Annotated in this window: 62 protein-coding genes and 3 pseudogenes (2 of these 65 only partly in view); 35 read left to right on the top strand and 30 right to left on the bottom strand. The window is 58.1% G+C overall.

Annotated features, from left to right (window positions below; all coding sequences use genetic code 11):
* Positions 1-663: the 5' portion of a flagellar hook-length control protein FliK gene (gene fliK / locus ACOYW1_RS01560; protein ID WP_482421402.1), read on the bottom strand. 369 nt of this gene lie to the left of the window's left edge; the window shows 663 of its 1,032 coding nt (coding positions 1-663); it begins with the start codon at positions 661-663; its stop codon lies beyond the left edge, outside the window.
* Between the two features lie 180 nt (positions 664-843).
* The gene (locus ACOYW1_RS01555; protein ID WP_482421401.1) at positions 844-1,026 is read right to left on the bottom strand and encodes a hypothetical protein; all 183 of its coding nucleotides are present in this window, start codon (positions 1,024-1,026) and stop codon (positions 844-846) included.
* A gap of 114 nt (positions 1,027-1,140) precedes the next feature.
* Here ACOYW1_RS01555 and ACOYW1_RS01550 point away from each other — a divergent pair, with 114 nt between their 5' ends.
* Positions 1,141-2,025 (top strand): LysR family transcriptional regulator, encoded by an 885-nt coding sequence (locus ACOYW1_RS01550; RefSeq protein ID WP_482421400.1) that lies wholly within the window; start codon positions 1,141-1,143, stop codon positions 2,023-2,025.
* 136 nt (positions 2,026-2,161) lie between these two features.
* Here the strand turns inward: ACOYW1_RS01550 and ACOYW1_RS01545 are convergent, their stop codons facing one another.
* The 5 genes and pseudogenes from ACOYW1_RS01545 to ACOYW1_RS01525 form a co-directional block, all read right to left on the bottom strand.
* Positions 2,162-2,815: a LysE family translocator gene (locus tag ACOYW1_RS01545; protein ID WP_482421399.1), complete on the bottom strand. Its 654-nt coding sequence runs from the start codon at positions 2,813-2,815 to the stop codon at positions 2,162-2,164.
* Positions 2,816-3,067: 252 nt separating this feature from the next.
* Complete coding sequence (locus ACOYW1_RS01540; protein ID WP_482414907.1) at positions 3,068-3,580, bottom strand: hypothetical protein; 513 nt, start codon at positions 3,578-3,580, stop codon at positions 3,068-3,070.
* A 410-nt stretch (positions 3,581-3,990) separates the two neighbouring features.
* Positions 3,991-4,467 carry a hypothetical protein gene (locus ACOYW1_RS01535; RefSeq protein WP_482421398.1) on the bottom strand — a complete coding sequence of 159 codons (477 nt, stop codon included), beginning with the start codon at positions 4,465-4,467 and terminating at the stop codon, positions 3,991-3,993.
* Positions 4,468-4,736: 269 nt separating this feature from the next.
* Complete coding sequence (locus ACOYW1_RS01530; RefSeq protein ID WP_482421397.1) at positions 4,737-5,279, bottom strand: GNAT family N-acetyltransferase; 543 nt, start codon at positions 5,277-5,279, stop codon at positions 4,737-4,739.
* A 210-nt stretch (positions 5,280-5,489) separates the two neighbouring features.
* A pseudogene (locus ACOYW1_RS01525) lies at positions 5,490-6,326 on the bottom strand (lysophospholipid acyltransferase family protein); the annotation flags it as partial.
* Between the two features lie 499 nt (positions 6,327-6,825).
* Between ACOYW1_RS01525 and ACOYW1_RS01520 the strand changes: the two are divergent.
* Positions 6,826-7,719, top strand: a complete 894-nt coding sequence (locus ACOYW1_RS01520; protein WP_482421396.1) for a sensor domain-containing diguanylate cyclase — start codon at positions 6,826-6,828, stop codon at positions 7,717-7,719.
* A 31-nt stretch (positions 7,720-7,750) separates the two neighbouring features.
* Here the strand turns inward: ACOYW1_RS01520 and ACOYW1_RS01515 are convergent, their stop codons facing one another.
* On the bottom strand, positions 7,751-8,950 hold the full coding sequence (locus ACOYW1_RS01515) for a hypothetical protein (RefSeq protein ID WP_482421395.1): 1,200 nt from the start codon (positions 8,948-8,950) through the stop codon (positions 7,751-7,753).
* 374 nt (positions 8,951-9,324) lie between these two features.
* Here ACOYW1_RS01515 and ACOYW1_RS01510 point away from each other — a divergent pair, with 374 nt between their 5' ends.
* Positions 9,325-10,041: a winged helix-turn-helix domain-containing protein gene (locus tag ACOYW1_RS01510; RefSeq protein WP_482414901.1), complete on the top strand. Its 717-nt coding sequence runs from the start codon at positions 9,325-9,327 to the stop codon at positions 10,039-10,041.
* On the opposite strand, the gene ACOYW1_RS01505 is transcribed toward ACOYW1_RS01510, so the two are convergent.
* From ACOYW1_RS01505 to ACOYW1_RS01465, 9 genes are all read right to left on the bottom strand, one after another.
* On the bottom strand, positions 10,013-11,491 hold the full coding sequence (locus ACOYW1_RS01505) for an ATP-binding protein (protein ID WP_482421394.1): 1,479 nt from the start codon (positions 11,489-11,491) through the stop codon (positions 10,013-10,015). The two genes, ACOYW1_RS01510 and ACOYW1_RS01505, sit on opposite strands and share 29 nt — an antisense overlap.
* An 8-nt stretch (positions 11,492-11,499) precedes the next feature.
* Positions 11,500-11,628, bottom strand: a complete 129-nt coding sequence (locus ACOYW1_RS01500) for a hypothetical protein (protein WP_482421393.1) — start codon at positions 11,626-11,628, stop codon at positions 11,500-11,502.
* Positions 11,629-11,658: 30 nt separating this feature from the next.
* Entirely contained in the window at positions 11,659-12,786 is a 1,128-nt protein-coding gene (locus ACOYW1_RS01495; RefSeq protein WP_482414899.1) for an efflux RND transporter periplasmic adaptor subunit, read from the bottom strand.
* 566 nt (positions 12,787-13,352) lie between these two features.
* Positions 13,353-14,681 (bottom strand): ABC transporter permease, encoded by a 1,329-nt coding sequence (locus tag ACOYW1_RS01490; RefSeq protein WP_482421392.1) that lies wholly within the window; start codon positions 14,679-14,681, stop codon positions 13,353-13,355.
* Positions 14,682-14,686: 5 nt separating this feature from the next.
* Positions 14,687-15,706, bottom strand: coding sequence for an ABC transporter permease (locus tag ACOYW1_RS01485; protein WP_482423635.1), 1,020 nt, complete (start codon positions 15,704-15,706; stop codon positions 14,687-14,689).
* Positions 15,637-15,873 carry a hypothetical protein gene (locus ACOYW1_RS01480; RefSeq protein WP_482421391.1) on the bottom strand — a complete coding sequence of 79 codons (237 nt, stop codon included), beginning with the start codon at positions 15,871-15,873 and terminating at the stop codon, positions 15,637-15,639. The genes ACOYW1_RS01485 and ACOYW1_RS01480 overlap by 70 nt, the downstream gene beginning before the upstream one ends.
* Positions 15,818-16,642 carry an ABC transporter ATP-binding protein gene (locus ACOYW1_RS01475; RefSeq protein ID WP_482421390.1) on the bottom strand — a complete coding sequence of 275 codons (825 nt, stop codon included), beginning with the start codon at positions 16,640-16,642 and terminating at the stop codon, positions 15,818-15,820. Before ACOYW1_RS01475 ends, ACOYW1_RS01480 begins: the two co-directional genes overlap by 56 nt.
* The gene (locus tag ACOYW1_RS01470; protein ID WP_482421389.1) at positions 16,635-17,936 is read right to left on the bottom strand and encodes a TolC family protein; all 1,302 of its coding nucleotides are present in this window, start codon (positions 17,934-17,936) and stop codon (positions 16,635-16,637) included. Before ACOYW1_RS01470 ends, ACOYW1_RS01475 begins: the two co-directional genes overlap by 8 nt.
* A 187-nt stretch (positions 17,937-18,123) precedes the next feature.
* Positions 18,124-19,056 (bottom strand): DUF2860 family protein, encoded by a 933-nt coding sequence (locus tag ACOYW1_RS01465; RefSeq protein WP_482421388.1) that lies wholly within the window; start codon positions 19,054-19,056, stop codon positions 18,124-18,126.
* A 747-nt stretch (positions 19,057-19,803) separates the two neighbouring features.
* Here ACOYW1_RS01465 and ACOYW1_RS01460 point away from each other — a divergent pair.
* The 3 genes from ACOYW1_RS01460 to ACOYW1_RS01450 all read left to right on the top strand — a co-directional run bounded on the left by ACOYW1_RS01460 (position 19,804) and on the right by ACOYW1_RS01450 (position 24,361).
* Positions 19,804-20,814 carry a nucleoside hydrolase gene (locus ACOYW1_RS01460; RefSeq protein ID WP_482421387.1) on the top strand — a complete coding sequence of 337 codons (1,011 nt, stop codon included), beginning with the start codon at positions 19,804-19,806 and terminating at the stop codon, positions 20,812-20,814.
* A gap of 203 nt (positions 20,815-21,017) precedes the next feature.
* The gene (locus ACOYW1_RS01455) at positions 21,018-22,484 is read left to right on the top strand and encodes a hypothetical protein (RefSeq protein WP_482421386.1); all 1,467 of its coding nucleotides are present in this window, start codon (positions 21,018-21,020) and stop codon (positions 22,482-22,484) included.
* A 680-nt stretch (positions 22,485-23,164) separates the two neighbouring features.
* Positions 23,165-24,361 (top strand): aminotransferase class I/II-fold pyridoxal phosphate-dependent enzyme, encoded by a 1,197-nt coding sequence (locus ACOYW1_RS01450; RefSeq protein ID WP_482421385.1) that lies wholly within the window; start codon positions 23,165-23,167, stop codon positions 24,359-24,361.
* 202 nt (positions 24,362-24,563) lie between these two features.
* Here the strand turns inward: ACOYW1_RS01450 and ACOYW1_RS01445 are convergent, their stop codons facing one another.
* The 7 genes and pseudogenes from ACOYW1_RS01445 to ACOYW1_RS01415 all read right to left on the bottom strand — a co-directional run bounded on the left by ACOYW1_RS01445 (position 24,564) and on the right by ACOYW1_RS01415 (position 27,110).
* The gene (locus ACOYW1_RS01445) at positions 24,564-24,956 is read right to left on the bottom strand and encodes an amino acid ABC transporter permease (RefSeq protein ID WP_482421384.1); all 393 of its coding nucleotides are present in this window, start codon (positions 24,954-24,956) and stop codon (positions 24,564-24,566) included.
* A gap of 112 nt (positions 24,957-25,068) precedes the next feature.
* Positions 25,069-25,278: pseudogene (locus ACOYW1_RS01440) on the bottom strand (ABC transporter permease subunit); the annotation flags it as partial.
* 10 nt (positions 25,279-25,288) lie between these two features.
* The gene (locus tag ACOYW1_RS01435) at positions 25,289-25,453 is read right to left on the bottom strand and encodes a hypothetical protein (protein ID WP_482421383.1); all 165 of its coding nucleotides are present in this window, start codon (positions 25,451-25,453) and stop codon (positions 25,289-25,291) included.
* Positions 25,454-25,458: 5 nt separating this feature from the next.
* Positions 25,459-26,007 (bottom strand): transporter substrate-binding domain-containing protein, encoded by a 549-nt coding sequence (locus ACOYW1_RS01430; RefSeq protein ID WP_482423634.1) that lies wholly within the window; start codon positions 26,005-26,007, stop codon positions 25,459-25,461.
* Positions 26,008-26,027: 20 nt separating this feature from the next.
* Complete coding sequence (locus ACOYW1_RS01425) at positions 26,028-26,258, bottom strand: hypothetical protein (RefSeq protein WP_482421382.1); 231 nt, start codon at positions 26,256-26,258, stop codon at positions 26,028-26,030.
* A gap of 121 nt (positions 26,259-26,379) precedes the next feature.
* On the bottom strand, positions 26,380-26,940 hold the full coding sequence (locus ACOYW1_RS01420; RefSeq protein ID WP_482421381.1) for an amino acid ABC transporter permease: 561 nt from the start codon (positions 26,938-26,940) through the stop codon (positions 26,380-26,382).
* Complete coding sequence (locus ACOYW1_RS01415; RefSeq protein WP_482421380.1) at positions 26,937-27,110, bottom strand: hypothetical protein; 174 nt, start codon at positions 27,108-27,110, stop codon at positions 26,937-26,939. Before ACOYW1_RS01415 ends, ACOYW1_RS01420 begins: the two co-directional genes overlap by 4 nt.
* A 514-nt stretch (positions 27,111-27,624) precedes the next feature.
* Here ACOYW1_RS01415 and ACOYW1_RS01410 point away from each other — a divergent pair.
* The 3 genes from ACOYW1_RS01410 to ACOYW1_RS01400 all read left to right on the top strand — a co-directional run bounded on the left by ACOYW1_RS01410 (position 27,625) and on the right by ACOYW1_RS01400 (position 31,510).
* Positions 27,625-28,899: a helix-turn-helix transcriptional regulator gene (locus ACOYW1_RS01410; RefSeq protein WP_482421379.1), complete on the top strand. Its 1,275-nt coding sequence runs from the start codon at positions 27,625-27,627 to the stop codon at positions 28,897-28,899.
* A 484-nt stretch (positions 28,900-29,383) separates the two neighbouring features.
* The gene (locus ACOYW1_RS01405; protein WP_482421378.1) at positions 29,384-30,670 is read left to right on the top strand and encodes an OmpP1/FadL family transporter; all 1,287 of its coding nucleotides are present in this window, start codon (positions 29,384-29,386) and stop codon (positions 30,668-30,670) included.
* Positions 30,671-31,087: 417 nt separating this feature from the next.
* A complete protein-coding gene (locus ACOYW1_RS01400) occupies positions 31,088-31,510 on the top strand; it encodes a MarR family winged helix-turn-helix transcriptional regulator (protein WP_482414885.1) in 423 nt (140 codons plus the stop codon).
* Between the two features lie 304 nt (positions 31,511-31,814).
* On the opposite strand, the gene ACOYW1_RS01395 is transcribed toward ACOYW1_RS01400, so the two are convergent.
* The gene (locus ACOYW1_RS01395; protein WP_482414884.1) at positions 31,815-32,159 is read right to left on the bottom strand and encodes a DsrE family protein; all 345 of its coding nucleotides are present in this window, start codon (positions 32,157-32,159) and stop codon (positions 31,815-31,817) included.
* A 259-nt stretch (positions 32,160-32,418) separates the two neighbouring features.
* On the opposite strand from ACOYW1_RS01395, the gene ACOYW1_RS01390 reads away from it, so the two are divergent.
* From ACOYW1_RS01390 to ACOYW1_RS01355, 8 genes are all read left to right on the top strand, one after another.
* Entirely contained in the window at positions 32,419-33,561 is a 1,143-nt protein-coding gene (locus ACOYW1_RS01390) for a CaiB/BaiF CoA transferase family protein (RefSeq protein ID WP_482421377.1), read from the top strand.
* A gap of 175 nt (positions 33,562-33,736) precedes the next feature.
* A complete protein-coding gene (locus ACOYW1_RS01385) occupies positions 33,737-34,291 on the top strand; it encodes a GNAT family N-acetyltransferase (protein ID WP_482414882.1) in 555 nt (184 codons plus the stop codon).
* Between the two features lie 48 nt (positions 34,292-34,339).
* On the top strand, positions 34,340-34,996 hold the full coding sequence (locus ACOYW1_RS01380; RefSeq protein WP_482421376.1) for a flavodoxin family protein: 657 nt from the start codon (positions 34,340-34,342) through the stop codon (positions 34,994-34,996).
* Positions 34,997-35,453: 457 nt separating this feature from the next.
* On the top strand, positions 35,454-35,864 hold the full coding sequence (locus ACOYW1_RS01375; protein WP_482421375.1) for a VOC family protein: 411 nt from the start codon (positions 35,454-35,456) through the stop codon (positions 35,862-35,864).
* A gap of 10 nt (positions 35,865-35,874) precedes the next feature.
* Positions 35,875-36,603, top strand: coding sequence for a class I SAM-dependent methyltransferase (locus tag ACOYW1_RS01370; protein WP_482421374.1), 729 nt, complete (start codon positions 35,875-35,877; stop codon positions 36,601-36,603).
* 23 nt (positions 36,604-36,626) lie between these two features.
* Positions 36,627-36,917, top strand: coding sequence for an HAD hydrolase-like protein (locus tag ACOYW1_RS01365; protein WP_482421373.1), 291 nt, complete (start codon positions 36,627-36,629; stop codon positions 36,915-36,917).
* Complete coding sequence (locus tag ACOYW1_RS01360) at positions 36,845-37,276, top strand: HAD family hydrolase (protein ID WP_482421372.1); 432 nt, start codon at positions 36,845-36,847, stop codon at positions 37,274-37,276. The genes ACOYW1_RS01365 and ACOYW1_RS01360 overlap by 73 nt, the downstream gene beginning before the upstream one ends.
* Positions 37,277-37,343: 67 nt before the next feature.
* Positions 37,344-37,751: a hypothetical protein gene (locus tag ACOYW1_RS01355; protein WP_482421371.1), complete on the top strand. Its 408-nt coding sequence runs from the start codon at positions 37,344-37,346 to the stop codon at positions 37,749-37,751.
* A gap of 11 nt (positions 37,752-37,762) precedes the next feature.
* Here the strand turns inward: ACOYW1_RS01355 and ACOYW1_RS01350 are convergent, their stop codons facing one another.
* The gene (locus ACOYW1_RS01350) at positions 37,763-38,005 is read right to left on the bottom strand and encodes a DapH/DapD/GlmU-related protein (RefSeq protein WP_482421370.1); all 243 of its coding nucleotides are present in this window, start codon (positions 38,003-38,005) and stop codon (positions 37,763-37,765) included.
* 1,062 nt (positions 38,006-39,067) lie between these two features.
* Between ACOYW1_RS01350 and ACOYW1_RS01345 the strand changes: the two genes are divergently transcribed.
* Both ACOYW1_RS01345 and ACOYW1_RS01340 read left to right on the top strand, forming a co-directional pair.
* The gene (locus tag ACOYW1_RS01345) at positions 39,068-39,787 is read left to right on the top strand and encodes an L-2-amino-thiazoline-4-carboxylic acid hydrolase (RefSeq protein WP_482421369.1); all 720 of its coding nucleotides are present in this window, start codon (positions 39,068-39,070) and stop codon (positions 39,785-39,787) included.
* Positions 39,788-39,801: 14 nt separating this feature from the next.
* The gene (locus tag ACOYW1_RS01340; RefSeq protein WP_482421368.1) at positions 39,802-40,440 is read left to right on the top strand and encodes an HAD family hydrolase; all 639 of its coding nucleotides are present in this window, start codon (positions 39,802-39,804) and stop codon (positions 40,438-40,440) included.
* 80 nt (positions 40,441-40,520) lie between these two features.
* Here ACOYW1_RS01340 and ACOYW1_RS01335 read toward each other — a convergent pair whose 3' ends face one another.
* The gene (locus tag ACOYW1_RS01335; protein ID WP_482421367.1) at positions 40,521-41,372 is read right to left on the bottom strand and encodes a GNAT family N-acetyltransferase; all 852 of its coding nucleotides are present in this window, start codon (positions 41,370-41,372) and stop codon (positions 40,521-40,523) included.
* Between the two features lie 571 nt (positions 41,373-41,943).
* Between ACOYW1_RS01335 and ACOYW1_RS01330 the strand changes: the two genes are divergently transcribed.
* The 9 genes from ACOYW1_RS01330 (at position 41,944) to rsgA (ACOYW1_RS01290) (ending at position 47,318) form a co-directional block, all read left to right on the top strand.
* On the top strand, positions 41,944-42,405 hold the full coding sequence (locus tag ACOYW1_RS01330) for a GNAT family N-acetyltransferase (RefSeq protein ID WP_482421366.1): 462 nt from the start codon (positions 41,944-41,946) through the stop codon (positions 42,403-42,405).
* Positions 42,406-42,518: 113 nt separating this feature from the next.
* Entirely contained in the window at positions 42,519-43,133 is a 615-nt protein-coding gene (locus tag ACOYW1_RS01325; protein ID WP_482421365.1) for an alpha/beta hydrolase, read from the top strand.
* Positions 43,134-43,508: 375 nt separating this feature from the next.
* Entirely contained in the window at positions 43,509-43,778 is a 270-nt protein-coding gene (locus ACOYW1_RS01320) for a hypothetical protein (protein ID WP_482421364.1), read from the top strand.
* Between the two features lie 294 nt (positions 43,779-44,072).
* The gene (locus tag ACOYW1_RS01315) at positions 44,073-44,423 is read left to right on the top strand and encodes a nuclear transport factor 2 family protein (protein WP_482421363.1); all 351 of its coding nucleotides are present in this window, start codon (positions 44,073-44,075) and stop codon (positions 44,421-44,423) included.
* Between the two features lie 14 nt (positions 44,424-44,437).
* Positions 44,438-44,767, top strand: a complete 330-nt coding sequence (locus ACOYW1_RS01310) for a hypothetical protein (RefSeq protein WP_482414869.1) — start codon at positions 44,438-44,440, stop codon at positions 44,765-44,767.
* A 60-nt stretch (positions 44,768-44,827) separates the two neighbouring features.
* Positions 44,828-45,259, top strand: a complete 432-nt coding sequence (locus ACOYW1_RS01305) for a GNAT family acetyltransferase (RefSeq protein ID WP_482421362.1) — start codon at positions 44,828-44,830, stop codon at positions 45,257-45,259.
* 12 nt (positions 45,260-45,271) lie between these two features.
* Complete coding sequence (locus ACOYW1_RS01300) at positions 45,272-45,706, top strand: VOC family protein (RefSeq protein WP_482421361.1); 435 nt, start codon at positions 45,272-45,274, stop codon at positions 45,704-45,706.
* A gap of 558 nt (positions 45,707-46,264) precedes the next feature.
* Entirely contained in the window at positions 46,265-46,894 is a 630-nt protein-coding gene (gene rsgA / locus ACOYW1_RS01295) for a GTPase RsgA (RefSeq protein WP_482421360.1), read from the top strand.
* Positions 46,788-47,318, top strand: a complete 531-nt coding sequence (gene rsgA, locus ACOYW1_RS01290) for a GTPase RsgA (RefSeq protein ID WP_482421359.1) — start codon at positions 46,788-46,790, stop codon at positions 47,316-47,318. The genes rsgA (ACOYW1_RS01295) and rsgA (ACOYW1_RS01290) overlap by 107 nt, the downstream gene beginning before the upstream one ends.
* A gap of 322 nt (positions 47,319-47,640) precedes the next feature.
* On the opposite strand, the gene ACOYW1_RS01285 is transcribed toward rsgA (ACOYW1_RS01290), so the two are convergent.
* The 3 genes from ACOYW1_RS01285 to ACOYW1_RS01275 form a co-directional block, all read right to left on the bottom strand.
* Positions 47,641-48,174 (bottom strand): class I SAM-dependent RNA methyltransferase, encoded by a 534-nt coding sequence (locus ACOYW1_RS01285; RefSeq protein WP_482421358.1) that lies wholly within the window; start codon positions 48,172-48,174, stop codon positions 47,641-47,643.
* 28 nt (positions 48,175-48,202) lie between these two features.
* Positions 48,203-48,802: a class I SAM-dependent RNA methyltransferase gene (locus ACOYW1_RS01280; protein WP_482421357.1), complete on the bottom strand. Its 600-nt coding sequence runs from the start codon at positions 48,800-48,802 to the stop codon at positions 48,203-48,205.
* A 99-nt stretch (positions 48,803-48,901) separates the two neighbouring features.
* Positions 48,902-50,044, bottom strand: a complete 1,143-nt coding sequence (locus tag ACOYW1_RS01275; RefSeq protein WP_482421356.1) for a pyridoxal phosphate-dependent aminotransferase — start codon at positions 50,042-50,044, stop codon at positions 48,902-48,904.
* A gap of 446 nt (positions 50,045-50,490) precedes the next feature.
* On the opposite strand from ACOYW1_RS01275, the pseudogene ACOYW1_RS01270 reads away from it, so the two are divergent.
* From ACOYW1_RS01270 to ACOYW1_RS01240, 7 genes and pseudogenes are all read left to right on the top strand, one after another.
* A pseudogene (locus ACOYW1_RS01270) lies at positions 50,491-50,709 on the top strand (phosphagen kinase); the annotation flags it as partial.
* A gap of 284 nt (positions 50,710-50,993) precedes the next feature.
* Positions 50,994-51,530: an ATP--guanido phosphotransferase gene (locus tag ACOYW1_RS01265; protein ID WP_482423633.1), complete on the top strand. Its 537-nt coding sequence runs from the start codon at positions 50,994-50,996 to the stop codon at positions 51,528-51,530.
* Complete coding sequence (locus ACOYW1_RS01260; protein WP_482421355.1) at positions 51,527-52,135, top strand: MFS transporter; 609 nt, start codon at positions 51,527-51,529, stop codon at positions 52,133-52,135. The genes ACOYW1_RS01265 and ACOYW1_RS01260 overlap by 4 nt, the downstream gene beginning before the upstream one ends.
* On the top strand, positions 52,021-52,689 hold the full coding sequence (locus ACOYW1_RS01255; protein WP_482421354.1) for an MFS transporter: 669 nt from the start codon (positions 52,021-52,023) through the stop codon (positions 52,687-52,689). The genes ACOYW1_RS01260 and ACOYW1_RS01255 overlap by 115 nt, the downstream gene beginning before the upstream one ends.
* 294 nt (positions 52,690-52,983) lie before the next feature.
* Entirely contained in the window at positions 52,984-53,763 is a 780-nt protein-coding gene (locus ACOYW1_RS01250) for a superoxide dismutase (RefSeq protein ID WP_482421353.1), read from the top strand.
* On the top strand, positions 53,760-54,089 hold the full coding sequence (locus ACOYW1_RS01245; RefSeq protein WP_482421352.1) for a bacteriohemerythrin: 330 nt from the start codon (positions 53,760-53,762) through the stop codon (positions 54,087-54,089). Before ACOYW1_RS01250 ends, ACOYW1_RS01245 begins: the two co-directional genes overlap by 4 nt.
* Before the next feature lie 105 nt (positions 54,090-54,194).
* Positions 54,195-54,488: the 5' portion of a bacteriohemerythrin gene (locus tag ACOYW1_RS01240; RefSeq protein ID WP_180137027.1), read on the top strand. Its footprint extends 120 nt past the window's final position; the window shows 294 of its 414 coding nt (coding positions 1-294); it begins with the start codon at positions 54,195-54,197; the stop codon falls past the right edge of the window.

Raw genomic sequence — 54,488 nt, 5'->3', positions numbered from 1 at the left:
GGGCAGGGGTAAAAGAAAGCGACCGGACACCTCACCTGTGGCGCGGTTCACCACCTGGAGTTTTTCAATGCCGTCGATAAGGGCTTTCACCGCCTTTCCGATGGGTTCTTCCCGCTTCACGGCCCGGGCAAGCTTCAGGGAGAGGCCCTTTAAGTCTTCTTCGCCTTCTCCCCCACCCTGCATGAGGTTGTGTTCATGCATGAGGCCGGACTGGCGCACCATGCGCCGAATATCTTCCACGCCGCTCTTTCCGGGTTTTACGGCAATCTGGGAGACAAAGCGCTGGAGTTTTTCTTTCAGATGGGTGGCGGCGGTGGCTCCCTTGGCCGGAAGGTCGGTGCCGAAGAGGGTAAAAAGATGCTGGAACGGTCCCTGGCGGCCCAGGTTTCGAAGGGCTACGAGGTAGCGACCCACGGGATGGTTTGCAAAGGTCAGGCGGCGCAGGGCGATGTGCTCTGTGCCCACATCGGTGACGCGCATGCGCATGAGGGCCCCGCTCTTCATGGGCTGGTTCACGGTGGCCTCCACCTCCCGCTTGCCGATCTTGAGGGTGGCGGTGCCGTCGGGGTTGGCCTGAACCACCCGTGCCCTCACCACCCGTCCCGGTGCCAGGGGCCGGGGCCCGGCGGGTTTTCCGCTTCCGAATCCAAAAAAAGAGACCATTGCCTGTGCCCGTCAACGCGTGTCGTGTGATCCGGCAGCTCGCGGGATGCCCCTGCGCTGCCTTGGCTTTCGCCCGTTGAAGCTGCTTTGTCTCTTTCTCTTCGGTCGTTCCTTTAAAAAACCTTAACGCGAATACCGGGTATTGCCGTGTTTTCAGACCCATGGGTATTCAGAAATGGGCTACAACCGTGCCACCAGCATCACCCCGGCGCCTGCCAGCCCGTACCAGACCATGGTTTTCACCACCCCTTCCCACCTTGCTCCGCCCCATGTACAACGCAGCTCCGCCTTCTGCAACCGGGAGTCCTCCGCCGTAAAAAGGGGTTTCACCACCTGCCACACCGCTCCGACTGTTTGTCTCATACCCCACCTCAATGAAAGTAAATAATACTGTCTTTACACTACACCGGTGTGGTAATTTTCATCCAATCGTAAGAGCGGATCAGCCTCTTCACAAATCCTGATCAGGGGGAAACCGTGGAAATCTACCAGTTGAAAACCTTTGTGGCGGTGGCGGAAGAAGCCCACCTGACCCGCGCGGCCGAGCGGCTCAACACCAGCCAACCCGCCGTCAGCGCCCACATCAAGGCCCTTGAGGAGACCCTGGGCACGACTTTGTTCCACCGCACCCCCAAAGGCATGGTCCTTACCGATGAAGGCAAGGTCTTGAAGGCCTCGGCCGAAACCATCCTGGAGGCAACCCGCGCCATGGAACTCCAGGCCCAGAAGCTGCGCCGGGAACTCACCGGGGACCTGCGCATCGGGCTCAACTCAGATCCCTCCGGACTCAGGGTCGCCCCCTTTGCCACCTGGCTCAAAAACCGGCACCCCGGGGTGCACCTCTCCTACCACCAGAGCATCTCCGGCAAAATTCTCCTGGATTTGAAAGCGGGTGTCATCGACGGCGGATTTTACTACGGATCGTGCCCCCACAATGAGATCTCCGGCCTCTTTCTCCAAGAGATCGACCTGGTGATAGCCGGGCCCGCCGACTGGGCAGACAAGATCAAAGGAGCGTCCTGGCAAGCCATCGCCTCCCTGCCCTGGGTGGGGTTTCCACCCCACTGCCCTTACAACGAAGCCCTGACGCCCCTGATGCAGCATGGCGGCATTCGACCGGGCACGGCCATGCTCTCGGACAACGAGTCCACCATCACCACCATGGTCCAGTCCGGCATCGGCCTCTCCATCATGCTGCGCGACGAGGCGCTAAAGGCTGAAAAAGCAGGCACCCTTGCTGTCTGGGACGGCGAAGACCTGACCCTGCCCCTTTCCTTCGGGTATGCAAAAAAGCGGGAAAACGAGCCCGTGATCCAGGCGGCCCTGGAGGGCATTGCAGAAGTGTTCCGAAAAAGCGGGTAAATCAGGTGATAGGTGATAGGTGATAGGTGATAGGTGATAGGTGATAGAAAATACCCCATCGCCTATAACCTATCACCTGTTTTTTCTATCACCCGTTTTTCCTATCACTTGTTTTTCCTATCACCTATTTCCTGCCTCACCTCTCCCACCCCAACAGCACCCCGAAGGTCACCATCAGCACCCCGAAGGTCACCATCAGCACCCCGGTGATTCCGTCCATGGTGCGGCGGACCTTCTCCTTCATCAGGATGGATTTGGCGCGGTTCACCATGGCGGCAAGGCCCGTCTGCCACACCATGGCGATGGCAAAGTGCAGGCCGGCGAGCCCTAAGGCCTGTGCCAGGGCCGGGCGGGCCGGGTCGATGAACTGGGGCAGAAAGGCCATGTAAAAGACAATGGGTTTGGGGTTTAAAACATTGGAGAGAAAGCCTTCCCGAAGGGAACGGCCCACGCGAAAGTCACCGAAGCCCGGAGGGATTTCGGCGTCTGTGTCCCCGTTCCCCTTGGCAACGGCCGACCGCAGGCTCACAATCCCCAGCCAGATCAGGTAAGCAGCCCCTGCGAGTTTGAGCAGCCCGAAGGCCATGGCAGAGTGCAGGAGAATCACCGAGATTCCCACGGCGGAAAAGGCGGCATGGACAAAAAGCCCCGAGCAAATGCCCAGGCTGGTAAAAAAGCCGTCCTTCACGGCGCCCCGGGTGGTGTTTCTGATCACCAGGAGGGTATCGACGCCCGGGGTGACGGTGAGCAGGGTGATGGCAACGGTATAGGCAACCAGGTTCTGTTCCATGGGGATCTCCTCAAATGAGTTCAGCTCAGGTGGCCATCATGGGGCAGGGCAGGACGAGTTCAATGGAGGGAAGATCCCATAACAACACCGGCGGGCCCCAACAAAAAAAACGGACACATCAATCCATGCGCCCGTTCGGGTAAACGGGGCTTCAGCCCCAGGGCACCGTTGTGAACCGGGCCTTCTCACCGACTGTTGGAAGGCTGGGGGAAGGCCCGGAGAGAATTGTTGGCAAAATGTTCCCCGAGAGGATCAGAACCCCCAGCAGCAATCGGACCGGTTGTTGTCGTAAGCGCCGGTGGCACTTCGCCGCCGCTCGTTCTCCACCATCACGCCGGTCTGGTATGCCTTTACGCCTTCGTCATGGGGAAGGACCGCGTAACCACCGATCCAGGGCTGTTTTTCCGCCAGGACATCAAGCTCTTTCAAGGTTTGCTCCGCCTCCATGACCTGGTCGGTGTTTTCGGAGACATAATCCCGGGGGATATGCACCTTGTTGACAGCGACTCGCAGATCGCCGTTGCTCATCTCCTTGGCCTGGACCTTCATGACGTTCCCCTCACCGTTGGTGAAATAGCTGATGCCGTCCAGGCCCGACATCAATGCCTGGGTCCCCAGTTCATGGAGCTCGGTGCCGGGTTGGGCCACCGTGCCCTTGGTAAAGTCAAAAAGCCCTGCAACAGCAGGGCCGGAGGAGAAGCTGAACGCCACCATAACAACGGTCACGGTGACGATATGAAACGTTATGCCTTTGAAGGTACTCATATGATGATGCCTCTATCTTAGGATGTATCAAAGCCGGTGAAGCCCGGCCAAATGGTTTATTTCGCGATGCCCGGGGGCACCGATGCCTCTTGGGATAATGTGCGTCCGGTTGTCATGGGTTCCTGCACCACATACCGGGTTCGCGGTTGGGTTTTATGGGTAACGCCTGGGAAAGGTCAGCCGGGTCAAGGGATCATGGGAGGGGGGATACGGAGTCGTGTGGAAGTCGTCATGCCGGGTACCAGCTGCGCTCCCTTCCTGCGGGTTGTTATTTCACGTTTTCACAACATCTTTCTCTGTTCAGCGGCAAGGGACTCCGGGCCATAAGAATGGAAACCGTGTTGCCTGTCCCTTTGATATTGGGGAGCTCCCATGGGGGCTCCCCGGATCACCTGCAAGGCAGGGTCGACTTAGTTGTCGCGCTGATGGTTCCTGTTGAACTCGTTTTCCACCATCACGCCGAGCTTATACGCCTTCACCCCTTCATCATGGGGCAGCACCGCGTACCCGCCGACCCAAGGCTGTTGTTCGGAGAGCGATGCCAGGCTGTTCCAGGTGCGCTCTGCCTCAAGGGTCTGATCATGGGTATCAGCGACATAATTTTGCGGGATATGGACACGCCTGACGGCAACACGCAGATCCCCGTTGGCCATCTCTTTGGCCCGGACCTCCACCACACGGCCCTCGCCGTTGGTGAAATAGCTGACACCGCCGAGCCCGCGATCAAGGGCCTCGGTGCCTAAAGCATGGAGGTCACTGCCCGGAGCGGCCACCCTGCCTTGGGTGAAATCAAACAAACCGGCATGGGCCGGTGTCACGGCCATGACAAATGCTGCAATCACGGCTGTAAAAAACACATGCACATAGGCTCTTTTCACGGTCTTCATAACGGATCCTCCCTTACTCTATACATACCGGTCAACACCGGCTGGATCGTCTTTTGGATAGAAACGCTGTATGGGTAAGAGATGTTACACAAAGCGTGCCACGGCAGGTCTCGGGCCGCCATAAAAAAAGCGCCCCGCCGAATCGGGACATGCACGAGGGCTCAGGGCAAGGCACCCCGGCGCCCGGCACCGGGGTGGAGAATACTCTTCAAGGGCATGGGGATTATTCTTTACAGGGGGGCGTACCCGGATATGCCTTGAGAAACCAGTCAGGCCGAAGGGGGATCGTGTTGCAAGGCCATCTCAAAGAAGAGGTGGGGCATGCCGTGGTACTCGCCGTCCAGCTCCGGCTGCCTGGAAAAGCCAAAGGCGGTGAGGACATGGCCGGACCTAGCGTTTTCAGGGTCCGTAAGGGACACGATGCGGTCCGCCTTCAGCTGGTCCCGGGCAAACGCAATGCACATCCGACCGGCCTCTGGGCCAACGCCCTGCCCCCAGCTCTTCTTGCCCAGGATGGCACCCAACTCAATGGCGTCCACCTCCGAAAGATACCGAAGTCCGCAGTAGCCCAGGGGTTCGTCGGTCTCTTTCCACGACACCACAAACATCCCGTAACCGAATTCCCGCCAGTGGTCCATGAGCACCCAGAGGCGCTGAGCCGCCTCCTCTTCGGCAAGGGGGGCATTGTGGGGAGGAATAAAGCGCATCACGTCCGCATCACCGTAAAGGGCCACGAAAAAATCGCGGTCCGTTGGCCGGGGGGGACGAAGAGAGAGGCGATCACTGATAAGGGGGAATGAAAATGAAGTCATAGATTATGCCTTATACGTCGAGTAAAGGTGATTCCGGCATCAACACATCACCACTCACTTGCCATGGATTTCCAATAATGGCAATACCCAGCAGGGCCATCAAAAGCAGGAAAACAGCAAGTCGCCTCACCCTTGCATGTCCAACGCATTTAGATTTTGTCTCCGATGTTCCTGTACGGGCCGACGGTTTAAGGCAAGCGACAACCTGGTCTACAGGGTTTCGAGATGGCCAACCTCCCTTGCAGGGACGCACTCCTGAAGGGGGCGGGTCTTCCAACGCCTGTGGATCCAGAACCACTGATCCGGATAGCGCCGCACCATCTCTTCGATGACACGGTTAAAGGCCTGGGTGTTTTCCACGAGGTCTTTCTCCGGGTCACCGGTCTTTAGCACGGGAACCTCCGGGCCGAACTCCGCCCGAAATTTGCCTTTTTCTCGTACCACAAAAAAAGAGATTACGGGAACGTCGGTGGCCATGGCAAAGAAGGCCAGGCCTTTATTGGCACTGGCCTTTCTCCCCAAAAAGTCCACAAAAACGCTTTGGCGGGGTTTGCTGGCATTTTGATCAATAAGCAGCCCCACGAGATTTCCTTTAAAAAGCTCTTTCCGAATACCATAGACAGCCCTTCGCGTAGGGTACATACGGCATCCGAACTTTTGCCGAAGCTCCTTGGTGTATCGGTCCAAAGGCTTGAAATCAAGGGTTCGATACACTGCGGCGGACTGAAAACCGGAGGCCATAATAGCTGGGGCCGCAAGTTCCCAATTGCCGATATGAGCCATAACCAGCAAGACCCCTTTCCCTTTCTTATGGGCATTGATGACGTGGTTCAGACCGTAATAACGAAACCGATGGCAGATACTCTCCAATGGCCACCGGGTGCTCTGCCCCATTTCAAAAACAATACGAGCCGTGTTGACAAAATTCCGCTTGGCAAGTCCCGTAAGCGCTTTCTGGTCCATGGAATCACCGAAGACGTGGGTCAGGTTGTCCATGGCCACGGTTCGATGCCGTGTATCGTACTTAAACCAGGCATGTCCGACGAAATGAGCAAGCCGGTTGCCGTCCGCGGGGAATCAGCCCGATAAAAGTTATTAATGATTTGATAAGGTGGTAAGTCATGAACTCGATACGGCGTGAAAATTTCATACATCTTCCTTCGCACTGTAAATAGCAGCAAACCGAGTGAACGGTGGTCGATTCTGGCTGCACGGCCTTTCAAACGATCACGTCACCGACGTTTGCCCGCATGAGCAAACGTGGCAGCGGGCGTAGGGTTGCTGCTCCGGGGTGCGTTGCCATCTCTTCTTTCAGCGTATTAACCTGTGGGCTATCTTGCAGCCTCGCAATTACCGTTATTTTCATCTTCGTCCCCGCGCTTCGTATTGATCGCCCTGCCCACCCCGGTCTCTTTCATTGCCCGCAGCGCAAACTTTGTGGTATGCTCGCAACAGGTCGTAACATCAAAAGATACACCCGGTTTTACCCCGCCCCACCCCCCTCCACGGCCCGTCTTTGAAGACAGAAACACGAAAGAAGGGCCCCATGGACATCAAAACCGCATTCCCGAAAATCGTCGACAACATCCACGACGGCCTGTACATCGTGGACAAAGACCGCGCCATCACCTTCTGGAACAAAGCCGCAGAACGCATCACCGGATACGCCGCAGAGGAGGTCCTCGGCAAAAAATGCTCGGAGAACATCCTCACCCACCTGGACGGCAAGGGAAACAAGCTCTGCACCGGCCGGTGCCCCCTGGAAAAAACCATGGCCGACAAAAAGATGAGGGAGGCTGAGCTCTTCCTGCACCACAAAAACGGCCACCGCATCCCGGTCTCGGTCCGGGTCAGCACCCTCAACGACACTGACGGCAACGTGGTGGGGGGCATTGAGCTTTTCACGGACATCAGCTACCAGACCCTGACTGAGCAGCGAATCAAGGAGCTGGAAAGGCTGGCCCTCCTGGACATCCTCACCCAGCTTGCCAACCGCACCGGCATCCTCCGGGCCCTCCAGGGGGACTTGGAGGAGCACAAGCGCTACGGCGTGCCCTTCGGCATCCTCTTCATGGACATCGACCACTTCAAAAGGGTCAACGACACCTACGGCCATGACGCCGGAGACAAGGTCCTGAAAGCCCTCGCAGATACCTTCGTGTCCAACTCACGGGCCTTTGACCTCTACGGGGGCGGTGGAGTAACGTTCATCGGCATCATCCGCATCACGGCCGAGGCCCTGGAGTCCCTGGGCAATCGCCTCCGCACCCTCATTGCCAACGCCACATGCATCCACAACGGCAACGCCCTGCGGGTCACCATCTCCATGGGCGCCACCGTCGTGCGGCCCGACGACTCCATCGACAGCCTCATCAAACGGGCCGACACCCTCCTTTACGAAAGCAAGGCCGCCGGGAGAAACCGAACTTCCTTCCGCTAAAAAAAACCTCGGGTGGAGACAAACTGAACCGTTACTCTGGGCCCAACACCAGAACGCGATCCTGGAACGTAAGCACTTCGATGTCTCTCAGGGTGTTGATGCCGTCCCGGTTTGGGACCCCATCCTCAACGCGGATGCTGAAGCCACTTCTCAGGCGAATGGTGTACTCAGCATAGTTTCCGCTGAACAACACCGTGTTTTCACCACGGTTGCCCGTGATGTCGTTGTTGTACCCGTTGACCCGCACGTTGCTGTTTTCGTCCCCTGTCAGGGTGACGTCTTTGAGGTAGCGGGAATGATGGGTATACGGAAGCTCGGGGTCGAACCGCAGGGAGAAGGTCCCTTCAAACCCGGGGTCGATGCGTGCGTTGTAGGTGAGGTAGGGGTGAAAAAAGGTGTTGTCCATGATGGCCGCCCCCATGGGGTCGTTCTGTCGAAGGCCTTCCCGATCCTTTGCGCAATAATGCCCGTACATGCCGCGGTCATTCCACGGCCAGGCGCCCCAGAGGCCGTACCAGCTGTCCACCACGGCGGCCAGGTACTCCTGGGAGAGGCTGTTTTCCCGGGTCCACTCATCAACCACCTCTTCCGGCAGGTCACCCATCAGGCCGTTTTCCAGGGCATATTGCTGGGCCACACGAATTCTGGCCTGCAGCCCGGGCAAGACCCCCGGCAGGGTATGGGGTCCGTCCACGCCGATGCCGTAGTCATGGACAAGGTGAAGGATCTCTTCAAAGGTGGCGTCCCGGTGGTGCTCGTAGTCCTGGTTCATGTACCACTCCCCGCCTTCCACCTGGATTTCATTCTGGTAAAGCGGTTGCCCCTCCACCCTCACAGGAAACCACCGATCGTCGCTCCCGTTCAACAGAAGCAACGCCGCGCCGTTGTCGGCCATTCGGTTGGCCACGGCGGATTTGTCCTCGCCGTAAAGAGACCCGGGGAAGTCTTTCAGGTAATGCTCCAGCACCCCTTTGGCCCGAAGCATTTGAAGGTCACTGATCTTGTCCTGGGCAAGGATATGAATGGGCTTTCCATTGGGCGCAACCACCTTGGTGTACTTGCAGAACACCCGTCTATACTCTGGTTCCATGGAGGCAGGCACAGCTCCGATGCCCGGTGCCGCTTCTTCGATGCACGCCCCTTTGCAGAGCGCGGGAGAGCTCCAGGCACTGCATGCGACGAGTGTGACAAAAAACAAAACAACCGCAGCTGTGTTTCCTTTATTTTTCATTCCGACTCCTTGTTCTGGTTTTTCTTTTCAGTTAACGCACGGTCGATTCCGCCGTGGCGGACGGGTCGCGTGTTTCCGGTAACCGTGGGGGTTGACTTCAAGGCGCAGTGTAGAGCCGGCAAGGGGGCACATTCTATGGAGATTGTGTGTAAAAATGTGTACAAATGTGAAGAAACAGGTTCCCATAAGGGAGGAGTGTTCCAATGACGGCAAAAACCCGTTGCCGCCACGGAAAAAACCATGGTACGACCAGACTCGTATCGTGATGTGTTTCCCCCGCCGCACCACCCGACACGGTCGGATACCGGGCGCCGAACCTCTCGGATTCCCAGTCTGAGAACTATCTTTTTCCGTTACACGCTGGAGTTGTTCACATGGAAAAGAAGATCCCCCTGCTGCTGGTTGAAGACGACAACCGCCTTGCCCCGATGATCAAAGAGTACCTTGATAAAAATGGATTTGATGTGACATGGGAACGGCGGGGAGATTGCGCGGAAAAAAGGCTGGCGGAGTGTTCGCCGAAGGTGGTTGTCCTGGATATCATGCTGCCGGGCCTGGACGGGTTTTCCATTTGCCGTGCCATCCGGCCCACATTTACCGGGCCCATTCTGATGCTCACGGCCAAGGGGGACGACATCGACCACGTGGTGGGCCTGGAGCTCGGGGCCGACGACTATGTGGCCAAACCCATGACGCCCCGGGTGCTCCTTGCCCGGCTCACGGCCCTGCTCCGGCGGACCCAGGCGGAAGCCGAGCCCCGACATGCCACGGACACCTTCACTTTCGGAAGCCTCGTCATCGACACCCGGGACCGAAACGCCTTCCTTTCAGGGACCCCCTTGAGCCTCACCACCAACGAGTTCAACCTGCTCACCCTCCTGGCCTCCAGGGCGGGCGAGGTGGTCAGCCGTGATGACATTTCAACAACAATTCGTGGTGTGGCCTACGACGGGCAGGATCGATCCGTGGATGTTCTTGTCTCACGGGTCAGGAAAAAGGTGGGGGATGACCCCAAGCGCCCCAAACGAATCAAAACCGTCTGGGCGGCGGGGTACCTGCTTGTCACGACGGCGTGGGACGATCCTTCATAGATGGGGCCTGAACAGGCCAGGACAAACGGACCAGGGCACCGCCCAGGCGGGACTCGCCGATGGTCACGCGGCCCCTGTGGCGCTCGGCAATGCTGCGGACAATGGCAAGGCCCAGGCCGTGGTTTCCGGACTCCCTGTCCCTGCTCTCATCCAGTCGGATAAAGGGCACAAAGACGTTTTCCCGGTGTTCCTCGGCAATGCCGCACCCGTCATCCTCCACGGTGAGGAAAAAGTCGTCCCCTGATCGTTCCAGGGACACCTCAACAGAGCTCTTGGCATACCGCACCGCATTGCCCACAAGGTTCCCCAGGGCCCGCCCCAAAAGGCGTTCTTCAGCCAGGGCAGTTGCCTGCTCAGGTTCCAGGAGGTCCTGGAAAGCCACATCCACCTCCGGCCTCACCACGGAAATCCCGGCTTGAAACGTCTCCAGCCACCGGGTCATGTTCACCTCTTGAAAATCAGGTTTTTCGCCCCCATGCTCCATGCGGGAAAAAGCGAGCAGCTCTTCCACCAGCCCGTCTAATTCTTCGATGCTGCACTGGATCTCTGCATTGAGTTTCTGCCTTGCCCCGGCATCGGTGGCTTCGTCCAGGAGCCCGAAGGCAAACTGGAGGCGCGCCAGGGGCGAGCGAAGCTCATGGGAGACGGCATCGGCCAGGTCGATACGGTAGGAAATCTCCCGCTGGACCTGTGCTGCCATGGCGTTGAACTCTTCTGCAAGGATATGCACGGCCGACCCCTTGGAAACCGCCACCCGGGCCGACAGGTCCCCTTTTTTGAACCGCTCGGCCACCCCGGTGAGGGCATCGAGGTCCCGCCACAGGGGCCGGGTCCAGAGAAAGGCCCCTGCGGCAATAAGGACCAGGAACATGCCAAGGACACAGTACACCGATACGTAATAAAGCAGGGCCTCCCCCTCGTCCAGGGAACCGAGGACAAGGTAACTCTCAACACCGGGGAGAGTGCACCAGGCAATGTCTGCCTCCTTGTCCACCCAGATCCCCCTGCGGGCCAGGCGGTCCACAGCCCCTTGTCCCCCGTCGGCGGGAGGGGCCTTGCTCAGCCGCACGGGAAACCCGAAGACCGGCCCGATGGCCGCAAGGGCCTCCTCGGCGGAAAGGGAGTCCTGTCGCTGAAGTTCCCGGGATATCAGAAACACGGTAAGGTCCGTGACCCGCTCGTCTTCCCCCGTGTACCAGCTCGACCCGTCACGCCCCGGCTCCACCAGAAGCACCTGATCGCTCTTGCCAAGCCGCCGGTAAAAGGCGTCTTCCGAGTAATCACTCACGAGTTTACCGTCTCGCAGGCCCTGCTGTGCGTCCTCTTCCAGGCCCTTCACATCAACCAGGGGCACAAGCGAGGCAAGCCTGCCGGACACCTCGCCAAAGGCCCTCACCAGCTCCGGCCACCGGGAGGGGGGAACTTCCCGGAACTCACTGAATGGCTTCATTACCCCTTTCATGATGAAGGCTTGTCGTTCTCTTTTTCAAGGGACTCAAGGTAGGGCAGCACAGCCAGAAACGACCCGATCCACACGGCCAGGACAAGCAGCAGCAAGAGGTATAATTTGATAAAGATCTTCTTCATGGCATGTTTTTTCTCTGATGACGGTTTGTCTTACATCATATCCGACTCTTCATCACCCGGTCGGCCTGCAAGGCTCTTGACCAGGCTGTCGTCTGCCTTGACCTTGTCCCCGGGTTCCAGGCCGGCGACGATCTCCACGTGGATGCCGTCGGAGAGGCCTGTGGTCACGGTGCGGTGTTCACAGACCAGGGGGTCTTCACCGGTGACGAGGTTCACGAAGGCCCCTTTCTCTTCAAAGGTCACCACCCCTTCATCGATCATGAGCACGTGCTTTCGCTCGGCCAGGACAATTTCTCCGGCCGCGCTGTAGCCCGATCGCAGCAATCCCTCATTGGGAAGGTCCAGGGTGGCCCGCAGGTCAAACTTCACCGCCCCGTTGGTCTGGGTGCCCTTGGGGGAGATGAACTCCGTGACCCCGGACAGGACCTTCTGGCGGTCCGCGCTCAGGGTCACGGCCACAGGCATGCCCGTCTTCACCTTTTCCACGTCGATTTCATCCACGGTTCCCTTGAAGATCATGTCCTTCATGTCCGCGATGACGGCGATGGTGGTGCCCTCGTTCATGGAGTTGCTCTCAATGACCGAGTCCCCCTGCTTCACCGGAACACTCAGGATCATCCCGTCGATGGTGGAGCGAATGAGGGTATTGGAGGCGGTGTCCCTGTCCCCTGCCCGTCCCTCCAGAATAAGCTGGAGGTTCTCCCTGGCGGCCTTGAGCTCAGCCTGTGCCAGGTCGGCGGCAAGCTCGTGCTCGTCCATCTTGGACTCTGAAATGGAGGCGGACTGAAACAGCTCCCGGTTACGCCGAAGGGTATCCCGGCAGTTGGCGAGGTTGATGCGGGCCACCTCCACACGGGAGCGGGCCGCGCTCAACTGGATCATCTCAGGCACGATCTGGATGGTGGCGATGATCTCGCCCTTCTTCACGGACATGCCCGCCTCTTTTTCCAGGTTCTGGATGATGCCTGCCACCCGGGACTTGATGTTGATCTCCTTTCTCGGCTCGATGTGGCCCGTGATGAGGATCCTGTTGGAAATGTCCCCATAGGACGGCGAAACCGTCCCGAAAGTCTCCACCGGCCCGTGGGACTTGCCGTAGAGAAACACAAAGGTGCCGATAAACAGAGCGGCAACGGAAAGCACAGCAAGGCATGTCATTATTTTTTTCATCGTTTCATCACACTCCATAGTCGTGGCATCATAACCCCACAAACCATCATGGGTCAGCTTAAAGCAGCCTCCGGCGGCAAGGTGTGCCACCTTGAAAGCAGGTTGCGAATGCGCTTTGCCCCTCGTTCCTCGGGTCAAATCACATCCGCCTTTCAAACAAACGTCTACCGTAACTATTCGGTTGCCTCTGGCGGGTCGCTAATAGTATCGTGTAGATTTACATGCCCTCCGCCTCCCTTTGCCCCCTGGAGCGCCGCACTCCAGTGCGGCACGGGTAACGACGGACTAAAAGGCCGCTTCGGTCAATTTTTTACGGGCGCAGCCCGTAAGCAAATGAGACGGCCCTTTAGCCCGGATATTTCACGAGTCGAGTGCACCCATATTCAAGGCATCAGAGCTGCAGATGTAGTGTTTTACCTCAAGGCTCTGATAACGCAGAAGATGGGTGCACTCGGCTCGCCCGAAGGGTGAGAAAATCGACCAGAAAAAGACGAATGGCATTTTGCATTTTTCAAATATCTAAATTTCACCCACTAACCGCCTGTAATGATATGTTATTGATTTGGCTTGACCGTTTGCTCATGAAATATCCGGTCCAAGAACGAAGAGCCAGAGCATCCCGAAGACTCTTCGTCCTGAATGGCCTCCACAGGCTTGATGCGGACGGCCCGCTGGGCGGGCAGAAGACCTGCCAGAATGCCTGCCACCACCAGGACGGCCAGGGCTCCCAGGGCCGCGTCCAGGCTGATGGAGGGATTGAGGAACATGCTCCCCTCTCCTCCGGCCGAGGCCTTTTTGAGCACACGGTTGGCGGCCTCCAGAATCACCACCCCGGCAGACAGCCCAGCATATCCCGACACGCAGGTAAGCAGGGCCGACTCGCAGACAATCTGAAGCCGGACCTGAAGGGGCGTGGCGCCCAGGGCCCGCTTGATACCGATCTCGCGGGTCCGCTCCCGGATCACCAGAAGCATGATGTTGCAGATTCCGATGACACCGGCAGCCAGGGTCCCTAAGCCCACGGCCCAGGAGAGGGCGGAGATCCCGAAAAAGAGGCTCGTCATTTTTCTGTACTGGCGCTCGATGTTCAGGTGGCCCACGGCCTGGGCATCATCGGGGGCGATGCTGTGGCGCTCCTTGAGTATGGCGATGATGCGCTCCTCCAGGGTGGCCACGCTCACACCGTCGGCGGCGGTGACGCCCATGTAATGAATGTCGTCCCCCAAATTCAGGAGGCCGCCCAGGGTGGCAAAGGGCAGGTGAACAGTCCGACTCTTCTGGCGATCCTGGGCGGAGATGGGGGCCACCACCCCCACCACCCGGAAGTACCCGCCGAACACTTTCACCTTTTTTCCGAGGGGGTCTTCTCCGGGCAGGAAAAGCACCTCGGCCACCCGTTTGCCGATGACGCACACCTTCCGCTTGTCCCGAATGTCCAGGCCGTTGATGAACCGGCCCTTCAGGATCTTCATGGATTCGATGTCCCGCCAGCTCGGCACGTCCCCCACCACGGTAAAGGAAGCGGAACGGGCCCCCCGGGCCACATTCTTGGCCCCGCTGCCCGCGTGAAGGCGCGGAGCAATGCTTTTGAGCTCGGGCAATTTGTGCTTGAGCACGGCCACGTCCTGCAGGGTGATGTGCCACTCCCGGCCCCGGCTGTACCCGCCGCCGGGTTTTCCCGTGGGCTGGGACCAGAGATAGGCGCCGTTTTTGGCGTATCCGTCAAAATCCTTCATGGCCCCGTTTTTCAGGGCGTTTCCAGCACCGGTGAGGAGGGTGAGCATGAAAAGCCCCCAGAACACGCCAAAGGCCGTCAAAAACGTCCGGGTCTTGTTGCACCCAAGGGTGTGGAAAATCTCTTTCCAGTAATCCGCATCAAACATGGTCGTTACTCCCGCATGGCCTCAATGGGTTTCACAAGGGCCGCCCTTCGCGCCGGGAAAAAACCGGCCAGGACCCCGGCTGCAGACAGAAGCAGCAACGCCTTCACCGCAATGCCGAAATCCACGGTGGGATTCAAAAACACGGTGAAATTGCCCAGGACGTCTGTGCTCTCGGCTGCCTTGGCGCTTGTCACCGCCATGATCCACTGCACCAGTTCCAGGGTGGCCACCCCTGCCACCAGGCCGGTGTACCCGGCCGCAACGGTGATGAGCACCGCCTCGGTCACCACCATGCCCACCACCGATGCGGGGGTGGCCCCCACGGCCTTGCGGATACCGATCTCCCGGGTCCGCTCCCGCACGGTGATCAGCATGATGTTGCTGATCCCCACGATGCCGGCAATGAGGGTGCCGATGCCGGTGATCCAGAGAAACAGGCGAATGGCCGTAAAGAGCTTGCGGAACATGATGGACTCTTCCTGGCTGTTCATGGTCATGAGGGCGGCTTTATCCGACGGGTCAAAGCGATGCTTGCCGGCCAGGGCAACCCGGGTGCCGGCTTCCATGAGGCGACTTTTTGCCAGGGGGGTCTCGCCGTCCACAAGATAGGTAAACCCCGTGATCTTCCGGTCGGTCTGAAAGAGGCGCTGTCCCGTGGCAAAGGGAATGTAGATCGTCCGGCTGCCGAAGCTGGAGAGGCGCTTGAAGACCCCCACCACGGTAAAGGGAATCCCCCCGATGAGAAGGGACTGCCCCACGGCCTCTGGCTTTCCGAAGAGAGCCCGGGCGATTTCGTCGTCCACCACTGCTGTTTTACGGGTTTCCTGCATATCCACGGAGTTCAGGTAGCGCCCCCGGATCATCTCCACACGGGTGATGTGCCGGTTCTCCGGGCAGACGGCCTCCACGTTGAAAAATCCGTACTCGCTGCCGTGGCGCACCGGGGTCTCCAGGTTCAGTTCAATGACCGGGGCCATGTGGCCAATGCCCTTGACGCGCCCGCGAACCAGCTCGGGGTCTTCCAGTTGAGAATATCCCCAGCCACCACCACCCCGCCGTAGTCCTTCTGGGTAAACCCGCCGTACACGGAGATGGCGTTCATGGCCTCGCCCTTGAAATTTTCCCTCAGGCCGTTTTCAAGGCCGGTGCCCGCCCCCAGCAGAACGATGAGGATAAAGATCCCCCAGGCCACGGAGAACCCCGTGAGAAGGGTCCTCAAACGATTCCTGTTCAGCACGCCGAAGACCTCCCGCCACCGGTCCGCGTAGAACGTATCCCGCCCCCCTTGTGCTCCGGGGTGCCGGCCTCGATGCATCGTCCTTCAACCGGATCATGCGGTCCGTCATCTCCGCAATGTCGGGTTCATGGGTGATGATGACAATGGTCTTGCCCGTGGCGTTGATCTCCCGGAGCAGGGCCATCACCTCGTAGGAGGTGTCGGTGTCCAGGGCACCGGTGGGCTCATCCGCCAGGATCAGGGGCGGATCGGTGATAAGGGCCCGGGCAATGGCCACCCGCTGCTTCTGCCCGCCGGAGAGCTCTGCTGGAAGGTGGCCGGCCCGGTCTGCCAGCCCCACGCGCGCCAACAGGGACCTGGCAAGACGATTTCTCTCGCGCCGTCGAACGCCCCGGTAGTACAAAGGCAGGGCCACGTTCTCTTCGGCTGTCTTAAAAGGAATAAGGTTAAAGGACTGGAATACGAAGCCCAGGTTTCGGTTGCGCAGGCGAGCGGCCCGGGTTTCGTCCATGGCCCCTACGGCCATGCCGTTGAGGAGGTAAGAGCCGCTGTCGTAGCTGTCCAGAAGCCCCAGGATGTTCAGAAGGGTGGACTTCCCCGATCCCGAGGAGCCCATCACCGACACCATTTCCCCTTCACGCACCGACAGGTCGATGCCCTTGAGTACATGGAGCCGCCCCTCTCCCAGGGGATATGTTTTATGCAGACCCTTGATCTCAATCATAGTCGAAAAACCTCTTGCCGCCGTCATAAAACAGGGGCGTTTCAACGGCCCGTTCCATCTCGGCCATGGCCCGGTACATGGCATACCGCGCCTCGGCACGGCTGTTTTCCGCCTGGGTAAGCATCATGTTGGCATCCAGAAGGTCCGTGGGCGTGGCGCTCCTGGCCTTGACCATGGCCTCGGTGACGCGGTGGTTCTCCCGGGCCGAGGCCACTTCGCTGTGGGCGGCATCATAGCTTGCCACGGCGAGCCGGTAATCCTCCACCACCCGTTTCAAAGCGGTTTCAAGGGTCAACCGGGTGTCTGCAAGGGTCTCTTGAACCCGGGAGACCTCGGACCGGGCGCTTGCCAGGCGGCTCTTCCTGGCGGTGCCGTCGAAGAGGGTCCAGCTGAGATCGGCCCGCGCCACGGTATCGTCGTTGTGGCCGTAGGCCCTGCCGTCGGGCATGGCCGAGTCCCCGTAATGGGTCCATCCGGCCGACACGTCCAGGGAGGGCCACCAGCTGCCTTTGGCCGCCCGGGCATCATACCCCCTGGAGGTCAGCAAGGTGTCCAGATATTTCAACTCGCTGCGGTTGGCGTCCATCATGGCCGTCAGCTGCTCTAGGGCCGGTACCCCCGGGGTCTCCGCCGGAAAATCCGTCAAGGGCTCGGCGCCGGAAAGGGTAAGCCCCGTTACCTTTTCCAGGTCGAAGATCGCCACCCGTACTCGTCTTTGGGCTTCCAGGACCTTGCGATGGGCGGCCACGGCCCGGGACTCCACCTTAAGCACCTCGTTTTTCGGAAAGAGTCCCACCTTGTAGGACAACCGTGTGGTCTTGAGCTGTGACTGCAGGAGCGCCTCGGACTCTGTGGCCACGGCCCTCTTCTTCCGGGCGCTCAGCACCTCGATGTAAGCATTGATCACCTTGAGCTTGTAGTCTTCCACCTGGCCGGTCTCCTGGAACTGCCGTGCCTGATAGCCTGCCGCAGCCGACCGATAGGTGTTGAGGTCGGCCAGCCCGTTAAACAGGTTCCAGCTCACCGCCACCCCGGCAGACGAGCTGTCCCGGCCGTCACCACCCGCCGACCGGTCTGTCCGGGAGTAGCCGTAGCGGGAGGTGACCTTCGGCATCAACGCCGCCTGGGCCGTGTCCCGTCTGTACTTGTCAATATCGGTTTCATGGGACGCCCCTTTCAGGGTGTGGCTGTTTTTCAGCCCCGCCTTTACGGCGTCCTGCAGGGTCAGGGCATAAAGAGGCCCTGAAACCCACAAACTCAGTAAAAAAACAACTGCACTGATCGCGCTTCTCATACCTAAGGTGTGCCTTCTGTGTGTCAGTCAAGATATTCTCTGGGGTTGGCTCCTTTCGGAGTCATGTCCTGCCGGGCCAGCTGACCTGAAAATCAGCCTCCGCATTGTAGGCAATGCATACAGTGAAAGCAATTTCAGATATGTCATATCAGCAGAACCACCCACGGAGTAAACAAGGACACCGGGCTTAAAAGGTATACCCGATGCCTGCCCCCACCATCAGGGTAGAGCTTTCGAAAAAGGAGATATTGCTTGTGGTCTCCCCCATGGCAGCCCTTGCCTGGAAAAAATAACGGTCGTACCCCAACGGGGCGTGGTAGGTATATTCCGTGCTGAAAATCCACCCCTTGTCCTCACGGGTTTTTCCAAACACCGGGTGGGTTGCATCGTAGCGCCTCTGCTCTCCGGACACCACGGAAGAGAGGCTCCAGCGCCCCATGTCCAGGATGTGAATGAGATTCACGCGGTATCCGTCGTAGCTGTTGCTTTGGCCGTCAAAATCACCCTGGACGCCCCCCAGCCCTGCCAGGACCATGGACCGCTCACCAAAAAACAGGGGAAACGACACCGTGGCTTCACCGGTCTCCCCGTCCCTTTTGAGGTCCGGGTTGTTCTTCCCGGACACGTCGTCCCGCACCCGCGTAAGCGTGTAGGCCACGTCGAGGCTAATGGGAAGCCCCAGGACATCCTCCCAGGATAACTCCACGGTGCGGTCCTTGGATTTGGTCATCTCTCGGGCCGATCCCACGAGGTAGGGATCTTTCCAGACATCGGTGCGATGGCGGGAAAAGCTTAAGGCCATGGTTCCCAGGTCCCCCAGGGACTGGCCCACGGTGAGGTTGCCGATGACGCTTGTTTCAAGCTCTTCAAGCCCATCCACCACGTCCATGGACACCCACGTCCCCGTGGAGTCGAAATAATATCCCCCCTCCAGGGTCATCAGGGGGATAAAGGAGGTCTCTTTATCGGCGGTGTCTTCCAGGCTGGTGATGGTTTCGTTTCCATCTTCCGCATCCAAAAGACTGGGCCGCCAGTGAGACACACCGCCCCCGAGCATGGCGGTGCCGTAAAATCCGCCCTCTTCACCCTCCGGTGCCGGGCCCTCGGCCCATACGCCCATGGGAGCGCAACAAAACATCACACACATCACAAAAAAAGCAATCCGTCCCACAATAGTCACCTCACATCCTCAAGCCTTGTGTTTGTTCTTTGCTGCCTCAGGGCAGCATGACTTCCGATAAGTCCATGGCTATCACGGGTTGTGCGTGTCATTCTGTGGAGAATGTGTGAAGAAATGCCAACGAAGGGCCTGGACGCCCCCGGGCAAAGGCATGAGTTGTTGCAGCTACTTCCGTTTGGCACCTCTTCTGTGGACAACCTTTTGAAACGTGAAACGTAACTATTCGGCTCCAAAAAACAGTCACCGACGGCCCTGCCGGGGGCCAAACTTTTTAAAAGTTTGACAAACAGGCCTTACGAACGACGTGACCGACCGAAAGTTTTAAACAGACGACGCAACCGGAATGTTTTTGCGGAGCTTTTTTCAAAAAGCGACCCGCCGGAGGCAAGTGAATAGTTGCCGTAAAGCAAACAGATCTTGACGACCAACCAAGGGCGAAACCCACCCGCGAATGTGATCAACCCGAGGAACGAAGGCTGGAAGCATTCGCAACCTGGGGTCCAGGGGTGGCGAAGCCACTTAGGCTAAAAATCCCCTGGCCGCCGGAGGCAGGCTTTTTTCTCTCACGTTAACCATGGAAGGCATCGCTTTAGTTTTTTGCATCGGTCGGCCCGGCCGGTGTAAAATGCAAAAAACAGCACTCCCTCGTTTTGTTTGAACGCCCCCACAAAGCCCAAAGGAGGTTCCGTGAACCCTGCACGCAAACGCGTCATTGTGGACTCGGACATGGGATGGGACGACATCCTCTCCATTCTCTGCCTCATGAAGCACCCTTCGGTGGAGCTCCTCGGCATCTGCGTCACCGGGTGCGGCGAGACCGACCTCCGGTGGGGCACCCTCATCGCCAAGACCCTCACAGAGCTGGCCAACCGGCCCAGGGTCCGGGTCTGCGCCGGCACCAGCACGCCCATGGGGTTTGATCACCGCTTTCCCCAACCCTTCAAGGATGAGATGAACAGTGTCATGGGGCTTCTGGGGAGCCTCAACCCCTCCGTCAGCTTTGAAACGGACCCGCGCCCGGCCTGGCAGTTCCTGGCCGACACCCTGGAGGCGACCGACGAAAAAATCACCCTCCTCTGCCTGGGTGGATTCACCAACCCTGCCCGTATGATGGACACCTTCCCTGCCCCACGAATCGACAATATTGAAAAAATCGTCGCCATGGCCGGGGCTGTTTATGTGGACGGCAACGTGGCCCTGCTCAACAACGCCAGGGACGCGTGGGACCAGGGCCCGGTGTACGCCACCAACCACGGGGCTGAGTGGAATGTCTTTATCGACCCTGTGGCGGCAAAGCGTATCGTGGACTCCCCCATACCCCTCACCCTGGTTCCCCTGGACGCCTGCAACCACGTGCTCCTGGGCCCGGACATGGCAGAGGCACTTACCGCCGTCGATCCCCTTGCCACCCTGGCAAAACGCATCCTCCTTGAGAAAACCGGTCCCCACAACGAAGGCATCCCCGTCCCCGTCTTCGACCCCCTGGCCACCCTGGTCATGACCGGGGACATGCAGAGCTGCCAGTCGTACCGGGCCTTCCTGGACATCGACATAACGGAGAGCGAGACCGACAACCGGTGCGGCACAACCCGGGTCAGCCGAACCGGCTCCCGAAAAGTCACCGTCATCCAGGGGGGCTCCCGGCAGGAGTTCAAGGCCCGGTTTGCAGCCATCCTCAACGGAACAGGCAAAACCTGACAAAATGAACATATGACGACTTTGTTCATTGCACTTCCCCCCGCCTTTCTCTATACTTCAGAGTATCCCACCTCACACAACGCGAACGAAGGGCTCACGCATCTGCATGCCCGGATTGCGCACCCGCTGTTTGAGCCCTCTTGCCGGTCTCGGTTTGTGCAAACGATTTGCCAACCATAACCATCAAGTCAGGGGGAGACGTCATGAAAAAAAACAGTTTCGTGCTTACGATTTTTCTGCTTTTCACCCTCATCCCATGCACCGCCCTTTCGGCGGAGACCTTCGAGGACCGGGTCTGTTTCCGGGGCAACCAGGCATCGTTCAACACGAGGTACGACGTTAAACTCAAAGACGGCGACATCTGGATCAAGGAGAGAACCGGGATCAACACACCGGAGCCGCGGGTCAAGCTTGAGCTCCCGGAGGGCCTTGCCGGCCAGGTCACCGAGTTTGCCATGGACGATGAGCACATCATCGCCTTGAACGGTGAGCGCCAGATCTACACCATGTGGAACGGGCTTGATGACATATCGGACTTCACCTGGCAGAAGGAGTGGGGCATTCCCTTCTGGATGGGCCCGGGCATGAAACTCACCGACGAGATCATCACCTGGGATTTTTCCGTGGTGTCGAGGCGGGAAGACGGGTACTGGACCGACCCGGCGGGCAATCTCTTCGAGGTGGGGCTGGCCAAATGCTCCCATATCTGGATGCTGGGACCCAACGGCCAGGACCTGATCTACAACGACCCGTGGCTACCCACGGACTACAGCTACGGCATCTGCGGCCCGGAAAGGGGGGCCTTCCAGGCCGTGAACCTCAGCACCAGCGGATCCCACCTGTTTCTCATCAACAAATACGGGGACATGTACACGCGGTTCTACGACTTTGATATCGGGGGCGCCGACGCCTTTCTCCCCTCTTCTTACGAAGACCAGAGCGACAAGCTCATCCCCCTCATCCAGATCCCCACGGACTGGATCCGCCACCCGAAAATATCCGGCACAATCACCGACCGCATCAGCATCCACAAAATCGGACGTAACTGCATCCATCGTACCCTGCGGGTGGAAGGCGTAAGCGAAGGCGGAGAAACCGGGTACTTTGAAAAGGACATCACCGAGGTGGACGACACCACCCAGTGGACCTTCCACACCACGGGTGCCCCCCTGTCCGGCACCATCCTGGACAACCGGGAGGGAGACACCACCCACCTGACCCTGGGGGAACGGGACGACCGGTACTACGCGAAAAACATGGATGACCTGGGCTCCCTCACCCCGGGCCTGCCCTGGTACCACATCATCAACGGCAATGACTGGGCCGCAGAGCTCACCAACTTCAGCTGCTACAACACCCCGGTGGACCTTGTGGTGCACCTGAGCCCGGAGGAGTCCCTCAACCTGAAGCTGCACACCAAGGAGACCATCCGCGTCAGCCCGCGCCCCAGGGGCCTGACCGACGATCCCCGGTACATCCCCGGGGCCATTGAAGTCCCCCAGGAGCTTCTGGACAGGTACTCCGAGCTTCCCGTGAAATCGCGAAAATTCATTTCAAGTTACCTGATGAAGCGGGAGTTCACCCGCGTGGATATCCAGGCCACTCTGGACAAGGTCACGGTCACAGGCACGGCCGGGGGCCTTCTCATCGTGTGGACCTTCCGGCATTGACATCACGATAAAAAAGCCTCCGGCGGCCCTGCCGGGGGCCAAATTTTTGAAAACCAGGCAACTATTCAGCCCAATCCACCTCTGACTGCCAGAATAATATTTACAGCTTGTTATGTGACATCCCGTTAAGAATATACTTGCGCACCATTTGTTCGGAAAACCATCATATTTTGCCATGTCTATGCTGCGTGAAGATCACCCGCACATTGGTTGTTATGACCGTTACGATTCTTCGGCGGTGCGCAAGCGCACCCTACCTCACTTACACCGTCGGTAACGCGTCATGCCCACATAAACTGAATAGTTACAAAACCGCTGGATCCCTTCTGCCTTGAGGCCAAGGATACGTAAAGCCCGCCCCGTCATGCCCCTTCCGAAGACAAGCGTCCTCCACGTTTTTCGATTGACAGGTGGCGCCAATACGCGTAATCAAAAAGGGAACTTTTATTCTCAAGGAAACCAGAATGAACAACGCTTGCCACATATTGGCGGCGGCAGCGGCCATGGGGTCAACCCATTGTCGTTTCGCTGCCTTCTGATTATATAGACCGCAGTAAGAACGCCATGGGTTGACGACGACAACCCGTGGCTTTTTTTTTGCCCCGGGCTGTCCCCGGGGCCCCGCCCTCACATACCGACCCATTGAGCCTTCTTACCCAAAACCCAACCGGAGGCGACACATGACGGAAGAACCACTCATCAAGTACTCGGAACGAATGGGCCACCTGCCCCCGTACCTGTTCGGCATGATCAACAAAATGAAGATGGACAAGCGCAGGAAGGGGCTGGATGTCATCGACCTGGGCATGGGCAACCCCGTGGACCCGGCACCGGACAAGGTGACCGAGATGCTCTGCAAGGTGGCCAAGGACCCCAAGAGCCATCGCTACCCCGTGGCCGGGGGCATCAAGCACCTGAAGCAGGAGCTGGCCCTGATGTACGACAGGGACTACGGGGTCTCCCTGGATCCCGGCTCCGAGGTGATCACCACCATCGGCTCCAAGGAGGGAGTCTCCCACCTCTGCCTGGCCCTTCTGGGCCCCGGAGACACCATCATGGTGCCCACCCCGGCGTTTCCCGTCCACATCTACGCGGCCATCATCGCCGGGGCCAACGTGGTGCGCTTTCCCATGGCCTCGGATGAGGACATGCTCAGGCAGATCTCCGACCTCTGCGAGTCCATGTACCCCGTGCCCAAGATGCTGATGCTCAACTACCCCCACAACCCCACGGGCCAGGTGACAAGCGTGGACTTCTTCAAAGAGGTGGTGAAACTCGCCAAGAAATACCGCTTCATGGTGATCCAGGATTTCGCCTATTCGCGCATCACCTACGACGGCTACAAGGCCCCCAGCTTCTTCGAGGTTCCCGGGGCCAAGGACGTGGGTGTGGAGTTCGGCTCCTTCTCCAAGTCCTACAACATGGCCGGGTGGCGCATGGGCTACTGCGTGGGCAACGCCGAGATGATTACAGGCCTGGAGAAGATCAAGGGCTACTACGACTACGGCATCTTCACCGCCATCCAGGCAGCAGGCATCGTGGCCCTTCGCGACTGCGAGGCCAACATCGCCGAACAGGTGGAAGTCTACCTGAAGCGAAGAGACACCATGTGCGACGTCCTCAGGCGCATGGACTGGGAGGTGGAGGCCCCCAAGGCGGGCATGTTCCTCGCATCGAGTTCCGAACGCTACAAAAACAGTCACGACTCCATGGCCTTTGCCATGGAACTCATGGAAAAAGCCCACGTGGCCGTGGCCCCCGGAGCGGGCTTCAGCAAGGAAGGGGAAGGCTACCTCCGCCTGGCCCTGGTGGAGAACGAAGAGCGCATCCGTCAGGCCCTCCGTCAGATCCGGCAGGCGGACATAGACCTCAGGTAAAATAGGTGATGAGATGACGTTAAGGGCTGGGGTTTTTGTGGATCGCCGGGCCGTGGTCATCGTGTGGGCCACCAGGGTGTTATTGATGACACCGTCTCAAGTGGCCGACGACCCGTAGGGTGCACTCTGTGCACCGTGTCCGGGTCACCCAATGCCTCGATTTTACCGAGGCGTGTGGGGCATGGCTGGCTGATAAACCGGCTCAGTATTTGGCGATACGGCGGTCCATGAAGGCCGCGGCCTGTGAGAGGCTGAAGGTGAGAATAAAATAGAGGAAGGTGACGGTGAGCCACACCTCAAAGGTGAGAAAGGTGGCGGCCATGACCTCCATGCCCTGGAAGGTGAGCTCCTGGATGGAGATGACGCTCATGATGGCCGAATCCTTGATGGTGGAGATGAACTGACCGGCCAGGGGCGAAATGATTTTTCGCAAGGCCTGGGGCAGGATCACGTAGCGAAATACCTGCCCCTCTTTCAGGCCTGTGGCCCGGGCCGCCTCCTTCTGCCCAAAGGGCACTGCCAGGAGGCCGCCCCGGACGATCTCCGTGACGTAGGCCCCTTCGTAGATGGCCAGGGTCTGGGAGATGACAGCCAAGGGGAACACGTTTCATCTGGGCCTCACCGGCAAAGAGAAAGGAAAAAATGGCCCGGGTGATCTCTGAACGCCCCCTGAGCCAGGCATCCACGCCCAGCAGATCCAGGAACTGGCTGCTGATGAAAAAGTAAAAGAGAAACACCAGCACCAGGGACGGGATGTTCCGGATGGTCTCCACGTACACCCAGCCCAGAAGCTTCTGGCCCGGACTGCCCTGGGCCCGCATGGCCCCTGCCGGGATACCGATGACCGAGGCCAGGAGACTGGCCCAGAGGCTGAGCTTCACCGTGGTGAAAAACCCCGTCAAAAGCAGGTTGGGCACCCAGCCCCCCTCATCGGTCCGCCTCAGGAATCCTCTGAGGCGCCCCCCACTCCCATCCGTAATCCAGCACCACCCCCACCCGGTGGAAAAACCACAGGACAAGCGCCCCCACCAGCAGCAGGGCCGCGGCGTCCACCATGCCGAATCGATATCTCTTGTTGCCAAAACCAATCATAGAGCTTACTTCACCCGTTCTGCCCAATCCCGGGTCTCAAACCAGTAGTGCTTGGTTTCCGCGAAGAACCCGTCGGCCTGTTTGGCGCGAATCCAGTTATTGAAAAAATTGAGGGCGTCGTGGTCCCCCTTTCGAAGGGCAAAGCCGATGGGCTCCCTGGTAAAATCCTCTTTCAGGGGAACCGTCAGCTTGTTCGGATATTTCAGGGCCTGAAACCGGGGGAGGGGAGCGGAAGACACCACCCCGTGGACCCGCCCCAGGTGAAGTTCCTGAAGGGCCTGGCTCTCATTTTCAAAAAGCTTAAAGGAAGCTTTGGGCAGGTACTTTTTGGCGGCCATCTCGGCGGTGGTGCCCATGCGCACGGCGATGGTCACCTCCTTTTTGTTGAAATCCGCAAGGGAGGAAAACCCTTCTGCCTTTTTCCGATGGGCCACGATGGACATGCCCGTAAAATCGTAGGGTTCGGTAAAGTTCACCTTGAGGTTCCGAACCGGGGTGATGCCCATGCCACCGATGATGACGTCGAATTTACCCGTAAGAAGGGCCGGGATAATGCCCGACCAGTTGGGTCAGCTCAGCTCCACTTTCCCGCAGTAGCCTTCCAGCTTCCCTTGGCCACCTGGATTAAAAAGCTCCATCCGCGCCTCCCGGTCTTGTCCATGACGCAGGCCACAAAGGTGGACATGCCCACCCGGATCACCCCTTTTTTCTGAATCGTCTCGATCACGCTCTCGCCCGCCCAAAGAGGCCCGCAGCCAAGCAGAACCCATACCATCATCACACAAGCCAGCCATCGTCTCATCATTCTCTCCTTCGGTGGGTTATTATTCGATAAACCCCGGCAGCTCCGCCGGTGGCCATGTCCCAGATCAATCAGGCCTCACCCTTGCCCTTTAACCTTTAGCCTTTAGCCCTTCGCCTTTCACTTATCCCCTCATCCTGACCCTCGCCTCCCACCGGGCAATACAGGCGGACAGGGTGGCTGTCATGGCCAGATAGCAAAAGGCCACGGTGAACCAGATCTCAAAGGTCAGGAAGGTTTCAGCCACAATGCTCTGGCCCTGCATGGTCAGGTCAAAAATGGAGATGGTGCTCACCAGGGCCGAGTCCTTGATAAGGGAGACCCCCTGGCCTGCCAGCATGGGGAGCATCTGCCTCAGGGCCTGGGGTAGGATCACCTCGGCAAAGGTCCCCAAGGGGGTCATGCCGAGGCTGAAGGAGGCCTCCCACTGTCCCTGGTCCACGGCCGCAATGCCGGAGCGGATGATCTCCGAGGCGTAGGCCCCTTCAAAAAGCGACAGGGCAATGACGGCCGAGGCGAACGCAGACAGGTCGATGACAGGTGAGATCACGAAGTACATCACAAAAAGCTGGATCAAAAGCGGCGTGTTGCGGATGGTCTCCACATAGCCCACCACCAGGGCGTTGAGCACCGGAGAGGAGGTAAGGCGCATAAAGGCCGTGGAAAATCCGATCACAAGGGTCACCGCTCGCCCGAAATCTTCAGGGTCACCAGGGCCCCTTTCAGGAGCACTCCGGCCCGGAAGCCCTCATCGGTGACCGTCACCAGGTAGGGCCAGACCCTGTACCACTGCCAGTTGTAGTTCAGGTTATGGTATCCGTAAGCCAAAAGGGCCAGGAGACCTGCGAGAAACATCGCGGTTTTTCCGTACATCCTGGTCCAGCGTTTCCATGCGTGCAAAGGCTCTCCGTTTCGTCACTATTCAGTTGCCTCCGGCGGGTCGCTTTTTGAAAAAAGCTCCGTAAAAACGTTCCGGTTGCCTCGCCGTAGCCCTTGGGCGAAGGCGGATTGAAAGTTTGGCCCCCGGCAGGGCCGCCAAAGGCGCTTTTGAACTGAATAGTTACTCCGTTTCTTTATTTTCACCAGGTTGGGGTGGGGGTTTCGGTGGTGTGCGCATCCGCCGACGGGGTTCGCCGGGCAGCGGGTTGAGGCCTCGGACATCGCGGCTGCCCCATGGCCCGAATGGAACTCGTGTTCCTCGAGCAGCAACCGTCATGAAGCACTGTCAAGGATCTTCAACATGTCTTAATGGGAGGCATATCCGGATCCTGTAAAAACAACACCCTTCATTTGACATCTGCCACCAGGAGGGGTAGCTTCATTTTCCCGGTGTGAGCAACCGGAAAAAACCGTTTCATCAGGAGCCCCCATGCAGGACCAAAACGCCAAAATCCGGGAACTCACCCAGCGCATCCATGAACTGGAGCTCAACGACCGTTTTATGGGCCTTCTGGAGAAGGCGCTGGATGCGGTGTACGTCATCGATTTTTCAGGAAACTTCATCGACGCCAACGACACGGCCCTGATAATGCTGGGTTACCAGCGCCACGAACTTCCCGGCCTCAACTTCTTCGAGCTGATCCGGGAAGACCAGAAAACCCATGCCACCGGCATCCTCGGCAACCCGGAAAAGCGAACAGGCTTCACCGAAGCCCTGGAGTTTCGCGTCCGGCGAAAGGACGGTTCCCATATCTGGATCTCCACCCGGGCCCGGCTCATCAAGGAGAACGATGTGCCTGTGCGGCTCCACGGCATTGCCGTGGACATCACCGACCGGAAAAAACGGGAAGAGGACCTGAAAAACCGGGAAGAAAACCTGATCATGGCCCTGGAAGGCGCAGAGCTCGGTGTCTGGTACTGGCGGGTGGACAAAAAAGTGGTCACCCTGGAGCGGGGCTGGGGCCAGCGCTTCGGCGTAAAGAACGGAGAATCCATGCCCCAGGCCGAATTTCTGGACCGACTGCACCCGTCGGAGCGCCCCTTTGTCTCCGGTTCGTTTACCCTGCACCTTAAGGGCGAAACAGATGCCGTGCACGTACGCCACCGCCTCAAGGGACGCGACGGTGCATGGCTCTGGATGAGCACCCGTGGAAAAGCCGTGGAAAAAAGGCCCGACGGCCATGTCCTCACCGTGGCCGGGACCTTTTTGGACGTCACCCGCCAGGTGCGCATGGAAAAGGCCCTGAAACGCCGCAAGGCGGAAGTCGAAGAAAAGGTAAGCCGCCTGGAAGAGAGCCAGGCAGCCCTGAGGGCCCTTCTGACCCAGCGGGAAAAAGACAAGGAAGAGCTGGGTGAAAACATGACCGCCACCCTGCGCCACCTGGTGCTCCCCTCCCTGGAGAAGGTCACCGACCACCCCCTGACCCCCACCCAGAAAAAGCACCTGGACGCTGCCATGACAAGCCTGTCGGAGATCATCTCCCCGTTCACCCGGCGCCTGGCCTCCCCCTTTATCAACCTCACCCCCATGGAACTCAAGGTTGCCGAGTTTATCCGGCAGGGCCACACCTCCAAGGAAATGGCCGCCATGCTCCACCTCTCCAAGGGGACCATCGACTTTCACCGCAACAACATCCGCAAGAAACTGGGCCTCAACAACAGCGGGGCCAACCTGCGCACCCAGCTCCTCTCATTGACCCGGTAGGTGCCGATTCATCCATTCGTATACGTGGGGCAGCCTGCGGAGCGAGGACCCCTTAAGGTGCTGGAGCCGGTTTGGAATCGGTTCGCAGCTCGGTAGGGGAGCTACTGGCTGCCGAGCCCTCTTCAAGGAAACACTCAAAAACCCGTTCGAGTGAAATCACCGTTCCCACCTGCCGCGGCAGAAAAAAGAATGCCACACAACTTCGTAAACCTACGTGGTGACAAAACATCGTTCGCGACATAACACAGGCACCTCGATTTCCCATCTTCATTAACATCCTGCCAGTCAAAGCGATTTCATAGAATCGCTATTCTAAAATATAGGTTTCAACCCTATATTCCCCCTCTATTCTTTCCATATTGCCTTTCCATGGGGCTCTGGCATGCTTTCTGAGTCATACCGGTGCACCGCACCGCAACAGATTGGAAAGACCGGAACCACCCGGTGCACCCACGAACTTTTTATGAAAACATGTCGAGGCCCCATGAAACGAACCCTGACCATCCTCACTGCCCTGCTGACCCTCACTTCGGCACTCCCGACGTGGGCCGGTATGGTCGACACATACGGAATCGGCTCCCGGGCCACTGCCATGGGAGGTGCTGTCAGCGCCGCCCCCTCCCCCGTTTTTGCGCCCTACTACAACCCGGCGGGCCTTTCCCGGGCCACCACCGCCACCATGTCCGCCGGTGTCCTGACCACCACCCCGGACATTGAGGTGGAGGACTACAGCGTTGCGGGAGTTCCTCACCTGGAAACCCCCACCGACTTCTCCGACGACACCGGGACCCTTGTGGTTCCCCACCTGGGGGCAGCCATGCCCCTGTCCGACCGCCTGGCCGCAGGAATCACCCTCTGCGTGCCCTGGGGCATGCACGTCAAATGGGACAAGAACCCGCAAACCAACCCCGGGGCCCACAACAACTACGAGGCGTATTACCAGCGGGTCACCGTCACCCCTGCCCTGTCGTACAAAGTCAGCGAAAAGCTTGCCCTGGGTGCCGGGATCTCTTTGGGGCGCTCCGAAACCGGTGCGGATTTCATACACCTGATATACGGTAAACCCTTTGAAGCCGAGCTCACCGACGACTTTAACGTGTCCTGCAATATCGGCGCCCTCTACCAGGCCACGGACCGCCTCTCCATGGGCCTGACCTACCGGAGCCGCACCGATGCAGACTTTGAAGGGGATCTCAAGATGAGTGGCATGAACATCGGCAAGGTCACCCTGGACTACGATCACCCCGAGCAGGTTCAGGCCGGTGTGGGGTATCGATTTGGTGCAAAAAAAGGATTGCTCGTGGAAGCGGACGCCACTTGGACCCGGTGGAGCATCAACGACACCCAGAGCCAATACATCACCTACACCCAAACCATCCCCGGTACCCCGCTTAAGGCCGGAACCACCGAGGCCATGATTATCCGCCGCGACTGGGACGACACCACCAAATACAGCATCGGCATGGAGTGGACCGTCAACCCCACCGTGACCCTTCGCGGCGGCTATGTCTGGGATCCCACCCCCGTGCCCGACGAAAGCCTTGACTTCATCTGGCCCGACGGGGACAAGCACACCTTCTCCCTGGGCGCGGGCTTCACCTTCGGAGACTTCACCCTGGACATTGCGGCAAGCTACGCGGACATCCCCAGCAAACGCACCATCAACGGGGAGAGCGAGGCCCTGAACCCCAGTTATGGAGGCGCCCCGGTCAGCCTCGTTGCCGACGGCACGGTGCTGAACGTCGGCACCACCCTCTCCTACCGGTTCTAAGCAATCTGAATAGTTACACCGCACCTTAGTTAAAAAAGCGCGCCATGGTTTCCCATGGCGCGCTTTTTTTGTTGATCTTACATGGCCCAGCCCCGACACGCCCCCCCAGGCACCTCCTTTGCTGCGGCATGGAACCTTACCTTAAAAAACCTGTTTGACAACTGTTCCGAAAAGGTGTCCCTGGACAGGGCCTTGCCCGGATGGTGATCACCTCACCGGGAACTGTCTCTTTTCCCTTGACAGGCACAGAGCTTGCAGGATACTTTGCGCACAAATCAATCTTAGAAACACTTCCGAAAGCCAACAACCCACATTTCCAGACATCAGACGCCAAGCCACCGCATGCGCCGGGCAGGATATCAGGTGTGCGACCCGGCTTTTGGCGGCCCCGATTACACCCGACCAACGGACATCACCATGACTGCAGAAATTACGTACAACGAATGCATTGTCTTTCTGCTGGCAAAAGCCAACCAGAAAGCCCAGAGAAACCTGAAAAAACGCATGAAGCCCTATGGCCTCACCACGGTCCAGGGGCTCGTCCTCGGTGCCATCTACGAAAACAACGGACTCACCGCCAGTGAAATCGGCCAGCGTCTCGTTCTGGACAACGCCACGGTCTCCGGGGTCCTCGACCGGCTCATCGACGGTGGCTGGATCACCAAGAAAAGCGATGAGAACGATCGCCGGGTCCAGCGTATCCTCTTGACTGAACAGGCCAACGCCAGCATCGTCAACGATCTTTTCAAGGTCCGTGCCGACGCCAACGAAGAGACCCTGGCTCACCTGAGCCTGGAAGAACGGGTCCTTCTGAAACGGCTGCTTCGCGACCTTGAGTAGTCACTTTGTATACAATATATAATGTGCGCGAACGTGCCACAATTCCCCCCACAACGCAAAACACCCTGAGCATTTGACAGCTCCGGGTGTTTTCGTTCGTACGCATTATTTCGCGGCGATAAAACCAAGTCTCCCCCGACGATCACGTCAGGGGATAACCTGTTGAAAAACATAAGATTGACCCTTGTTTATCGCTGTTTCGTACGATCTCTTTCAAAAATAGAGTCTCTTTACAAAAAGCGTCCCCTGCCGGGACCTCACCGACCACCCTTGCCGAGGCAGGGGTTCCCTGTGTCCGTGATTCTCAGGGTTTCACGTACGCGTAGCCATCCCGCTGGAGTTCCACCAGCTTGAGAACCCCTGCCCTCGTCACCTTGAACGCCGGATGGAGCACCTCGGGGGTGATATCGTACTGGACCAGGGAGTTGTTGCAGACAAAAAAGACGATGCCCTGATTCGCCAGCCTGGTAACCAGCTCCGAAAGCTCCATGTCCATGCTCGCCGTCACCTGCTGAGCCCCGGGCCCGTTCACCACAACGGCCCCGTCGATGGGACGCCCCTCCATGGCCGCCAGAAGGTTCTTCATGTTGTTTAACGTCAGGCGCAGGCGCCTCTCCTTATCGGAATCTATATGCAATACGACTTTCATAAGCTCCCCTTTCGCTGAACACTCCAGGGAGGTACGCGCCCCCCGGATTGTCGTAAAATAATGTGTTGTGACATGGGATGCATTCGTCTACAGTCTACGTTACAAAACATGTGATCGGCCCGCCTGGGTGAAGTAAAACCTGACCGAGCCGCCCCGAATCATGTGCATCCCCGTTTGTCCCCTGTGCTCATAGTCTACCATAAAGCAGGTGACGGATCTCGGATTTTACGCTCCGAAAATAAACACACAAGGAGAGCCCATGACCACCGGCGCACTGTCCGGCATCACCGTCCTCGACCTGTCCCGGCTCCTTCCCGGCCCCTGGTGCACCATGATGCTCGCCGACCACGGCGCACGGGTCATCGCCATTGAAGATCCGCGCTACGCCTCCCAAGGCGCCTTTCCAGACCTCATCAACCGCAACAAAGAGCACGTAAGTCTTAACCTGAAGTCCGACACGGGCAAGACCATCTTCCTTGAGCTGGCAGCCCGGGCCGATGTCATCGTCGAGGGCTTCCGCCCCGGCGTCACCCATCGCCTGGGTGTGGGATACGACCACGTCAAAGCAGTCAACCCCGGTATTATCTACTGCTCCATCACCGGCTACGGCCAGACCGGCCCCCTTCGCGATGCACCGGGACACGACATCAACTACCTCAGCGCGGCAGGGGCCCTGGATCTGATGGGATCCAGAGAAGCCCCGCATGTCCCCGGGTTTCAGGTGGCCGACGTTGCCGGAGGGAGCTTAAGCGCTGTCTCCGGGATCCTTTTGGCCCTCTTCCACCGGGAACGCACTGGCATGGGCCAGCACATCGACATCTCCATCACCGACGGCACCCTGGCCCTCATGCACCTGGCCCTTAACATCGGCCAAGAGACGGGCACCGAGCCTTCTCGCTGCGACACCCTCCTCTCCCACCGTTACGCCTTTTACAACACCTATGAAACCGCCGACAGAAAGTTCATCGCCCTGGGCGCCCTGGAGCCCAAGTTCTGGAGCGCCTTCTGCCGCGCCACGGGCCTTGACCGCTTTGAGGCCCTGCAGTTCGACGACGAAAAACGGGAGGAGATCATCCAGGCCGTTGCCGCCCTTATCAAATCCGAACCTCTGGGCCACTGGTCTGAGCGATTCAAGGCCATGGACCTCTGCTGGAGCCCGGTAAGCTCCCTCTCCGAGGCCATGGACAGCAGGCTGTTCCGGGAACGGGGCATGGTGGTGGAGTCACGCAACCGCAACAACAAGCCCGTCAAAACCATCGGCGTGCCCGTCAAACTCAGCGAAACCCCGGGGAGCATCCGCACCGCCCCCTTCTCCTTTGGCCAGGATACAGAGACAGTGCTTGCGGAACTGGGCTACCCTCCGAAAGAGATCCAAGCCCTTAAAGAAACGGGCGTCACCTGAAACCGGATCAAAGTAGACAATAAAAATGAGAGAGTGAGAGGGGAAGGCTCTTTATGCTGTTCGTACATGAACATCTTACGTTACGCATTGTGCCGAACCCGCCGCCACGGTGCAGCAGGCCCTCCTCGTCGAGCTCGGCGTCGGCATAACGCAATCGTTCAAAAGGAATGCATCTTTGTATATTGAAACCCACAGGCTTAAATTAAAGCCCTTTCGCCTTGACTATGCGGAAGCATTCGCAAAAGCGCTTCATGATCCGAAGATTTATACTTACCTTCCGGAGGATGTGCCGTCCCTCAAGGATATTGAGGAAATCATCACATGGTTCATCAAAAGAGATCAAGGCAATATTGAGACGGGTTTTACCGGAACAAACCTGTCGATCCACATGAAAGAGACCCGTGAAATCATAGGCTGGTGCGGATTGCAGCCCTTTGAGCCGGAGCCCGATAAAACAGAAATCTTTTATGGGCTGACACCGGCCCACTGGAACAAAGGCATCATTACCGAAGCGGCCAGCGCTGTTCTGGATTATGGGTTTTCCGACCTGCAACTTGAAGAGATCGTTGCCGGAGTCAAGCCACTAAACATCGCCTCCGTACGGGTTTTGGAAAAAATTGGAATGAGGTACCGGAAAACCCTCCACTCGGTTCCAGACGGATCGGAGTTTTATGCAGACGAGTGGGTCTACGCATTCACAAAGACCCGATATTTTGGTACGAAACCGTAACAGGGCCCATATGGCGACAGACTCATCACGCTCCACGCGAGAGGCATCATGAAGATCTTGATTGTCTGTTATTCCCGAACCGGTTGTACCGAAAAACTTGCAGACCATATTGCGCGCGACCTCACATCCCGAGGCCATGGTGTACAACGGGAGATCCTTGATGTGGTCAACCCGAAGAGTTGCTGGAACCTCCTTTTCCGGCAGATCCACCAGTATCCTCTGGTCGGGCTGTCGCTAATCTGCTCCAATTTTTACCGCCGCTGGGTAAACAGCTACCATCAGCCGGAAGAAGCGATCCGGCCGCCTGTTTTTACGGATGTATCGGCCTTTGATCATGTATGCATCGGCGGCCCCAAGTGGGCCTATACCTCCTACCCTGTTGCAAGGTATCTCAAGCAGATCAAGGGCCTGCGGCACAAGCCGGTGAGTGCTTTTGCCACCTTCGGAGGGCCGCCCCTGAACGTCTTTGAACTTGATTTTATCTTTACCCCCATGGCCGGGCAAATCCGAAAAGCAGGGGGAGTCCCTGCGTCCACACTGGGACTTTCCAGCAATTACCATGAGCTCCATTTAATCGGAATCTTCAGGCTGTTTTCCCGGCTTGTTCTCCGGCGCCCCCTTCGCTCCTTTACTGTCGAAAGCCATTACGGCGAACAGCAGATCGCATCGTTTTGTGAGGCCATTGATCAGGAAACCCCGCAGTAGCCACAGAGGCCTGCGCCAACCGTGATCGTCACCGCCGCATATGGATCCCCCTGCCCGAATTTTCTAGCAGAGAGACTGAGGTGATATCCCTGTGTAGCTATTCAGCCTGCCTCCGTCGGTTCTCTTTTTGAAATAATCCCTGCGAGACTGGAGACAAGTGCCTTGATAGACAACAACATGAAAATGAGGATGCACTGCTGGGGCACGCCCCAAAAACGAAGCCTGATTGTCAAACTTTTCAAAGTTTGCCCACCGACAGGGACTCCGGAGACTAAAATATATTAATGCGTTAGCCCTGGCGACAGCCCCTTGCCTGCAGTCCCTCCTTATGCTAAACCGCTGTAAGTCAAAGAAGATAAACCGGTGCAGGGCGTGTGACACGCGCACCATGGCACGCATCAACATCTCTTCACGTCCCGGCTGATATCGAAAGCCCAAAGGGCAAGTGGATCAGCCCGTGACCAACCCGAAAAGCAAATCGGTGACTAACCATGACGGACCCGTCCAAGAAACACGGCTTTTTCAGCCTGAACGAGTTCGTCCAACCGACCTGGAAGCTGCCAAAGCGTTTTATGGCAACCTGTTTGGGTGGCGCTTTGCCGAGACCAAGACAATCTACGGAAACCGATACCTCACAGCCTTTAAAGGTGGCGTCTTTGTGGGAGGGATGATGCTCAAGGAGGGCAACGTCCCCGATGACGTTGCCCCATGCTGGGACCCGTATCTTTCGGTTGACGATGTCGAACTGTCGGCAAAACAGGCAGAAGAACTCGGTGGTGAGATCGTTCTTCCGCCCACGGACATTCCCAACGTGGGTCGTTTCTGCGTCGTAAAGGATCCTCAAGGGGTCAGGCTTCCCGTGAGCTGACACAAAGACCATGAAAACGACAAACCACCCAGCCCTTGAGCCCTTTGGCAACGCCCTCCTTGCCTACTGGCGGGGGGACAGGGATGCCCGGCTCGATCATGAATACAGATCCGGGCGCATCGCCTCCATCCCGGTTTCCGAGTTCTTCCGAAGCCCCGAGGCGTTCTATCCCACGGAAAAGGTTCTCCCGTGGTGTCGCGGCCGGATTCTGGTCGTGGGCGCCGGAAGCGGGGTCCATGCGGTGACGCTTCAGGCCTCAGGGCATGAGGTCACGGCCGTGGAGGTCAGCCCCCAGGCCGTTGAAATCCTTACAGAACGCGGGATAACAGACATCAGGCAATGCGATTTTTTCGAGATGCCGGAAGAGGCCTTCGACACCATCCTCATGCTGGGGCACACCATCGGCATCTGCGAAACCGTCAGCCGGATCCCCGTATTGCTGAGCACATGCGCCTCCCTTCTCGCCCCCGGAGGGCAGCTGCTGGCCAACTCCGTGGACGAAGCCCTGAACCAGGGGAGCACCGACAGCCCCGGGTACCCGGGGGAGCTGGAATTCCGCCTCTCATTCAAAGGCCGCACCGGCCCCTGGATGCGCTGGCTGCACGTGGATTTCGATACCCTGTCAGAGAAGGCCTCTGGCTGCGGGTGGCACACGGAGGAACTGGAGAAAACAGAAAACGGGGAATTTCTGGCCCGGCTTTACCCCGTGTCTCACATGGCCTCACTGAAACACCTCTGACGCCCCAGACCTAAGGAATAAACATGCGAAAGTTCAAGGCTGTCATTTTTGATATGGATGGGCTTCTGCTTGATAGCGAGAGGCTCTACTACGCATCGTTCCCGGAGACATGCTCGTACTTTGGGCTCGGGGACCTGTCTGATGTATTCAAAAGTTGCCTGGGAACAAACGCTGTGACGGGCAGGGCCATTCTCACGAAAGCCCTTGACGGCCTTGTTCCCTATCACGCCTTCAGCTCAAAATGGGAACAGCTCATTTCAAGAGTCATGAGCGAAAAACCCGTGCCCCTAAAAAAGGAGCGGATCAACTTTTGACGGCGCTACACCAGTCGAACATCCCCATGGCTGTGGCCACGTCGTCAGATACAGAGTTGGCTCGCACAAGGCTCTTGGATTCAGGAATTTTAACCTACTTCCAATGTGTGGTGGGAGGCGATCTCGTGAGTAAAGGAAAGCCGGACCCGGAGATATATGCCATCGCAGCGACCAGGCTCAACGTGTCTCCGCCCGATTGCCTCGCCCTGGAAGACTCCAGCAACGGCGTTAAATCCGCCGTATCAGCCGGAATGACCGTGGTACAAATTCCGGATATGATACAGCCGACCGAAGACCTCCTGGCCCTTGGGCACATTGTCCTGGACGACCTGGCTGAGGTGCTCCGGTATCGTTTTTGAAGACACAGAAAACGCCAGATGGTTAAGTTTACGACACGCAACACACCCCAAAGACATGCATGAAAAAATGAAACCAGTCATTCAGGAAGAGACAACAGGATGCGGCATTGCTGCCTGTGCGGCCTTGGCGGGTATCGGCTGTGAAATTGAAGCAATGGCCAACCGCATGGGAATTTTTGCTGGCGACAAGGCATTATGGTCTGAGACAGGGCATGTCAGAAGGCTCCTCTCTGAGTTCGGGGGTCTGGTGGGGCAAACCAAAATGCCCTTTACCGGTTGGGAGGAGCTGCCGGACAAGGCGCTGCTGGCCATCAAATGGCGCATGGAAAACGTCAAGCCGTTCTGGCACTGGGTGGTGTTTTCAAGGCAACACACCGGATCCGTTGTCCTTGATTCCAAAAAGGGGCTCAGACACAACCTGCGCCGCGACTTTGGTCGCATGAACCCTAAGTGGTACATTCCGGTATGTTCGTAGCCCCCAAGGCCTCACCTCTTCTTGACAACCCTGGCGGGGTTTCCGGCGGCGACACTGTACTCCGGGATATCCTTGGTCACCACACTGCCTGCACCGATGACACTGCCTTTTCCGATAGTCACACCTGCCAGGATGATCGATCCTGCACCGATCCAGACATCATCTTCGATGGTGATGGTCCCTTGCTTGCCTTCGCCCTGCAGCATCATGGGGAGCCCTTTGTTGGAGATATCATGGTTTCCACCGATGATCATGAGCGTTATCGCCGGTAGCGCGTAATTTCCGATGGTAGCGGGGCTGTACTTCGTTGGTGATGATGGATGTGTTGTTGGAAATGAAAATATGGTCCTTGAAATGGATATGCTTCAGCTTGCTCAGGGTCACATTTTTGCTTATGTTCAAATCGGTTCTCGAGTTTTCAAGTAAACCGTACCTGTCCAGGCCTAAACAGTACTTGATGATATTTCTTAATCGGTTTGATCTCTTCCTAATTTTTTTGCTGTCTCTCAACCCCATACACATCCTCAATACAAAAGGCGCATTTCCATAAGGTGCCATACCATCTCACCTTAAATTAGGTTGAGAGGAATCCATTTACCCATATTCATCACAGAAAAAACGAACCATAACACCCATCTCTTTGCCATTCAATACAGGCCCCTCATTTCTCTCCCCGAAAACGGTCTATCACGTTGTATATTTACAGGTATGACTCCCGCTGGCCACTGCCCGCCAGGAAACCGTCAAAAGCAACCGCAATCCGGATAGTACCTTCCTTTTTTCCTCCGTATCCATTTCCAATGACGGCAAGATGCGCAGATCATTTGCCCCATGGGGCGGAAAACAGGTAAACTGTAAAATAGGTCCGGTTTTCTGTTCAAGCCGGCCAACCATCCCACCAGCTCTTCGGCACCCCTTGCGATGCGCTTTCCGGTACTGGCCAAAAACGCCGGGTTTGCATCAATGTCCTATGGGGTCCCAAGAACCTGGAACACGGTGTGACGAAACCACCCCGTACCCATCGCCCCACGATCACCCCTCTCATCCTTCGTGTTCGCTGTCTTTCGATTTCGTAACCGGCATCCCCGGCGCTCCGCTCAACCGCCTGTAACGGTGCCTCCTGCTCCCGTGTCGCCTCATGCGGCCCGCGCTTCTGCCCTTTATCACGGTGTTACATGCCACAGCCTCGCCTTGGGGGACCGCTTTTCCTGTCCACCGGAACGGCATATGACGGGTTGCAGTATTCGTCACACACGGGCCGTTTCTCTCCATCCCTGGTAAGTTGCACATGAACCCCGGAATGAAAGGAGGCACCCATGAATATTGAACACATGGCAAATTACGGCAACGGACTCGTGGACTCCCTTGCAGGCCCTGAGTTCCAAAAGATCGAGAAAAAGATGTTCTGCCAGATCTTGGGCGTCCTGCGCCGCGAGGTGGGAATCAGGGGCATTCCCAAGGTGCTCTACCGGTGGCGCGACGAAGTGAGGCACATGAAACAGGCTGACTGGCTCGACTTGGAAAAAAGAGGCGCGCCCCGGGCGGTCATTGAATCAACCTTTGACTTCATCGCCCTCATGAAGGTGTTGGATGAACGGTTCGGCATGGAAAAAGCCAGGGACCTGGTGACGGATATCCACGAACGGACAGAGGCGGCACTGCTGAAAACAGGGTCCACCGTCAACCTCTTTGCTGTTCCGGTAAGCGACCTCAAGGCATGCAATGACAGCTTCCGCTCCTTTGCCGAGTATACCAAGGCCCAGGTCCAGGCAGCGGTTGAGGAAGGGCTACACCACACGGAGATCATCGAAGACACACAAAATGCCCTCTCCTTTCACATCCATTTCTGTGTTATCCATGAGGTTGCCAAAGCTTACGGCAACCCCGCCTGGAGCTTTCCCTGGTGCAGGATCGACAACGTCGTGTACCCCAAAATGGGCGACCGGCTCAACTTTACCTTTACCCGACGGGGCACCCTCCCCACCGGCTCACACACGTGTGATTTTCGGTTTGAACGCAGCAATGGATACAGCTGAAAAGGAACAGAAGCGTGAACCTCATTATGTTTGACATCGACGGCACCCTTATCCAGTCATGTGGATTTGACGCGGAATGCTATCTCCAGGCCGTCAAAAAAGTAACCGGCGTTGCATTGAACACCGACTGGACACGGTATACCCACATCACGGACGCAGGCATCCTGGATGAGTTCCTTACCATGAAAGGGCTCCATGAAAACCGGGCGACTCTTCACCGGCAAGTCAAAGAGGAGTTCACCCACCTGGTGGCCTCCCACCTGAAGAGTTCGCCTGTGCGGGAAGTGGACGGGGCCGTGGATTTTCTGGACCTGTTGCGGGCACGGGATGATGTGGAGATCGCCCTTGCCACGGGCGGTTGGGAAGAGACAGCAAAGGCCAAGCTCCGGTCAGCAGGGTTCGATTCGTCGGACGTGGCCTTTGCCTCCTGCTCCGACCACGTGGAACGGACCCGGGTCATGCAGACCGCCGAGTCCCGCTGCCGGCACGCCGGATTTTCCACCAAGACCTATTTCGGTGACGGGCCCTGGGACAAAGAAGCGAGCAGAAAGCTCGACTACCAGTTTATCCTCGTGGGCAACGGCCTCTCCCACACCAAACAGGTGGACCATTTCAGGGATGCCGAATCCGTGTTGTCGCTTATCGGCATTTAACCCGGAGATAGATCATTGATCGTTTGGTGACGATTTTCCGTGGAGAGCAGATACGGGCTGGTTAAAGCGGCCCGAAAAAATCACCCCAATTCAAAGGAGGTGACGCCGTACAGGCGATGCAGGGGAATGTCGGGGGCGGGCCCCGTGTACATCCGCGCGGTCTCAAAAACGATGTCCATTTGGTGGCGCGCTGCAAGGGACACGGCCTCGTGGTTTACTTCCGGGACATCGAGATACACAGGTTCCGAAGGCGGCACCCCGGCTTTCAGGGCAAGAAAAAGGGTCTCCGCCACCTCGGGCGTGTCCGCCATGAGGGGACCCACTTTAAACCCTTGCCGGCAGGGCCTGATGACTCCGTAACCCGCAAGGTCACCGTTCAGGACAACGCCCAAAGCGATGCCCTCGGGCTGATGAAGCCAGGAAGCGAGAAACCGGGCCCTGTTCTCCGGGAAACAGGGCCGATCATACGCCTCAACGGCCTGGAACGGCAGTGCGTTAAGGGGTTGAAGCCCGCCGTGTGTGGGAAGTTCCCCGCCACCGCGCCCCTCGTAGCGGATATTTCGATACGCCAGCTTAAAACCGGACTTTTTGTAATTGTCCTGCTGGGCAACCACGCCGTCCAGCCCCACGTTCCGACCCTGGAGCCAGCCCAGCCCGGCATTCCAGATCTGCATGCCGAACCCTTTCCCGCGGTGTTCCGGCTTGACAATGTAAAAACCAAGGAACCCGAACCTCTCCCCATAGGAGACCGCTGAAAGGGTTGCCACCGGCTCCCGGTTCACTTCCCCTATAAAAAAACCGTTGGGATCCGCCGCAAAAAAACTCTCGGCGTCATGTATGCCGGGGTTCCACCCCTCCATGGCCGCCCACGCAACGGCCATATCCATATCTCGTCGGGTCATGATCCTGACGGCAAACTCTGCTGAAGACATAAGCCCCCTCCCTCATGTGTTTCCGTTTACCTGCCCACACTGGTTACTATCCAGCTAAAAATGCCCATGGCGGCCCTGCCGGAGACCAACCTTTAGAAACGTTTGACAAACAGGTTTTGAGCCGTCATTTCAGGGCTCCGCCGACACAATTGAGATGCGTTCTCATCAGGAACGGTCTTTGCGGAACATTTATTCAAAAAAGCGATCTGCCGGAGGCAAGCTGAATCGTTACCCACGCTGTAACGATTCGAACGGGTTCCATCACATCCGACGCCCTCGTGTAACTATATATTTTTTAACCATTTACGCAAGGCAGAGAATCAAGGATCAGATAGAGCCGGCATGGAAAAGCTGCGAAAGGATTCCTCCGGGGCACCACAGACGCCCCAGCCTTTCCCGGCTCCTCCCTGTTTCCTATTTCCTGTTTACTATTTCCCCTTCATCCCCCAGGAAACACTTGCCAAATACCTCAAACATGCCTACGCTGTCTCCCACCTTTTTTCACACGATCACGCCCTTGCACCTGCATCCGGGAACAGAGGCTGCTGACCTAACCAACACGGACATGACCATGGATATACGTTACAGAATCATGAAAAAGGGCGATGAGCGCCGCGCCTGTGCCCTTGTTGAAACAGTATTCAATGAATTGGTGGCCCCCGGCTACAGCCCCGAGGGCATCCGGGAGTTTTTCAAGTACGCCTCCCCGGACGCCATGGCAGCCAGATCCGGTGCAGGCCAGGTGGTGATTGTTGCAGAACAGGAAGACGAGATGGTGGGGGTCATCGAGATGGTCGCCTGCAGCCATGTCTCCTTGCTCTTTGTGGGCCGCCGCGGCCAGGGAATCGCCAGGGAGCTGTTTCGCATCGCCCTGGAGGCGTGCCGAAGCATGAACCCTGAGCTGTCAGAGATCACGGTCAACTCGTCGACCTATGCACAGGCAGCCTATGAAAAACTCGGATTCACCCCCACAGGCCCGCAACAGGAAAAAAGCGGCATCGTCTTTGTACCCATGGTCTGCAACGTGAATTAACCTGCGCCATCACCGTCATGTTTTCATTGAGATGACAAGGCATCACAGAAACGTCCCTTTCATCTCTCCTTACAGTTCACCTGCGATTCACGTCAAAAAGAGAGGCGGACACCATGAACCCCATAACCATCCCCATCAGCCAGTCCACGTCAGATACGTCATCCGTTCCGGGCACCCTGCATGGTTCGGGAACAACGGCCGTCATCCTCTCCAACATGGACACCAACGATCAGGGGGAGTGGGCACCTGTGGTGGAGGCCCTGTCCTCAGGCCCCCACATGGTCGTGACCTACGACTATCCCGGCTTTTCCCTTGAGCAGTCCCCCATCCTTGAAGCGGTCATCGCCCATGTGACTGCCATGGGTGCCACCCGCATCTTCCTTGCCGGGGCGAGCAGGGGCGGTGTCGCGTCTCTCAAGGTGGCCGCAAAGCATCCCAATGACGAAAGAATCGTGGGCGTCGCAGCCCTTTCATCGCCCATTGAGCATGAAGGGACGTTTTTTTACACCGAGGAAGAGTTAAAAGCCATCTCCGTTCCCAAGCTGCTGATCAACTCCGAAGGGGATGACGGCGCAGCCGACAACCATCGCATGCTCGCCCTGTTCAGCGCGCCGAAAACCCTCGCCATCTACCCCGGTGACGGCCATGGCACCCAGATATTCGACGAGCATAAAGACGCTGCGGTTGAAACGCTGGCAACCTTCATAAACCGTGCTTTTTCAGCATAAACGACTACCAGCACGGGAGCCGCCACAGGGTGTGATCGGATTTCACAGGCTCCCCCCCCCGAATCAACCGTAACGCTGTGTCCAACAAAAAAGGCCCCAATGCCAGTTTCGCTTTCATGGCATTGGGGCCTTTCCTTTTCCTCTCTTTTTTATATTGAGACAGATTTCATGAAATCGATTCCATGTTTCACATCAGCCTCGAACCCCACAGCATAAAAAAGAAACACCAAACAAAATAAGCACTTGACCTCTCACGCCATCGTATGTGAAGTATACATTATCAACAACAGCCTGCCTTATTTCATCACCAAGCAACACTTCCATGCACGTGTACCCAGAACCCGTTTTACGGGTCACCAGACAGGAGGACCGCACATGAAACGCCATCTCGTCAAAGTTGGTATTCTCATCATGGTTTTGATTGCATTGCCTGTTTTTTCCCTGGCAGTAAAGGAAGATTCATCACGCTGCGATTGCTGGTATTATGGCTATGACGCCCAGAAAAAAGGCCACGGTCTGGAAGGCGACGGCCCAGGAGGGACAAAGGACGACTGCGACCTCATCGGTCAAAAAATGGAGTGGGAAGACGGCTGGTTCACGGCCAAGGCGCGAGAGGGAAGAAAGTGCCCATACAAAACACGATAAGTCCCTTACCGACATCATGATCCAAGGGGCAGGCATAGCACGCCTGTCCCTTGTGATGCCCCGCCCTTCCGCGATCCTGCACCCCCTCCCAGGTATTTCCCTGCTCCCCAGGGCAACCGCATTTAGATCTTGCCTCCGGCGGCCCTGCCCTGCTCCCATGCCAACCTTGCCAAAGCCCTAAAAGGGCAGTAAACTTCAAGTCATCGTCATGGGCACAGGCCCCATACTCACTCACAGGCAAGGCATCAGGTAAACACCTGATGTTTCGGAACGCCATGGGCCACAAGGAGAGTTATGCAACCGCGAGACATCGTCAAGGCATGGGTAGACGCCTTCAACAAAGGGGACGCCCACCTTATCTCAGATTTTTATGCAGAAAATGCCACCAACCACCAGATTGCAAACGAGCCTGTAACGGGCAAAGCGGCCATTGCCGAAATGTTCGCCAAAGAGTTTGCAGGCTCTGAATGTATCGTGGAACACATCTTCCAGGACGGGGAGTGGGCCATTCTGGAGTGGAAAGATCCCATCGGATTAAGGGGGTGCGGGTTTTTCCATGTCGTGGAAGACAAAATCGTATTTCAACGAGGGTATTGGGACAAGCTGAGCTTTTTGAAAGCACACAACCTGCCCATCCCGGACTGAACGGAGGCACCGACATGCCCCAGGACCCCATCAAGGACTTTGACAGGTACAGGCAACTGTTCGTTGAGCATGTCATCGACATGGAGCGCAGTGAAACGGGCCGAACGCCGACGCTCTCCCCATTGGAGGTGTGCTTTCTGGGCAGGGCAGATGTTGAAGAAGGATTCCCCTACACCGAGCTGGTCTATGGCATCCGCTTTGACTCCGACATTCGATTTTACCCGAAAACCATCCTGGCCATTGAAAAATGGGTGGATGTCTCCTCCTGCAGGCTGGTGAGCCACGACCCGTCCACCGACACCTATCATTTTGAGATCAAGCTCCTTCGACGCAACCCGGAGTAATAACAAGCCATGGAGCCCTTGGCGGCGGGCTCCGTTCTGCTCATTTGCAAAGGACACAGCATGAACATACGTTGCTTTACGGACTCGGACGCCCAAGAGGTCATCGCCCTCTGGGAGGAATGCGGACTCACCGTCCCCTGGAACGACCCGAATAAGGACATCGAGCGCAAACTGGCCGTCAAGGCCGACCTCTTTCTCGTGGGCGAGCTGGAGGGCAGTATCGTGGCCTCGGCCATGGGCGGGTACGACGGCCACCGCGGTTCCGTCAACTACCTGGCCGTGTTGCCGCACCACCAGAAAAAAGGGCTCGGGATTGCGCTCCTCAAGGAAGTGGAATCGCGCCTTGTGGAGTTGGGGTGCCCGAAGATCAACCTCATGGTCCGGGACACCAATGAACCGGTCATCTCCTTTTACGAGGGCTGCGGCTACAAAAAAGACCCGGTGGTCTGCATCGGCAAACGGCTGATACCCGACGGTGCCCCGGCAAAATAAGAAGGAGGTCCCATGGACCAGCGACTGAGCGTCATAACACTGGGCGTTGAAGACCTGGACCGATCCCAGCGGTTTTACGAAACAGGGCTGGGTTGGACCGTGGGGTCTGCGGAGGAGCAGATCCGGTTTTTTCAGCTCAACGGGGTGATCTTTGCCCTCTACCCCTGGGAAGCCCTGGCCGAAGATGCCGAGCTTCCGGCCCGCGGCTCCGGCTTTTCCGGCGTAACCCTTGCCTACTGCGCCCACTCCCGGCCCGAGGTGGAAGAAATCCTGAAACGGGCTGAACAGGCAGGGGCGCGCATCGTCAAGCCTGCCCAGGAGGTGTTCTGGGGCGGCTACTCCGGCTATTTTGCCGACCCGGACGGCCACCTCTGGGAGGTCGCCCACAACCCGTTCTGGCACCTGGACGCCAAGGGCAATGTCACCCTTGAAGCCCCCGACGCCTGATCGTCACCAGGGCCAACGCATTTAAATTTTTGCCCAGTTGTTTTCTCATGAAATATCCGGGTACATGCGTTGGCCCTGTGATCGTCACCTTGACACCTCCCCTTTCCGGGTATACATATCGGACATCCGATACACCGGCCTGACGGCCGTAACGGTGCCAGGCACCGAAAGGAGTTTTTTTTATGTTCGGAACATTCCAGGAGCTTGTATCCCCCGTTGCCGCCCGGTAACGACTGGAACAGGACTCACATCGAAGGCCCGGTTTATCTTATCTTCCGGACCATCGACTCAACGCGGGTCACACCCGCCGCATCAAGGCCCCTCAAAGGCACCGGCACCATTTGACCCATCCCATGCGTTTGCGTAAGCCCCACCTTTCGTTGCACGCCCACACCAGACGTGTACCCTCCGGACCGGCAACGGTATCCACCTAAAAATCAATAACTTGAAAATGCAGGAACGGCGATCGACCCGTCATCCCAAGGATGACGCCCCTCCCCACCACGATTTTATGTGCTGCACCACCAAACAGGTGCAGACCCTTTGGAGGGATAACCCTTGGATACCCACAACCACAAACAGACCGATATCAACCAGAACCCCATAGAAAAAACCGTCAGGGTCACAGGCGTCCGGAAGAATTTTTTCCTTGTCAGCGGAGAGACCGAATCGCTGACCACCGCCTCGGGCAGACTTTACAAACAAGCCGATGAAAACGGGCTATTCCCGGCCACCGGGGACTGGGTCCACCTCACCGACGGCAGGATCACCTCGGTGCTGCCCCGGAAAAACGCCCTGTCCAGGGGAGCTTCCGGGCGACAGGGCAAAAAAGAGAACACCCCCGTCCGCACCCAGATCATTGCCGCCAACCTGGACTGGGTCTTTATCGTCTGCGGACTGGACAGGGATTTTAACCTGCGCCGCATCGAACGCTACCTCACCCTCGTCTACAACTGCGGATGCACCCCCGTGATTATCTTGAGCAAGGCCGATCTCCACGACTCGCCCGAGCCCTTTGTGCTCGAGGTGGAGTCCGTGGCCTTCGGCGTTCCCGTGCACCCCGTCTCATCGGTTCACAAGGATGGCATCGCCGCCCTTGCCCCCTACCTGGGAGAGGGCCAGACCGTTGCCCTCCTGGGCTCCTCCGGGGCGGGAAAATCCACCCTGGTCAACTGCCTGGCGGGGTAGGGGAACAGTTACCCGGGAGGTGAGCAGCCATGTGGGCAAAGGGGTCCACACCACCACCACCCGGGACCTCATCCGCCTCCCCACGGGGGGCTCCCTCATCGACAACCCCGGCATCCGTGAAATCGCCTTCTGGGATGTGGACGACGGATCGGACAGCGCCTTTCCGGAGATCGAAGCCTGGTCCGAAGCATGCCGGTTCTCGGACTGCACCCACACGGGAGAGCCCGGATGCAGGGTGCGGGAAGCCTGCCGTACCGGCGAGCTGGACGAAGGTCGGCTGGAGAGCTACCTCAAGCAGAAACGCGAGCTGGCCTACCTCTCCGACAGGCAGACCAAAAGCGCGGACCGAATTGAAAAAGAGCGGTGGCAATGGGTTGCCCAGGAGATGAAACAGATGAAAAAAAGGGGACAGATCAAACGATGAGACGTGGTACCTAAATTCAGTTCAAAAGCGCCTCCGGCGGCCCTGCCGGGGGCCAAACGTTTAATCCGCCTTCGCCCAAGGGCTACGGCGCGACAAGAAAGTTTGACAAACAGGTCTGACGAGCGACTTCGACCGGCCTTAAGTTACCGACAAGTCGACTTTTCTAAACATAACGAACATGCCTCGCCGTCTGCCATTCAGCCCCAACCGGGCTAAGCGGCAGAAGGCGAGGCAACCTGCTCTGATCAGGCTGTCCATGGCCTTGTTCCCCGGGATGGAGCCATGGGCAATGCCCACCGGCTGTCGCTCAGCCCTGACACCTTCACCGTTTCTGCAGCACCCCAAGCACTTCCACGTGGGGGGTATGGGGAAAAAGGTCCAGTGGCTGGACTTCGGTGAGGGAGAACCCTTTTTTACGGGCCTGGGCAGCATCCCGGATAAAGTGGGGAAGATCGCACGACACGTAAAGAATCATGCGGATGGAAGGAAACATCTTGAGGAATCGGGGAAGACCTGAAAATCCTGCCCGGGGAGGGTCCATGACCAGGATCTCGGGGTTGGGTATGGCCCCGGCAAGGGCCGCCCATCTCCGGGGCTTGAACAGATCGACGGCCACCACGGTAACACCGGGCAGGCCCCGTTCGGCAAGGGGCAAAACCGCGTTGCCCGCCACCTCCGAGGCACACACCTGAGAAAACCCCATGGCCGAGATCACTTCGGTGAAATTCCCGGAGCCTGCAAACAGTTCCAGGATAGGCACGGCGCGGTCTTCGGCGTGGAGGCGGTCCCTCAGCCACGCCTTCATGACCCGGTTCTGGGCCTCGTTGCCCTGCCTGAAGGGGCGTCTGCGGTTCAACGGAAGGGTATCAAGGGTGGTATCGCTGTCAATGTCGAGGTAGTTCCAGGTAAACCCCGCTGGCGAAGCCCAGCAGTGGGTCAGTGGGAAGTTCGCCTTTGAGTCGGTGAAACAGGGCCCGGGTGGGCCCGTCCAGCACCGGGCAGTCGGACACGGAAACCAGGGTGCGGGTCACGGGCGAGACATACCCGATTGCCCTCCCGTCGGTCTTGAACTGGGCGCGGTTCCGGTACCCGAGTACCGCCGTGGATCCCATGACAGGGCGGATCGCCGTTGAATCTGACGAAAACCCAGCCCGCTCCAGCTGGTAACGGACCTGGCGCTCTTTCTCCCGGAGCTGGGCCTCGTAGGAGACGAACATCCAGGGGCAGCCCCCGCACAAACCAACCCCAAAGCCGTGGTGGGAACAGGCGGCATCCACGCGATGGGGGGAGGGCCTCCTCAGGGTAACTAGCCGGGCGTGGCCGTAGCGCGTCTCAAGGTCCGTAATCTCAAACAGCCCCGCATCCCCCGGCCAGGTCCCGGGCACGAACAACACGCCGCCCCCGGGGTGGTCGCAGACACCAAACCCTTTGATCCCCAGGGACCGTATCGTCCCTTCAAACCGTGACCCCACGCCACCGCTCATATCACAGCCCCTCTGTCCTTCCCCCCTCGCCCTCGCCTTCCACCTTGGCCTCCACCCCTCACGCTTAGCCTTTAGCCTTTCGCCCTTAGCCCTTCCCCCTTAGCCTTTCGCCTTAAAATATCCCTCAAGCCGATCCATGGCCTTTTCGATGTTCTCAAGGGAGTTGGCGTACGAGAAGCGCAGGTAGCCCTCGGCGTTTTTGCCGAAGTCAATGCCGGGGGTGACCCCCACGTGGGCATTTTCCAGGATGTCGAAGGCGAGCTTGTAGGAGTCCATGGAGATGTGCTTGGCGTTGGCAAAGACGTAAAAGGCGCCGGTGGGGGGCACGGTGATCCCCAGGCCCATGGCCCGGAGGCGCTCAATCATGTAGAGCCGCCGTTTGTTGTAGATCTCCTTCATGCGCTGGGTGTCGGCCTTGGCCTCTTTCAGGGCGGCGATGCCTGCCACCTGGGCTGAGGCGTTCACCGAAATGAAAAAGTTCTGCTGGATCTTCTGCAGGGGGCGCATAAAGGCTTCCGGGGCGATGACGTAACCCAGGCGCATGCCGGTCATGGCGTAGAGCTTGGAAAAGCCGTTGAGGACAAAGGCGTTATCCGTAAACTCCAGCATGGTGTGCTCTTCCCCTTCGTAGACCAGGCCGTGGTAAATCTCATCGGAGACAATGGCCGGGCCGAGCTTTGCGATACGCTCCATGCGGTCCGTAGAGAGAAGGTTGCCCGTGGGGTTGGACGGGGAGTTCAGAAAAATCGCCTTGGTGCGGTCCGTCATCCGCTTTTCGATCTCGGCCACCCGAAGCTCAAACCCGTCTGCTTCGGTGACGGGAACTGCCACGGGCACACCCCCGACAAACTTGATGAAGTTGGGGTAGCAGGCGTAGCCGGGATCCGACAGGATCACCTCGTCGCCGGCCTCCAGCATGGCGGAAAAAACGGAAAAAATGGCCGGAGAGGTCCCCTGGGTCACCATCACGCGATGGGGGGACACGCTCACCCCGTAGGTCTCGTCGTAGTACTCGCAGATGGCTTCCCGGAGCTCCATCATCCCCAGGCTGTGGGTGTAGTGGGTATGTCCCTCGTTGATGGCTTTGCAGGCCGCGGCCTTCACGCAGTCCGGGGTGTCGAAGTCGGGCTCGCCCACCTCCAGGTGAATGACATCCACGCCGTCGCGCTCCATCTCCTTGGCACGTTCCAGTACATCCATCACGATAAACGAGGTCATCTCCTCGGCTCTTTTGGCGATCATCACTCCTCCTGCTCAGCTGCGTCATCTCGGGTCAAAGGGCGGTCGCCCCACACGGTTCTAAACCCTTATTTGTAGCATATCCGGGCCTCTGGTTCTACGATTATGGATGGACGACGGCCAAGGCTTTGGCCTCCGGCGGCCCTGCCGGGGGCCAAACTTTTGAAAAGTTTGACAAACAGGTTTAGGCCAATCGCCCCAAAGCCTTGGCGGGTGCCCTCACCCTGAGGAACGAAGGGAGAGGGGCCGTAACATAGTCGGATCGTCCCTGGCCGCCGGAGGCCTGCTTTGTGAACCGACTTTAACCATAGAAGGCATTGTTTTATTTTTTCCTGAACACTGACTGCCCCGTGAAGCGCCCGGGCCCACATGCTTTTTGTCTTCGGTTGTGATATATACAGTGACTTTGCACAAACGCATGACTGTGGACTGAAAAGGGTGAGGATTTCATGGAAGAAAAAGGGTTTCCCGCATTCGGGACCGGATGTGCGTCGCTTCTCAGCAGGCACCTGACCCGCCGTGTGTGGGAGGAGTTGAAGGATCTGGAGACAGGGTCGGGCTACACTGCCGTAGACCTCATCCGCTCCGGTGTGGAACAGCAGGAGAGCTCCGTGGGTGTCTACGCAGGGGACGCGGAGTCCTACGACCTGTTTTCCCCATTGCTCACCCCGGTTGTCCGGGAGTACCACGGCAATGCAGGCCCTCACCCCGCACCGGACTACTCCCTGGCCCACCTGCCCGAACTCAGCGCTTCGGCAGCAAGCAAAATCATCTCCACCCGGGTGCGGGTCGGGCGAAACCTTGCGGGCTTTCCCCTGGGGCCTGCCATCTCTCCCGGCCAGCGCCGTGAGGTGGAGGAGAGGATCAAGGCCGCCCTTGCCCGGCTCCCCGAGCACCTCCAGGGCTCCTACCATCCCCTGCCGGAGATGGACCGGCCCTTCGCGACGACCTCATCGAGCGCCACCTTCTCTTCAAGAACGAGGACCGCTTTCTCCTGTCGGCGGGCCTTATGCGGGACTGGCCCGAGGCCCGGGGTCTTTTTCTCTCCCACGACGAAGCCTTCAGCGTCTGGGTCAACGAAGAGGACCAGCTCAGGATCATCTCGCTTCAGAAGGGGGGTGACGTCACGGAGGTGTTCAAGCGCCTGGCCGACGGTGTGGCCGCCCTCTCCTCCCATCTGGACTTCTTGACCCACCCGCGCCTGGGCTCCCTCACCAGCTGCCCCACCAACCTGGGCACGGCCATGCGTGCCAGCGTGCACATGAAGCTCAAGGGGCTGGCTGAAGACGAAGAAGCCCTTCACAAGGAAGCCAACGCCTTAGGGCTCCAGGTCCGGGGAATCCACGGGGAGCACTCCGAAGGCCGCGGGGGGATCTACGACATCAGCAACCGCATGCGTCTGGGCGTTACCGAGGCCGCGGCCCTGGGCCATCTCATCGACGGCATTGCCCGGCTTGCCCTGCTGGACGACGAGGCCTCCGCCTCATGAACCCCAAGGATCGAAAAATCTTCATCACCCTCTTCATGTCCATCTTCTCGGCAGTGACCGGGGTGGGCATCGTCATCCCGCTGCTCCCGGTTTACGCCCACGAGCTGGGGGCCAGCGGCCTGTACATCAGCATGATCTTCGGGGCGTTTTCCATCTCCCGCACCCTGGTCCTCCCCTGGTTCGGCAAGACCTCGGACCGCATCGGACGAAAGCCCTTTATCCTTCCGGGCCTCCTCTTTTACGCCCTGGTCTCTTTGGGGTTCATGATCTCAAGCTCCGTGGGCACCCTCATCGGGCTCCGGTTTCTCCAGGGCATTGCCTCGGGCATGATCATGCCCGTGTCCCAGGCCTATGTGGGGGACATCACCCCCAAGGGGAAAGAGGGTTTTTACATGGGGCTCTTCAGCATGGCCATGTTCCTGAGCCTGAGCATGGGTCCCCGACGGGGGCTTTATCAACCGACGACGGCCTGGACGCGGCCTTTCTCGGCATGGGGATCCTTGCCGTGGCCGCCTTTGTCATGGCCCTGGTCTTCCTCCCCCCGGTGGCCGAAGAGCGATGCACCGCCACCCGCAACGAATCCATCGCCGTCATGGGCCTTTTGAAAGACCGCCTCATCCTGGCCCTCGTCTCCTTCCGGCTGGTCTACACCACCTGCGTGGGGATGATCTGGTGCTTTCTTCCCCTGTACGTGGACGTCACCTTCGGCCTGGGAAGCGCCGAAACCGGGATCCTCGTCATGATGATGGTCCTTGCAGGGGGCCTGCTCCACATCCCCATGGGCCTGGTGGCGGACCGCATGAACCGGAAACTCCTGGTGGGAGTCGGCGGCCTGTTCATCGTGGGCTCCATGGTGCTCTGCCACCAGGCCACGGGATTCTACAGCCTCCTAGGGGCCGTGATTGTCTTCGGTATCGGCGGGGGCACCTCCCTTCCTGCCCTCTCGGCCCTGGCCGTGGAACGGGGCCGGGAGGTCAAGGGCATCGGGTCAGTCATGAGCCTTCTCACCATGGCCCACAGCCTGGGCATGCTCCTGGGCTCCCTCATCGCCGGGGTCACCATGGACCTGCTGGAACTTCGCCTTGCCTTTCCCATGGGCGCCCTCATCATGGCCGCGGGCCTCATTCACTTCACCTGGCTGAGCCTTTCCCGTGAATAAACGGCTCCTTGCCATCAGTTGCCTCCGGCGGGTCGCTTTTTGAAAAAAGCTCCGCAAAAACGTTCCGGTAAAACATAAAAATAAAGCCTGTTTGTCAAACTTTTCGGAAGTTGCTCGGCAGGGCCGCCGGAGGCAAAACTTAAATGCGTTTGACCTGGTTCCCTGCCACTGTGGAGTTGCGAAGCAGACCCGACTCAGGTATAAATAGAAGTATATCAATCCTTTTTCCCACATCCTTTTGAGACATCGCCACACCGTCTCCCGTTTACGAATCCATACAGATGAGGCCATGCCATGCCCATGTCGTCGACGTATTGTCACTGGATCATCCCGCGAGGCGTTCGATTCGCCGTGCTCTTCGCGACCCTGCTTGCCCTCCTGATCGCATGCAGCTCCGAACCCAAGGGTCCTGCCCTTACCCTGGCACCCCTGCCCTGGCCTTCAGACGCCCTGGAGCCGCTCATCTCCCAGCGCACCATGGAGCTGCATCACGGCAAACACCACGCCGCCTACGTGGACAAGGCCAACAAGCTCATCGCCAACAGCCGGTACGAAGGAAAACCCGTTGAGGAGATCCTTGCGGCGACCCGGGGAAAAAAGAGATACACGGCCCTGTTCAACAACACGGCCCAGGCCTGGAACCACGCCTTTTTCTGGACATGCCTCACCCCGGAAGGCAACGCAAAGCCCGAAGGCGCCCTGGCCGAAGCCATCAACACGGAGTTCGGGGGATGGAATGCCTTTCGGAGTGAATTCCTCGAAGCGTCCCTCTCCCATTTCGGCAGCGGCTGGGTATGGCTGGTTACGGACAAGGGCGCCCTTCGCATCCTCACCACGGTCAATGCAGACACCCCCGTTGCCCAAGGTCTCACCCCTCTTTTTACCATTGATCTGTGGGAACACGCCTACTACCTCGATGTGCAGAACAAACGAAAGGCTTACGTGGAAGGTGTTTTTGACGGATTGGCAAACTGGAAGGAAGCAGAAAAGCGATACAACGCCGGAAATCCCTATCTGATATGCTCAAAGACCATAAAATATGCATGTACCCCTCACCCGGGAGGCAGCCCATGACAGACCCGTTGGTATGGACCGAAGCGATCTCGGTAAACATCCCGGATATCGACAGCCAGCACAAGGCCCTGTTCGACATCATCAACGACCTCATCGCCATCCATGAAAGGGGCGGGGACCCCAATGAAATCCTCACACAGATCGGGCGCCTCATGGACTACTCAGACCGCCACTTCCTCACCGAAGAGAACCTCATGGTCAAGCACAACTTTCCCGGGTTTGCGGAACACAACAAGGCACACATGGCCTACATGGAGCAGGTGGACCTGTTCATCAACGAGTACAGGGCCGACACACAGGGCCTGCTTTACGACATGCTCAACTGACTCGACTGGTGGTGCCCATGTCTCGCACACGGACACCCTGTACGCCCACCACATCCACTCCGGCTGAAGGGGCCGCATGACAACACGTCAACACAGGAGAACATCATGGTATCCATGTTGAACTGGACCGACGACATGCTGGTCCACATTGACGAAATCGATGATCAGCACAGGAACCTGTTCCTGCTCATCAACCGCCTCATCATCCACAAGCGCAACCAGGGGCGCCGCGAGGAGCTCCTGGACCTCATCCGGGTCCTCGTGGCCTTTGCCCAGACCCACTTCCGCACCGAAGACCACCACATGGCCGAGACCAGTTATCCCCTGGCCGTGGCCCACAGCAAAGAGCACTCGAAGTTTACAGAGCGGATCAAAGAGTTTGCCTCGGATTATGAAAAG

The sequence above is a fragment of the Desulfoluna sp. CYM3A genome (assembly GCF_056829965.1).
The sequence above is the reverse complement of the archived record's forward strand: the minus strand, read 5'-3'. Positions and strand labels throughout refer to the sequence as shown.

Excerpts from the sequence above, each read along its gene's own strand:
- ACOYW1_RS01555 (WP_482421401.1), bottom strand. The coding sequence starts at position 1,026 with ATGAGACAAACAGTCGGAGCGGTGTGGCAGGTGGTGAAACCCCTTTTT.
- ACOYW1_RS01545 (WP_482421399.1), bottom strand. The coding sequence starts at position 2,815 with ATGGAACAGAACCTGGTTGCCTATACCGTTGCCATCACCCTGCTCACC.
- ACOYW1_RS01540 (WP_482414907.1), bottom strand. The coding sequence starts at position 3,580 with ATGAGTACCTTCAAAGGCATAACGTTTCATATCGTCACCGTGACCGTT.
- ACOYW1_RS01535 (WP_482421398.1), bottom strand. The coding sequence starts at position 4,467 with ATGAAGACCGTGAAAAGAGCCTATGTGCATGTGTTTTTTACAGCCGTG.
- ACOYW1_RS01530 (WP_482421397.1), bottom strand. The coding sequence starts at position 5,279 with ATGACTTCATTTTCATTCCCCCTTATCAGTGATCGCCTCTCTCTTCGT.
- ACOYW1_RS01520 (WP_482421396.1), top strand. The coding sequence starts at position 6,826 with ATGGACATCAAAACCGCATTCCCGAAAATCGTCGACAACATCCACGAC.
- ACOYW1_RS01515 (WP_482421395.1), bottom strand. The coding sequence starts at position 8,950 with ATGAAAAATAAAGGAAACACAGCTGCGGTTGTTTTGTTTTTTGTCACA.
- ACOYW1_RS01510 (WP_482414901.1), top strand. The coding sequence starts at position 9,325 with ATGGAAAAGAAGATCCCCCTGCTGCTGGTTGAAGACGACAACCGCCTT.
- ACOYW1_RS01505 (WP_482421394.1), bottom strand. The coding sequence starts at position 11,491 with ATGAAGCCATTCAGTGAGTTCCGGGAAGTTCCCCCCTCCCGGTGGCCG.
- ACOYW1_RS01500 (WP_482421393.1), bottom strand. The coding sequence starts at position 11,628 with ATGAAGAAGATCTTTATCAAATTATACCTCTTGCTGCTGCTTGTCCTG.
- ACOYW1_RS01495 (WP_482414899.1), bottom strand. The coding sequence starts at position 12,786 with ATGACATGCCTTGCTGTGCTTTCCGTTGCCGCTCTGTTTATCGGCACC.
- ACOYW1_RS01490 (WP_482421392.1), bottom strand. The coding sequence starts at position 14,681 with ATGTTTGATGCGGATTACTGGAAAGAGATTTTCCACACCCTTGGGTGC.
- ACOYW1_RS01475 (WP_482421390.1), bottom strand. The coding sequence starts at position 16,642 with ATGATTGAGATCAAGGGTCTGCATAAAACATATCCCCTGGGAGAGGGG.
- ACOYW1_RS01470 (WP_482421389.1), bottom strand. The coding sequence starts at position 17,936 with ATGAGAAGCGCGATCAGTGCAGTTGTTTTTTTACTGAGTTTGTGGGTT.
- ACOYW1_RS01465 (WP_482421388.1), bottom strand. The coding sequence starts at position 19,056 with ATGGGCGTATGGGCCGAGGGCCCGGCACCGGAGGGTGAAGAGGGCGGA.
- ACOYW1_RS01455 (WP_482421386.1), top strand. The coding sequence starts at position 21,018 with ATGAAAAAAAACAGTTTCGTGCTTACGATTTTTCTGCTTTTCACCCTC.
- ACOYW1_RS01450 (WP_482421385.1), top strand. The coding sequence starts at position 23,165 with ATGACGGAAGAACCACTCATCAAGTACTCGGAACGAATGGGCCACCTG.
- ACOYW1_RS01435 (WP_482421383.1), bottom strand. The coding sequence starts at position 25,453 with ATGATTGGTTTTGGCAACAAGAGATATCGATTCGGCATGGTGGACGCC.
- ACOYW1_RS01425 (WP_482421382.1), bottom strand. The coding sequence starts at position 26,258 with ATGATGAGACGATGGCTGGCTTGTGTGATGATGGTATGGGTTCTGCTT.
- ACOYW1_RS01415 (WP_482421380.1), bottom strand. The coding sequence starts at position 27,110 with ATGTTTCTCGCAGGTCTCCTGGCCCTTTTGGCTTACGGATACCATAAC.
- ACOYW1_RS01410 (WP_482421379.1), top strand. The coding sequence starts at position 27,625 with ATGCAGGACCAAAACGCCAAAATCCGGGAACTCACCCAGCGCATCCAT.
- ACOYW1_RS01405 (WP_482421378.1), top strand. The coding sequence starts at position 29,384 with ATGAAACGAACCCTGACCATCCTCACTGCCCTGCTGACCCTCACTTCG.
- ACOYW1_RS01400 (WP_482414885.1), top strand. The coding sequence starts at position 31,088 with ATGACTGCAGAAATTACGTACAACGAATGCATTGTCTTTCTGCTGGCA.
- ACOYW1_RS01395 (WP_482414884.1), bottom strand. The coding sequence starts at position 32,159 with ATGAAAGTCGTATTGCATATAGATTCCGATAAGGAGAGGCGCCTGCGC.
- ACOYW1_RS01390 (WP_482421377.1), top strand. The coding sequence starts at position 32,419 with ATGACCACCGGCGCACTGTCCGGCATCACCGTCCTCGACCTGTCCCGG.
- ACOYW1_RS01380 (WP_482421376.1), top strand. The coding sequence starts at position 34,340 with ATGAAGATCTTGATTGTCTGTTATTCCCGAACCGGTTGTACCGAAAAA.
- ACOYW1_RS01370 (WP_482421374.1), top strand. The coding sequence starts at position 35,875 with ATGAAAACGACAAACCACCCAGCCCTTGAGCCCTTTGGCAACGCCCTC.
- ACOYW1_RS01365 (WP_482421373.1), top strand. The coding sequence starts at position 36,627 with ATGCGAAAGTTCAAGGCTGTCATTTTTGATATGGATGGGCTTCTGCTT.
- ACOYW1_RS01360 (WP_482421372.1), top strand. The coding sequence starts at position 36,845 with ATGGGAACAGCTCATTTCAAGAGTCATGAGCGAAAAACCCGTGCCCCT.
- ACOYW1_RS01355 (WP_482421371.1), top strand. The coding sequence starts at position 37,344 with ATGAAACCAGTCATTCAGGAAGAGACAACAGGATGCGGCATTGCTGCC.
- ACOYW1_RS01350 (WP_482421370.1), bottom strand. The coding sequence starts at position 38,005 with ATGATCATCGGTGGAAACCATGATATCTCCAACAAAGGGCTCCCCATG.
- ACOYW1_RS01345 (WP_482421369.1), top strand. The coding sequence starts at position 39,068 with ATGAATATTGAACACATGGCAAATTACGGCAACGGACTCGTGGACTCC.
- ACOYW1_RS01335 (WP_482421367.1), bottom strand. The coding sequence starts at position 41,372 with ATGTCTTCAGCAGAGTTTGCCGTCAGGATCATGACCCGACGAGATATG.
- ACOYW1_RS01330 (WP_482421366.1), top strand. The coding sequence starts at position 41,944 with ATGGATATACGTTACAGAATCATGAAAAAGGGCGATGAGCGCCGCGCC.
- ACOYW1_RS01325 (WP_482421365.1), top strand. The coding sequence starts at position 42,519 with ATGAACCCCATAACCATCCCCATCAGCCAGTCCACGTCAGATACGTCA.
- ACOYW1_RS01320 (WP_482421364.1), top strand. The coding sequence starts at position 43,509 with ATGAAACGCCATCTCGTCAAAGTTGGTATTCTCATCATGGTTTTGATT.
- ACOYW1_RS01315 (WP_482421363.1), top strand. The coding sequence starts at position 44,073 with ATGCAACCGCGAGACATCGTCAAGGCATGGGTAGACGCCTTCAACAAA.
- ACOYW1_RS01310 (WP_482414869.1), top strand. The coding sequence starts at position 44,438 with ATGCCCCAGGACCCCATCAAGGACTTTGACAGGTACAGGCAACTGTTC.
- ACOYW1_RS01305 (WP_482421362.1), top strand. The coding sequence starts at position 44,828 with ATGAACATACGTTGCTTTACGGACTCGGACGCCCAAGAGGTCATCGCC.
- ACOYW1_RS01300 (WP_482421361.1), top strand. The coding sequence starts at position 45,272 with ATGGACCAGCGACTGAGCGTCATAACACTGGGCGTTGAAGACCTGGAC.
- rsgA (WP_482421359.1), top strand. The coding sequence starts at position 46,788 with ATGGCATCGCCGCCCTTGCCCCCTACCTGGGAGAGGGCCAGACCGTTG.
- ACOYW1_RS01280 (WP_482421357.1), bottom strand. The coding sequence starts at position 48,802 with ATGAGCGGTGGCGTGGGGTCACGGTTTGAAGGGACGATACGGTCCCTG.
- ACOYW1_RS01275 (WP_482421356.1), bottom strand. The coding sequence starts at position 50,044 with ATGATCGCCAAAAGAGCCGAGGAGATGACCTCGTTTATCGTGATGGAT.
- ACOYW1_RS01260 (WP_482421355.1), top strand. The coding sequence starts at position 51,527 with ATGAACCCCAAGGATCGAAAAATCTTCATCACCCTCTTCATGTCCATC.
- ACOYW1_RS01255 (WP_482421354.1), top strand. The coding sequence starts at position 52,021 with ATGGGGATCCTTGCCGTGGCCGCCTTTGTCATGGCCCTGGTCTTCCTC.
- ACOYW1_RS01250 (WP_482421353.1), top strand. The coding sequence starts at position 52,984 with ATGCCCATGTCGTCGACGTATTGTCACTGGATCATCCCGCGAGGCGTT.
- ACOYW1_RS01245 (WP_482421352.1), top strand. The coding sequence starts at position 53,760 with ATGACAGACCCGTTGGTATGGACCGAAGCGATCTCGGTAAACATCCCG.